General features: G+C 60.0%; 37 protein-coding genes, 1 pseudogene and 1 other annotated feature. Of the genes and pseudogenes, 17 read left to right on the plus strand and 21 right to left on the minus strand.

Annotation, left to right across the window (positions count from 1 at the left end):
• The 7 genes from FH061_RS07660 to FH061_RS07690 form a co-directional block, all read right to left on the minus strand.
• Positions 1-965 (minus strand): branched-chain amino acid ABC transporter permease (locus tag FH061_RS07660; RefSeq protein ID WP_151634665.1); only part of this gene is annotated, 965 nt, incomplete at its 3' end.
• Position 966: 1 nt separating this feature from the next.
• Positions 967-1914, minus strand: coding sequence for a branched-chain amino acid ABC transporter permease (locus FH061_RS07665; protein ID WP_151634667.1), 948 nt, complete (start codon positions 1912-1914; stop codon positions 967-969).
• A 93-nt stretch (positions 1915-2007) separates the two neighbouring features.
• On the minus strand, positions 2008-3249 hold the full coding sequence (locus tag FH061_RS07670; RefSeq protein ID WP_151634669.1) for a branched-chain amino acid ABC transporter substrate-binding protein: 1242 nt from the start codon (positions 3247-3249) through the stop codon (positions 2008-2010).
• A gap of 332 nt (positions 3250-3581) precedes the next feature.
• Complete coding sequence (locus FH061_RS07675; RefSeq protein WP_151635222.1) at positions 3582-4829, minus strand: branched-chain amino acid ABC transporter substrate-binding protein; 1248 nt, start codon at positions 4827-4829, stop codon at positions 3582-3584.
• A 95-nt stretch (positions 4830-4924) separates the two neighbouring features.
• Positions 4925-6577 (minus strand): 3-(methylthio)propionyl-CoA ligase, encoded by a 1653-nt coding sequence (locus FH061_RS07680; RefSeq protein WP_151635224.1) that lies wholly within the window; start codon positions 6575-6577, stop codon positions 4925-4927.
• Positions 6578-6698: 121 nt separating this feature from the next.
• Positions 6699-7286: an HD domain-containing protein gene (locus FH061_RS07685; protein ID WP_225984532.1), complete on the minus strand. Its 588-nt coding sequence runs from the start codon at positions 7284-7286 to the stop codon at positions 6699-6701.
• 84 nt (positions 7287-7370) lie between these two features.
• Positions 7371-8147, minus strand: coding sequence for a class II aldolase/adducin family protein (locus tag FH061_RS07690; RefSeq protein WP_151634671.1), 777 nt, complete (start codon positions 8145-8147; stop codon positions 7371-7373).
• 146 nt (positions 8148-8293) lie between these two features.
• Between FH061_RS07690 and FH061_RS07695 the strand changes: the two genes are divergently transcribed.
• The 8 genes from FH061_RS07695 (at position 8294) to FH061_RS30350 (ending at position 18528) form a co-directional block, all read left to right on the plus strand.
• Complete coding sequence (locus FH061_RS07695; RefSeq protein ID WP_151634673.1) at positions 8294-9088, plus strand: Crp/Fnr family transcriptional regulator; 795 nt, start codon at positions 8294-8296, stop codon at positions 9086-9088.
• Positions 9085-10590: a protein adenylyltransferase SelO gene (locus FH061_RS07700; protein WP_151634675.1), complete on the plus strand. Its 1506-nt coding sequence runs from the start codon at positions 9085-9087 to the stop codon at positions 10588-10590. The genes FH061_RS07695 and FH061_RS07700 overlap by 4 nt, the downstream gene beginning before the upstream one ends.
• Positions 10587-10982: a peptide-methionine (R)-S-oxide reductase MsrB gene (gene msrB, locus FH061_RS07705; RefSeq protein ID WP_151634676.1), complete on the plus strand. Its 396-nt coding sequence runs from the start codon at positions 10587-10589 to the stop codon at positions 10980-10982. The genes FH061_RS07700 and msrB overlap by 4 nt, the downstream gene beginning before the upstream one ends.
• A gap of 28 nt (positions 10983-11010) precedes the next feature.
• The gene (locus FH061_RS07710; RefSeq protein WP_151634678.1) at positions 11011-11628 is read left to right on the plus strand and encodes a septation protein A; all 618 of its coding nucleotides are present in this window, start codon (positions 11011-11013) and stop codon (positions 11626-11628) included.
• Between the two features lie 36 nt (positions 11629-11664).
• Positions 11665-11940 carry a BolA family protein gene (locus FH061_RS07715; RefSeq protein ID WP_151634679.1) on the plus strand — a complete coding sequence of 92 codons (276 nt, stop codon included), beginning with the start codon at positions 11665-11667 and terminating at the stop codon, positions 11938-11940.
• 58 nt (positions 11941-11998) lie between these two features.
• Entirely contained in the window at positions 11999-12775 is a 777-nt protein-coding gene (locus FH061_RS07720) for a peptidylprolyl isomerase (protein ID WP_151634680.1), read from the plus strand.
• A 674-nt stretch (positions 12776-13449) separates the two neighbouring features.
• Positions 13450-18111, plus strand: a complete 4662-nt coding sequence (locus tag FH061_RS07725; RefSeq protein ID WP_151634681.1) for a hypothetical protein — start codon at positions 13450-13452, stop codon at positions 18109-18111.
• Positions 18112-18219: 108 nt separating this feature from the next.
• Positions 18220-18528 (plus strand): hypothetical protein, encoded by a 309-nt coding sequence (locus tag FH061_RS30350; RefSeq protein WP_192804984.1) that lies wholly within the window; start codon positions 18220-18222, stop codon positions 18526-18528.
• Positions 18486-18580: a sequence feature (AL1L pseudoknot), on the minus strand. (Overlaps the previous gene by 43 nt.)
• Here FH061_RS30350 and FH061_RS07735 read toward each other — a convergent pair.
• Positions 18494-18759: pseudogene (locus FH061_RS07735) on the minus strand (transposase); the annotation flags it as partial. (Overlaps the previous feature by 87 nt.) The gene FH061_RS30350 and the pseudogene FH061_RS07735 overlap by 35 nt on opposite strands.
• A gap of 365 nt (positions 18760-19124) precedes the next feature.
• On the opposite strand from FH061_RS07735, the gene FH061_RS07740 reads away from it, so the two are divergent.
• On the plus strand, positions 19125-20069 hold the full coding sequence (locus tag FH061_RS07740; RefSeq protein WP_151634683.1) for a hypothetical protein: 945 nt from the start codon (positions 19125-19127) through the stop codon (positions 20067-20069).
• A gap of 131 nt (positions 20070-20200) precedes the next feature.
• Here FH061_RS07740 and purL read toward each other — a convergent pair whose 3' ends face one another.
• Positions 20201-24220 (minus strand): phosphoribosylformylglycinamidine synthase, encoded by a 4020-nt coding sequence (gene purL / locus FH061_RS07745; protein WP_151634684.1) that lies wholly within the window; start codon positions 24218-24220, stop codon positions 20201-20203.
• A 258-nt stretch (positions 24221-24478) separates the two neighbouring features.
• Between purL and FH061_RS07750 the strand changes: the two genes are divergently transcribed.
• Positions 24479-25804 (plus strand): amidase, encoded by a 1326-nt coding sequence (locus FH061_RS07750; RefSeq protein ID WP_151634686.1) that lies wholly within the window; start codon positions 24479-24481, stop codon positions 25802-25804.
• 164 nt (positions 25805-25968) lie between these two features.
• Positions 25969-26703 (plus strand): ParB-like protein, encoded by a 735-nt coding sequence (locus FH061_RS07755; RefSeq protein ID WP_192804957.1) that lies wholly within the window; start codon positions 25969-25971, stop codon positions 26701-26703.
• A gap of 223 nt (positions 26704-26926) precedes the next feature.
• Here FH061_RS07755 and FH061_RS07760 read toward each other — a convergent pair whose 3' ends face one another.
• Entirely contained in the window at positions 26927-27298 is a 372-nt protein-coding gene (locus FH061_RS07760; RefSeq protein WP_151634690.1) for a response regulator, read from the minus strand.
• Positions 27299-28145: 847 nt separating this feature from the next.
• Between FH061_RS07760 and FH061_RS07765 the strand changes: the two genes are divergently transcribed.
• Together FH061_RS07765 and FH061_RS07770 are read left to right on the plus strand one after the other, a co-directional pair.
• Positions 28146-29981 (plus strand): putative bifunctional diguanylate cyclase/phosphodiesterase, encoded by a 1836-nt coding sequence (locus FH061_RS07765; RefSeq protein ID WP_151634692.1) that lies wholly within the window; start codon positions 28146-28148, stop codon positions 29979-29981.
• Between the two features lie 28 nt (positions 29982-30009).
• Entirely contained in the window at positions 30010-35175 is a 5166-nt protein-coding gene (locus tag FH061_RS07770) for a HAMP domain-containing protein (protein ID WP_151634694.1), read from the plus strand.
• Between the two features lie 87 nt (positions 35176-35262).
• On the opposite strand, the gene FH061_RS07775 is transcribed toward FH061_RS07770, so the two are convergent.
• The 3 genes from FH061_RS07775 to FH061_RS07785 all read right to left on the minus strand — a co-directional run bounded on the left by FH061_RS07775 (position 35263) and on the right by FH061_RS07785 (position 39772).
• Positions 35263-36954 (minus strand): methyl-accepting chemotaxis protein, encoded by a 1692-nt coding sequence (locus FH061_RS07775; RefSeq protein WP_151634696.1) that lies wholly within the window; start codon positions 36952-36954, stop codon positions 35263-35265.
• 227 nt (positions 36955-37181) lie between these two features.
• A complete protein-coding gene (locus tag FH061_RS07780) occupies positions 37182-38393 on the minus strand; it encodes a serine hydrolase domain-containing protein (RefSeq protein WP_225984533.1) in 1212 nt (403 codons plus the stop codon).
• A gap of 443 nt (positions 38394-38836) precedes the next feature.
• Positions 38837-39772, minus strand: coding sequence for a serine hydrolase (locus FH061_RS07785; protein ID WP_151634698.1), 936 nt, complete (start codon positions 39770-39772; stop codon positions 38837-38839).
• Positions 39773-39983: 211 nt separating this feature from the next.
• On the opposite strand from FH061_RS07785, the gene FH061_RS07790 reads away from it, so the two are divergent.
• Complete coding sequence (locus tag FH061_RS07790) at positions 39984-40973, plus strand: ketopantoate reductase family protein (protein ID WP_151634700.1); 990 nt, start codon at positions 39984-39986, stop codon at positions 40971-40973.
• Positions 40974-41221: 248 nt separating this feature from the next.
• Here the strand turns inward: FH061_RS07790 and FH061_RS07795 are convergent, their stop codons facing one another.
• The 6 genes from FH061_RS07795 to FH061_RS07820 form a co-directional block, all read right to left on the minus strand.
• Entirely contained in the window at positions 41222-41731 is a 510-nt protein-coding gene (locus tag FH061_RS07795; protein WP_151634702.1) for a hypothetical protein, read from the minus strand.
• Between the two features lie 119 nt (positions 41732-41850).
• On the minus strand, positions 41851-42711 hold the full coding sequence (locus FH061_RS07800) for a 2OG-Fe(II) oxygenase (protein ID WP_225984534.1): 861 nt from the start codon (positions 42709-42711) through the stop codon (positions 41851-41853).
• 296 nt (positions 42712-43007) lie between these two features.
• Positions 43008-44000: an ROK family protein gene (locus FH061_RS07805; protein ID WP_151634704.1), complete on the minus strand. Its 993-nt coding sequence runs from the start codon at positions 43998-44000 to the stop codon at positions 43008-43010.
• Between the two features lie 12 nt (positions 44001-44012).
• Positions 44013-45854, minus strand: coding sequence for a glycoside hydrolase family 15 protein (locus FH061_RS07810; protein WP_151634706.1), 1842 nt, complete (start codon positions 45852-45854; stop codon positions 44013-44015).
• Complete coding sequence (gene otsB, locus FH061_RS07815; RefSeq protein WP_151634708.1) at positions 45832-46659, minus strand: trehalose-phosphatase; 828 nt, start codon at positions 46657-46659, stop codon at positions 45832-45834. The genes FH061_RS07810 and otsB overlap by 23 nt, the downstream gene beginning before the upstream one ends.
• 2 nt (positions 46660-46661) lie before the next feature.
• Entirely contained in the window at positions 46662-48926 is a 2265-nt protein-coding gene (locus FH061_RS07820; RefSeq protein WP_151634710.1) for an alpha,alpha-trehalose-phosphate synthase (UDP-forming), read from the minus strand.
• A 678-nt stretch (positions 48927-49604) separates the two neighbouring features.
• On the opposite strand from FH061_RS07820, the gene FH061_RS30355 reads away from it, so the two are divergent.
• A complete protein-coding gene (locus tag FH061_RS30355) occupies positions 49605-49814 on the plus strand; it encodes a hypothetical protein (RefSeq protein WP_192804958.1) in 210 nt (69 codons plus the stop codon).
• Positions 49815-49859: 45 nt separating this feature from the next.
• Positions 49860-50399 carry a hypothetical protein gene (locus FH061_RS30360; protein WP_192804959.1) on the plus strand — a complete coding sequence of 180 codons (540 nt, stop codon included), beginning with the start codon at positions 49860-49862 and terminating at the stop codon, positions 50397-50399.
• Positions 50400-50466: 67 nt separating this feature from the next.
• Here FH061_RS30360 and FH061_RS07830 read toward each other — a convergent pair whose 3' ends face one another.
• Positions 50467-53124, minus strand: a complete 2658-nt coding sequence (locus FH061_RS07830; protein ID WP_192804960.1) for a bifunctional diguanylate cyclase/phosphodiesterase — start codon at positions 53122-53124, stop codon at positions 50467-50469.
• A 427-nt stretch (positions 53125-53551) separates the two neighbouring features.
• On the opposite strand from FH061_RS07830, the gene ppnN reads away from it, so the two are divergent.
• Positions 53552-54922: a nucleotide 5'-monophosphate nucleosidase PpnN gene (gene ppnN / locus FH061_RS07835; protein ID WP_151634714.1), complete on the plus strand. Its 1371-nt coding sequence runs from the start codon at positions 53552-53554 to the stop codon at positions 54920-54922.
• 267 nt (positions 54923-55189) lie between these two features.
• Here ppnN and FH061_RS07840 read toward each other — a convergent pair whose 3' ends face one another.
• Positions 55190-57529, minus strand: a complete 2340-nt coding sequence (locus tag FH061_RS07840; RefSeq protein ID WP_151634716.1) for a DUF1631 family protein — start codon at positions 57527-57529, stop codon at positions 55190-55192.
• Between the last annotated feature and the right edge of the window lie 142 nt (positions 57530-57671).

The following is a 57671-nucleotide window of genomic DNA, read 5'->3' on the forward strand; positions in this document are numbered from 1 at the left end:
ATGCCGCCCGGCGCATACATGACGATGAGGATGAAGAACACGCCCAGGTACAGCTGCCAGGCCTTGGTGAAGTCCGACAGCATGACGGTGAGGAACACGCCGATGATGGCGCCGATCATCGGGCCGAAGAAGAAGCCGACGCCGCCGATGAAGGTGAACAGCAGCACGCCGCCCGAACGCAGGGCGCTGACGTTTTCGGCGGTGACGATCTCGAAGTTGATCGCCGACAGCCCGCCCGAGATGCCGGCGAAGAAGCCCGACAGGATAAGCGTGAGATAGCGCGCCCACTGGGTGTCGTAGCCGATGAACTCGACCCGCTCGGGGTTGTCGCGCACGGCGTTGATGATGCGCCCCAGCGGCGTCTGCGTGAAGGCGTACATGCCCACGGTGGCGATGAACAGCCAGGCGGCGATCAGGTAGTACACCTGGATCTGCGGACCGAAGGTGATGCCCATGAACTTCTCGCCGTAGACGCGGTTGGTGGAGATGCCGCCCTCGCCGCCGAAGAACTCGGGGAACATCAGCGAGCAGGCGAACACCAGTTCCACGATGCCCAGCGTGATCATGGAAAACGTCGTGCCCGACTTCTTGGTCGTCACATAGCCGAACAGCATGCCGAAGAACATGCCGGCGAGGCCGCCGATGAAGGGAATCAGCGTGACCGGCATCCAGATCTTGCCGGCGGTGGCCAGGTTCATCGCATGGATGGCGAAGAAGGCGCCCAGACCGGAGTAGACCGCATGGCCGAAGCTGAGCATGCCGCCCTGTCCCAGCAGCATGTTGTAGGACAGGCCGAAGATCATGACCGTGCCGATCTGCGACAGGATGGAGAGCGACGCGCCCTTGTTGAAGATCAGCGGCGCCACGATCAGGATCACCGCGAACAGGCCCCAGATGATCCAGCGCCCGAGGTTCATGGGCTTGTAGGTCATGGTGTTTTTCATTGTCAGGGTATTGGTATTCATGTCAGCCCTCCCGTGTGCCCATCAGGCCGCGCGGCCGGAAAATCAGGATCAGCACCAGCAGCAGGTAAGGCAGGATGGGTGCGACCTGGGAAATGGTGAGTTTGAGGACCGGGAAACCGAAGGTCTCCGGCGTGACGGTGGTGCCGATCCAGGCCAGCACGGTGGCGAACGAGTAATCGAGCGCCACGGCATAGGTCTGCAGCACGCCGATCAGGAGCGACGCCAGCAGCGCGCCGACCAGCGAGCCCATGCCGCCGACGACGACCACCACGAAGATGATGGAGCCGACGGTGGCGGCCATGCCGGGCTCGGTGACGAAGGCGTTGCCGCCGATCACGCCTGCCAGGCCGGCCAGCGCGCAGCCGCCGCCGAAGACCAGCATGAACACGCGCGGCACGTTGTGGCCGAGCGCCTCGACCATGTCGGGATGGGTGAGCGCGGCCTGGATGACAAGGCCGATGCGAGTGCGGGTGAGCACCAGGAAGATGGCCACCAGCATCAGGATGGCGATGAGCATCATGAAGCCGCGGTACATCGGGAAGGTGGTGGTGAACAGCGTGAACAGCGGGCCGTCGAGTTCGGCGGGAATCGGGTAAGGCACGGCGGCCCTGCCCCAGATCAGCTGGACCAGTTCGACCAGCACATAGGACAGGCCGAAGGTGAACAGCAGCTCGGGGATGTGGCCGTACTTGTGGACCGAGCGCAGGCCGTAGCGCTCGACCATGGCGCCGATGACGCCGACCAAGAGCGGCGCGACGACCAGGGCCGGCCAGAAGCCGATCTTGGTGCTGATGGCATAGGCGAAATAGGCGCCCAGCATGTAGAAGCTGGCGTGCGCGAAGTTGAGCACGCCCATCATGCTGAAGATCAGCGTCAGGCCGGACGACAGCATGAACAGCAGGAGCCCGTAGCTCAGGCCGTTAAGCAAAGTAATTAATGTGAACTCCACGCGGCAACCCTCTCAAATTCTTGTACGACCGTACTTTTTTTGTGCAGCAAAAAAGCAGCGCGCCAGGCAACGGCACGCTGCAAGGGAAATCAATTACGAAGGACGCTTCATCTGGCAGGACGTCGGCTGGGACGCCACATAGGGATCGAGCACGACATCGGTCTTCCAGCCGTAGCCGGTATTCTCCTGGTCATACTTGACATCCTTGCCGTTCACCTTGGTCCAGGTGGCGATGTACAAGGGCTGCTGCAGCTGGTGATCCTGCTTGCGCATCTCGACTTCGCCGTTCAGGCTCTGCACCTTCATGCCTTCCATCGCCAGCGCCACCTTGAGCGGATCGGTCGTCTTGCCTTCCTTCATCGCCTTGCCCAACAATGCCAGCGAGGTATAGGTGGCCATTACATAGTAGTCATCGTTGTGCTTTTTCTTGAAGCCTTCGACGATCTCCTTGCCGACAAACTTTTCATTGTTGGCATTCCAGTAGCCGACATACTTCACGCGCTCGGCGCCGGACGGCCCCATTGCCGTGGGTACGCCGGTTGTCGCGCCGTAATAGGTGTAGAAGTTGGCGGTCAGGCCTGCGTCCTTGGCAGCCTTGATCAGCAGCGCCAGGTCGGCGCCCCAGTTGCCGGTAATGACGGTATCCGCACCGGCAGCCTTGATCTTGGCGACGTAAGGCGAGAAATCCTTCACCTGCCCGATCGGATGCAGGTCGTCGCCGACGATCTGCACATCCGGACGCTTGCGCTTGAGGTAATCCTTGGCGGCGCGGGTGACCTGATGCCCGAACGCATAATTCTGGCCGATGATGTAGACCTTCTTGATGTTCTGGTCCTTGGCCATGTACGTGGTCAGCGCCTCCATCTTCTGGTCCGAATTCGCGTCGGTGCGGAAATGCCAGAAGCTGCACTTGCCGTTGGTGAGGTCCGGATCGACGGCCGCGTAATTGAGGAAAAGAACTTCCTTGCCGGGATTGCGCTCATTGTGCTTGTTGATCGCGTCGATCAGTGCCAGCGCCACGCCGGAACCATTGCCCTGGATAACATAGCGGTAACCCTGGTCGATCACGGTCTTGAGCTGGGACAAGGATTCCTGCGGACTTGCCTTGTTGTCGAAGCCGACCACTTCGAAGGTATGCTCGCCGGCCCATTTCTGCGCGTTCGCCATCTCGGCGACGTACTGCCAGCTCTTCAGGCCGTTCTGGCCGACCGGTGCGAACGGGCCGGACAATGGATCGATGAAGGCGATCTTCACCGTGTCCGCATAGGTGGCAGGCGCTGCGAACGCAGCCGCCAGAGAAAGCGGAATGATCCAGGATTTGAATTGGATAGCCATTTGTCTCTTCCTTATAAGTGTTTTGTGTTTACAGCATATCGGCGCCTAGACCGGGTGTAAAGCGCGTACGGCAAAGGAATCTATGAGGTATTCGGCATCGTATTCATCTTCACGCGCAAGCCGGGTCCGGCGCTGCAAGCCCGCGGCACCTGCCTGCCGGGCGCGTGCATCTCCCGCTGCGGATTCCAAGGCATCGAGGTCGACAACGTCAACCACATCAACCGGAAAGCCGAAACGGCGCGATCAGATAAATCTTCGGAACGGTTCCGCCGCCATGCGGCAGAAATGCGGCATGGACCGCTTCGGTGCCATGCCGCAAACAGAGTTGAAGGTCAGGACGGACGGGCCGGACGCTTCATCTGGCAGGAATGCGGCTGGGTCGCCACATAGGTTTCGACCTTCTGGTCCATGCTCCAGCCGTAGCCGGTATTTTCCTGGTCATACTTGACCTTCTTGCCGTCGACCTTTTCCCAGGTCGAGATGTAGAGCGGCTGCTGCAGCTGGTGGTCGGCGGCGCGCATTTCCACGTCGCCGTTGATCGCCTTGGTCTTCATGCCTTCCAGTGCGAAAGCGACCTTGACCGGATCGACGGAGTTGGTGTCCTTGGCGGCCTTGGACACCATCTGCACGACGGTGTAGATATCACTGACGTAGAAGTCGTCGTTGTACTTTTTCTTGAACGCCTCGACGATTTCCTTGCCGGCAAAAGTCTCGTTGTTCGGAATCCAGTACGCGACCTGCTTGACCATGCCGGCCACCGCGCCGCCCATGGCGGTCGGAACACCGGAAGTACCGCCGTAGTAGGTGTAGAACTTGGCGGTCAGGCCTGCATCCTTGGCAGCCTTCACCAGCAGCGCGAGGTCGGCGCCCCAGTTGCCGGTAATGACGGAATCCGCGCCGGAAGCCTTGATCTTGGCGATGTAAGGCGCGAAATCCTTCACGGTCGCGATCGGATGCAGGTCGTCGCCGACGATCTGCACATCCGGACGCTTGCGCTTGAGGTAATCCTTGGCGGCGCGGGTGACCTGGTGACCGTGAGCATAGTTCTGGCCGATGATGTAGACCTTCTTGATGCTCTGGTCCTTGGCCATGTAGGTGGTCAGCGCTTCCATCTTCATGTCGGAATTGGCATCGAAGCGGAAGTGCCAGAAGCTGCACTTGCTGTTGGTCAGGTCGGGGTCGATCGCCGAGTAGTTCAGGAAGACGATTTCCTTGCCGGGATTGCGCTCATTGTGCTTGTTGACCGCATCCACCAGCGCCAGGGCCACGCCGGAGCCGTTGCCCTGGGCAATGTAGCGGTAGCCCTGGTCGATCACGGTCTTGAGCTGGTTCAGCGATTCCTGCGGGCTGCCCTTGCCGTCGAAGGCTTGCACCTCGACCGTATGGTTGCCGGCCCACTTCTGCTGATTCGCCATTTCCGCGAACATGCGGAAGGTGTTGAGCTGGTTCTGCCCGATGGGAGCAAAGGCGCCTGACATCGTCTCGATCATCGCGATCTTGATGGTGTCCGCATGCGATACCGGCGCGGCGAAAGCTGCTGCGACGGAGGCTGCCAATACGAGGGGGCGAATCTTCTTCATCATATGTCTCATCCTTGTTTAGGTACGCTGGTATAACGTCGGCCTTGTTCTTCGAAGGCTCTCTTGATGCTGATTCCGATTGCGGTGCGGGGGTGTTATGCGCTGGGCAGTTTGTACTCCTTGAACTGTTCACGAATGCGGTTCTTCAATACCTTGCCGGTGGCGCCGATCGGCAACGCGTCGACGAAGGTGACGTCGTCCGGTGTCCACCATTTGGCAATCTTTCCGTCATAGAACTGGATGAGTTCTTCCCTGGTGACTTCGGCTCCTGGCTTCTTCACCACGACGAGCAGCGGACGCTCGTCCCATTTCGGATGGAACACGCCGATGCACGCCGCCTGCTGTACCGCCGGGTGCGCCATGGCAATATTCTCCAGATCGATAGTGCCGATCCACTCGCCGCCGGACTTGATGACGTCCTTGCTGCGGTCGGTGATCTGCATGTAGCCGTCGGCGTCGATGGTGGCGACGTCGCCGGTCGGGAACCAGCCGTCCTGCAGCACATCGCCGCCTTCGTTCTTGAAGTAGCTGCTGATGATCCACGGCCCCCTGACCAGCAGGTTGCCGTAGGTCTTGCCGTCCCAGGGCAGTTCCTTGCCGTCGTCGCCGACGATCTTCATGTCGACACCGTAGATTGCATGGCCCTGCTTTTCCAGCACGGCCTGCTGTTTTTCCGGCGGCAGACCAAGGTGATGGCTCTGCAGCGTGCCGGTCGTGCCCAGCGGCGACATTTCGGTCATGCCCCAGGCGTGAACCACCTCGACGCCAAACTTCTCGCGGAAGGTCTTCATCATGGCCGGCGGACAAGCCGAGCCGCCGATGACGGTGCGCTTGAAGCTGGAAAACTGCAAGTTGTTCTGGCCGACATAGGTCAGCAGGCCGAGCCAGACGGTCGGTACGCCGGCGGAGAAAGTCACCTTCTCCTGCTCGAACAGTTCGAACAGCGACTTGCCGTCCAGCGCGGGGCCGGGGAAGACCATCTTGGCACCGGTCAGCGGCACGGAATACGGCAGGCCCCAGGCATTGACGTGAAACATCGGTACCACCGGCAGGACCGAATCGCGCGCCGAAACATTCAGTGCATCCGGCATGGCCGAGGCATAGGAATGCAAGACCGTCGAGCGGTGGGAATACAGCGCACCCTTGGGATTGCCCGTGGTGCCGGAGGTATAGCAGAGGCTGGACGCGGAGTTCTCGTCGAACAGCGGCCATTCATACTGGTCGGAATTGGAGGCCACGAGTTCTTCGTAGCACTGCAGGTTCGGAATCTTGGTTTCGGCCGGCATGCGGTCGCGATCGCACATCATGATGAAGCCCTTGACCGTCTTGCAGTGGGCGGCGAAGGCTTCGACCAGCGGCAGGAAGGTCATGTCGAAGAACAGGTATTGATCTTCGGCATGGTTGGCAATGTAGGCAATCTGTTCGGGATGCAGGCGCGGGTTGATGGTATGCATCACCGCGCCGGAGCCGGAAATGGCGTAATACAGCTCGAGATGGCGATAACCGTTCCAGGCCAGCGTGGCGACCCGGTCGCCCATCTTCACGCCAAGACCGCCAAGCGCATTGGCCATCTGGCGCGAGCGCTTGTGGCAATCGCGGTAGGTATAGCGGTGAATGTCGCCTTCGACCCGGCGCGACACGATCTCATTGCTGCCGTAGTAACGGTCGGCGTGCTTGATGATGCTGGAAATCAGCAAAGGCTGATTCATCATCTGGCCCATCAATGGGCTCTTGGGAAATTCAGTCATCATGCCTCCTGCCTCGTAGTTGGAATTCTTCTACTTATTGAAGCATGATTTTTGAACGACCGTACTAAAACCGTCAACGACTTTCGATGACGCACTGCACCATTGCCCCGCCGGAGCGGTTTCAGTCGACAGCGGATTTGTAGATGGTATTTTTCGGGCGGGCCATTACGCGTCGCAGCATGGGCTCGAAAAATTCCAGCGGCAGCGTGTCGTAATCGGGATCGAAGGCCGGCGCATCGTACTTCTCGCAGAACTCCAGCGTCGCGTCGTAGAAGGAGGCGTTGGCGAATTGGTCGCGCAGGTTGCGGTCCATGCCGAGATGATGGAAGAAGTAGTAGCCCTGGAAAATGCCGTGCTTTTCCACGATCGCATGGTATTCGGGATTGACGAAAGGCTTGAGAATGGCAGCGGCGATGTCGGGATGGTTGAAGCTGCCAAGGGTGTCGCCGATGTCGTGCAACAGCGCACAGACCACGTATTCATCATCGCGGCCGTCGCGGTAGGCGCGGGTCGCCGTCTGCAGGCTGTGCGTGAGCCGGTCTACCGGGAAACCGCCGCAGTCGCCGTCAAGCAGGCGAAGATGCGCAAGAACGCGGTCCGGCAATGCGGCCGCATAGGTCTTGAACTCGCGTCCGATGATTTTCCAGTCTTCCGCAGTGCTCTCCTGCATGTCGCGAAAGCCTGCGCGGGAATGATCGAGTGTCTCCATGTCGTTATATTCGAGAAAGGAAAATGCAGGTTGGAAAATGCAGGGTGCGCTTGGTGCCACCCTGCTTCATGAACTTGTCGGCGATCAGGTGCGGTAGGAAGGATCGATGCGGTCGAGCCGTCGCAGAAGGCCCGGCCATGCCAGCATGCCGCCCTTCGACTTCGTTACCGTGCGCGCCTGGTCCTTGGCGCCGCTGATGATGGTCTGGGGAATCGTGATCAGTTCGCCGCCGCCGGCCTGGGCACGGATCTGGATCATGCAGGCGGCTTCGAAGATGTACATGTTGACGAAGGCATCGGCAATCGTCTTGCCCAGGGTGAGCAAGCCGTGATTGCGCAGCATCAGGTAATTCTTGTTGCCCAGGTCTGCGACCAGGCGCGGCTTTTCTTCGTCATTCAGCGCGACACCCTCGTAGTCGTGATAAGCCAGGCTCGACAGCACGAAGATCGATTGCTGGGAAAGCGGCAGCAGGCCGTTTTTCTGGGCGGAGACCGCGACGCCATTGATGCTGTGGACATGCAGCACGCATTGCGCATCATGCCGTTCCGAATGGATGGCCGAGTGAATGGTGAAGCCGGCGGGATTGACCGGGAACGGCGAGTCTTCGATCTTGTTGCCGTGCAGGTCGATCTTGACCAGCGAGGAAGCGGTAATCTCGTCGAACATCATGCCGTAGGGATTGATCAGGAATTGATCCTCGGTGCCCGGTACGCGCGCCGTGATATGCGTGAAGATCAGATCACTCCAGCCAAAGTCGGCGACCAGCCGGTAGCAGGCGGCCAGGTCCACGCGCGTCTGCCATTCCTCCTCGGAGACGCGCTCCTGCAAGGATGGAAAGCTCAGCTTTTCGGGGGCGTTCATGATGGTATCTCCTCTTCTCTGTCAGAATAGTGCGCTGTAGCGATGTATGTCGCGGGCATCGGCGTCCGCCGTGCCGGTCAGGCGCGTTTCCATCGCAGTATCGTTATAACGCACCGCACAAGACTGTCAACTACTTAACAATCGCCATGCAAAATCACGGCCCCGATGACATTGACCGAGCCGCACTCCTGCGCAGTTCATGGCTGTCGGACGTACCTGAAGAGATCCTGCGCGCCGCCTGCGCCTGCGCCGCGGTGCGGACATTCGGCGACGGCATCCTGATCCACGCCCGCGGCGCGGAAGCCGACGGGTTCTATACCATCGCCAGCGGCGCCGTGCGCTTTACCCGCGCCACGGCCGACGGACACTCGTCGATCATCGCGGTACTGGGTGCGCCAAACTGTTTCGGCGAAATCTCCCTGTTCGACGGGCTGCCGCGCTCGCATGATGCGCATGCGGCCGGAGACACCACGCTGCTGTTTCATTCGAGAACCGATTTCAAGAATCTGCTTGCCCGCTATCCGCAGATCTATGAGCGTTTCCTCAAGGTCCTGAGCATGCGTCTGCGCGCGACCTTCGACATGGTGGAGGAAGCCGCCGTCGCCCCGTTGTCGCAGCGGCTTGCGCGCCGCCTGCTGGAGCTTGCGCATATCAAGCCCTCCGCGCTGAATGCCGATGTCGATGCGCACGGACGCGAAGTTCCGCTGACACAGGAAGACCTGGGGCATCTGCTCGGCAAGTCCCGCCAGAGCATCTCGAAAATCCTGCATTATTGGGAACAAAAGGGGTTGATACAGACCAAATATGGCCGCATATCCATCAAACAGCCTCTAGCGCTCTCTGCCCTTGCCTATCCGGAGCAATCTCAAGGCTCCGCCAGATCAGCCCTTCGGGAGCGGTCGGAGGCTACGGGCGACCCACACTTCAAGGAAGCTTTATGAACGCACCTGCCGAACGCAGGCTTCGCCAGCAGGCGAATCAATTGCCCTTTGCAAACTCCTTCGCCGCCCTGCCGCCGCAGTTCTATACCCGGCTCCAGCCGACGCCGGTGCCTGCCCCCTATCTGGTCGGCGCCAGCTCCCCGGCCGCTGAACTGATCGGCCTCGATGCCGAAGCACTCGGGCTCCAGGACGCCGTCGACGCCTTTTCCGGCAATGCGGTGCTGCCGGGGTCCGAACCCCTGGCTGCGGTCTACTCCGGGCATCAGTTCGGCGTCTGGGCGGGACAGCTCGGCGACGGACGCGCGATTCTGCTTGGCGACGTTGCCGCCGACGACCCCTGGCCCGCAGGCCGTATCGAGCTCCAGCTCAAGGGAGCGGGCATGACGCCATATTCCCGCATGGGTGACGGGCGCGCGGTACTGCGTTCCTCGATCCGCGAATTCCTGTGCTCGGAAGCCATGGCTGCGCTCGGCATACCGACCTCGCGCGCGCTCTGCGTCACCGGCTCGGACATGCCGGTCATGCGCGAGACCGTAGAGACCGCTGCCATCGTGACCCGCATGGCGCCCAGCTTCATCCGCTTCGGCTCTTTCGAGCACTGGTTTTACAACGAGCGCCAGGAAGAACTGAAGATGCTCGCGGACTATGTCATCGACCGCTTCTATCCGGCGCTGCGCGACGACCCGCAGCCCTACCGCGCGCTGCTGTCGGAGGTGAGCCGCCGCACCGCGGAACTGATGGCGCAGTGGCAGGCGGTCGGTTTCATGCATGGCGTGATGAATACCGACAACATGTCCATCCTCGGGCTGACCATCGATTACGGTCCCTTCGGTTTCATGGAAGCCTTCGATGCGCGTCACATTTGCAATCACAGCGACCACCAGGGCCGCTACTCGTACCAGATGCAGCCTCGCATTGGGCAATGGAATTGCTTCGCGCTGGCGCAGGCGCTGCTTCCGCTGGTGGGCGAAGTCGAGGATGCACAGGCGGCGGTCGATATCTACAAGCCCACCTACGATACGAAGTTCGAGCAGCTGATGCATGCCAAGCTCGGCCTGCGCGATACGCTGCCGGATGACGGCAAGCTGTTCGAGTCGATGTTTGCACTGATGCAGAACAACCATGTCGATTTCACGCTGTTCTTCCGCCAGCTGGGCAATCTGACGCTGGATAACCCGCAGGCGGACGAACCGCTGCGCGACCTCTTCATCGACCGCCCCGCCTTCGATGCCTGGGCGGTCCAGTACCGCAACCGTCTCCGCCAGGAAAACAGCCGGGATGAAGAACGCAGGACAGGCATGCATGCCGTCAATCCGAAATACGTACTGCGCAACTACCTGGCCCAGGTCGCAATAGACAAAGCGCAGAACAAGGACTTTTCCGAAGTGGCCCGTCTGCTGTCGGTGCTTGAAAAGCCGTTCGACGAACAGCCGGAAAACGAACACTATGCCGAATTACCGCCCGACTGGGCGAGCACTCTGGAGGTAAGCTGCTCATCATGACCACGAAAGTGACTAAAACCGACGCCGAATGGCGTGAAATGCTCGATCCCCTTGAATACCAGGTCACCCGCAAGGCGGCGACCGAACGCGCTTTCACCGGCCGCTATTGGGATCACCATGAACACGGCATCTACACCTGCATCTGCTGCGGCACGCCGCTGTTCGAATCGGATGCGAAATTCGACTCCGGATGTGGCTGGCCGAGCTACTTCCGGCCGCTTGATCCTGACAATGTTTCCGAGCGCATCGATCGCAGTCATGGCATGATACGCACCGAAATTCTTTGCAACGTGTGCGACGCCCATCTCGGTCACGTATTCCCGGACGGACCTCCTCCCACCGGCTTGCGTTATTGCATCAATTCGGCGTCGCTGCGTTTCGATCCCAAGTAAACTAACAGTACGAAAGAGCCCGCGCCCCATGAAGTTTCTGTTCGATCTTTTCCCCGTCATCCTGTTTTTTGCCATGTTCAAATGGGGAGAAGGTCATCCCGAGGCGGCGCAAGGTCTGGTGGACCAGTATCTGTCGGCCTTCGTGTCCGGCACGGCGACCGCCGCGCAGGCACCGATCATGCTGGCCACCGCACTGGCCATTCTGGCAACAATTGGACAGATTGCCTACCTGCTGCTGCGCCGTCGCAAGGTCGACGGCATGCTCTGGGTATCGCTGGCCATCATTACCCTTTTCGGCGGCGCAACGATCTATTTTCATAACGAGACTTTCATTAAATGGAAGCCGACCGTGCTTTACTGGGCCTTCGGCGCCGCATTAATCATCAGCCAGATCCTGCTTGGCAAGAACCTGATTCGCCTGATGATGCAGAAACAGCTTGTCCTGCCGGATCCGGTCTGGAACAAGCTTAACCTTTCATGGGCTGCCTTCTTCGCAGCCATGGGCCTGGTCAACCTCTACGTTGCCTATTCATTCTCGACGGCATTCTGGGTCAACTTCAAGCTGTTCGGATTCACTGGGCTGATGCTGGGTTTCGTCGTGGCGCAAAGCCTTTTTCTCTCCAAGTACCTGAAAGATTCTCACTAGGAATTTCCCCAGTCCCGCAAGAAGCAGGAAGACACGATGAACGAACGCATGCAGAAAATGCACAGCAGGCTGGCCGCAACTTTTGCGCCGGTCGAATGTCAACTCGAAGACGAATCCCACCTGCATGCCGGCCATGCGGGCGCCGCCACGGGCGCGGGTCACTATAAACTGAGACTGGTTTCCGAGCGCTTCACGGGCCTCAATCGCGTCGCCCGCCACCGGCTAGTGTATGATTGCCTCCGCGACATGATGTCCAGCGATATCCACGCTCTCAACATTATCGCCATCGCGCCGTCCGAACTGACTCGCTGAGTCTCGATGCGCCTGAATTTGTATAAACTATTATTTTTTCCAATCTAGGAATACTTCAATGACCTTGAAACCTGCTCGCCTGCTGATGCTGCTCGTCGCCGCCCTCGCCCTTCCGGCATTGGCGCAAAATCTCGCCGTCGTGAACGGCAAGCCCGTTCCCTCGTCGCGCGCCGACGCGATGGTCAAGCAGCTGGCTGCTCAAGGCCAGCCTGATTCCCCCCAACTGCGCGCGATGGTCAAGGAAGAGCTGATCAACCGCGAAATCCTGATCCAGGAAGCCGACAAGCAAGGCCTGTCCAGCTCGGCCGACGTCAAGAACCAGGTGGAAATCGCCCGCCAGTCGATCGCCATCCGCGCGCTGGTGCAGGATTACCTGAAGAAGAATCCCGTCAAGGATGCCGAAATCCAGGCGGAGTACGACAAGTTCAAGTCCCAGGCCGGCGACAAGGAATATCACGCACGTCATATCCTCGTCGAAAAGGAAGAGGACGCCAAAGGCATCATCAGCAAGCTGAAAGGCGGTGCCAAGTTCGAGGAACTGGCGAAGCAGTCCAAGGACCCGGGTTCGGCTGCCAATGGCGGCGATCTCGACTGGGCCTCGCCGGCTTCCTTCGTGAAACCGTTCTCGGATGCGATGGTCGCGCTGCAGAAGGGCCAGATCACCGAGACGCCGGTGAAAACCCAGTACGGTTTCCACGTTATCAAGCTGGAAGACGTCCGCGCGGCCAAGATTCCGTCGCTGGAAGAAGTCAAGCCGCAGATCGCGGAATCGCTGCAGCAGAAGAAACTGCAGGCCTTCCAGGAAGATCTGCGCAAGAAAGCCAAGATCCAGTAAGCTTTCTTCAGCCACCTCAAAAAAGCGCTCCCACGGAGCGCTTTTTTATTTCCAGCCAGGATCACACTACCCCGGCTTGGGGCTTGGCAGCGTTAAAGTAAGTTAAACACAGAAGCAGTTTAACGCGGCAGGATTTCATCGCAAGGCGTGACACAGGACCCAGGAAGGAAGGCCGCAGCTGCGGAGCATATCGATTTTAAAAAGCGAATTGAATGGAACCATGATCCAAATCGTGCCACTCAATGCTGCTTTTTAACCTATCGCCATCAGCAAGGTCGTTCAAGCTGGTGGCCGACGCTCCTAATCATTACTTCAAAGTACGCTATGCCTAGTTGGTCCCAATTATTTTCTAATATTTGTAGGCTGCCTCAGCTCACGGAAAATTTATTATGCCGTTCCAATAGGCATGTGGAGCCACTGCCGCTTCAGCCGCTTCCGCCGGCAAGTACGCAACCTGCTCCGATACATTCGACGCCGAAACCGCCTCCTGTTCAATCACCGAATTCGCCCCCTCGCCCAACGGCGGAATTGCTTGGGGCGAGGGAACGAAGACGCAACTCGCGGACGCCTCCCCCCCCACATCACGATCCTCCGGCACCCGCCCAACCAGTACCCCCGTGCCGGACAGCGGCAGGCCCACCAATCCCATACGCGACATTCGTCGCCTCGGACCTATGCAATTCGGATCCGAACCTGATTTGCGCCAACCGGAAAGCATCGAACATTCAACCGACCTTCCTGCTGAGATATGGCGGCAAATTCTGGGACATCTGCCGAACTCAAACGAGACCAGAAGCACGGTCCACAGCCTGCTGCTGGCGTACAGAGCTGTGCGTGCTGCTGTGTTGGACACGGCGGAAAGCAAGCTGCTGGCGATAAAATTGGGTGAACTGGCGCAAGGAATGAAAACGCAGCCTTACTCGCCCCAAGGTAGAGAGTCTTTCCAGATCATTCTGGAGGCGGTCACACAGCCGGCGATTCGGAAAGACAGGCTCTTTGGCCGCGCTGATGCACCTTACGCATCCGCAATGGTCGAACTGCAAAGCAGGGATAAAGCCGAAGTGGCGATCATTGCGGCGAATCTAATCAGGACGCTTCCTCTTGGTGAGCGGTTTGCCGCATTCAACGATATCAACGCGATCATCAGCGCACATGACGGCCCATGGACTCATGCCCCAGGCAATGCAACAGTGAAGCCTCGGATGGCCGTCCTGCTGGCGGGACAGATCGGGCACTTGTTGGAAGGGGAAAACCGCTTGATCGGATTCCGTAACATCGCCGAGGCGATCAGCCGATTCGCCGACGCGCCCGCAAAGGAGACAGCGATTGCCGCCCTGGCGGCTCAGCTCCCACACGTGCTGGAGTACGATAATCCAACCGAGCAGTTCGACCGCGCAGCGGACATCGTCGACAGCATGGATGATCTCGAAGTGAAGACCGCCATGGGCATTGCATTGGCTCGGCAGATCGGAGAAGATCCCCAGGCAAATGCCATCGCCGCATTCAACCGGGTAGCCTTGATCATCGAGCGCATGACCACTCCCGAAGCACAGGCCAGGATTGCCACTGCGTTGACGGAACAGATCGCCAGCCTCCCCCCAGGCCGGGCACGGGTCGACGGATTCAATCATCTCCGTACAATCATCAACGACATGACCACGTTCGCGGCGAAGGCCGACGCCGCCAACGCTCTCGCCGCACAGTTTCAATACCTGCCGCAGGACGAATCGCAGGTCGATAGATTCAACCAGGTGGCCCATATCATCGTTCCCCTGCCTTTCCCGGCAAAGGCCAAACCCGCCGCGTCGCTCGCGGCGCAGATCCAGTATTTCCCCCAAGTGGCGGCCCGGGAGGAACGATTCGAGCGCCTTGTTCGGATGATGGGCTTCACGCCGAAAGCCGACATTGCGGCCGCACTTGCGGGACAACTGCAGCATTATCCCGACCAAGATCCTTCCGGACGCAATCCGCGGCGAGAAAAATTTGATGTTCTCAGCAGGATGTTGGATAAATTTGCGGAGGAGTCGGCAACGGCAACCGTTACGGCTGCGTTGATCTCACAGCTCCAATACTTGCATCCCGGCGCAGAGCAGATTGAAACATTCGACCTTTTTGCCCAGAGAATGGACGGCATGAGCCGGGCATCTGACAAGGCCACCATCGCCACGGCCTTGGCGGAACAGATCCAGCATCTTGTTGGCCAAGAGCGGAATGACAGATTTAATCGCCTGTTCGAATTGATGCAGGGTATGAGCGACGCAACGGCAAAGTGCCGAATCGCCGTAGCGCTGGCCGGACAAATACGCCATGTGCCGGAAGGCTCTGTACGGGCTGAACTCTTCAGCCAGCTGGCGGACTTGATGGACGGGCTCGCGCAGCCTGCACCGGCAGCAGTTGTCGATACCACAGAGTTTTCACCGAAGGCCAGGATCGCTGCTGCACTCGCGGCGCAGCTTTTGCATCTGCAAACCGATGAAGAACAGATGACAGGATTCATGCGTGTAGCCGCGACGATGGATGGCTTGATGGCCGATTCAGATAAACGCGAGATACTTTTTGAAATGGCAAGTCGGATCGGGTCCCTTCCCGAAGGGCAAGCGCGGATTGACGCGTTCATTGCATTGAGCAGGAGGATTACTCCTGTGTCGGACCCAGAGGGAACAGCCACATCTGCATTGGTGAATCAGATTTTGGAGTTGCCAGCAGGCGCGAATCGTATCCAGGGATTTACTCTCCTGGCCGACATCATCGCCAATCGCACGGAGCTTGCAAGACGCATTACCAACACATTCGCAGAATCTCTTCTTTTCCTTGGGGAGGAAGAACGTATTGCCGTATTCAATCATCTGGCCGGTATCGTGCGCAATCTGCCAGACCCGGATGGTGATACGGTCGCTACCCTGGCAGGAACGCTCAGTCACCTCCCCGAGGGTGCCACCCATGCTTTGGGATTCCATCTTGTTTCAGGAATGACCCGAGAGCTTGCGGACTCCGAGGAAAAGATAATCAGCATCGAGTTCCTCATGGACGAGTGCGCTCGCCTTCCAGCGGGAGACATTATCGCCGGCTTCAATCGGGTGGCGGAAACGATCGAAAATCTGGTGCGGCCCGCGGACACGGACGCACAGGCCTTGGGCCTGGCAGAACGCATGAATCGCCTTCCCGCTCATGCGTCTCTTTACGGATTCAATCGTGTCGGAGATCTAGTCACGGGCTTGACAAATCCCGTCACAAAAGCAGAAGTCGTCATTGAATTACTGGAGATGTTCGAACTTCTTCCTCCAGACGCCCGCATCGCTGCGTTCAACCGTGTGGCGCAATTCATTCACCGCCTGACTGCGCTTGAAGCAAGGGATCTTGCAATCATCCGGCTGGCGAACCAGGTCGCGCATCTGCCGCCGGAATATCGTGCCACGGGGTTCGACGAGGCAGCCAATCTGATCGAGGCGATCATGGATCCGCAACAAAGAGGCGATGCTATCGTCACCTTGTCGAATCAAATCATCCATCTGCGGGATGAAGATGTCACGGAAAGGTTCAATCATGTGACTGCCGCTCTTGATGACCGCATCAGTCTCGAGAGTAGAGAGGTTGTCGCAGCCGTTCTTGCATCTCAGCTTTTTCGGCTCACGGAGGAGCACTGCATTGCTGCGTTCAACCGCATTGCCGGGATTGCCGAGGAAACGGCAGATCCAGGCCGAAAGGCTGATTTCGTGACCGCATCGGCGAATCAGATCGAGTTCCTGCCTCTCGATTTTCGCGCTACGCCTTTTAATCGCCTTGTCGACATGATGGAAGCCGTGACTGTTCCCGAACTAAGGGCACAGGCAGCCATTGCATTGGCAGGCAGCATCAGGCACTTGCCCGATGCGTTGCGTGTCCATGCCTTCAACAGCGTTGCCACAAGTCTCGGAGAAATGGCCACCCCGGAAGCAAGGGGCCGATCAGTCAGCATTCTGGCGAATCAAATCGCATACCTGCCAGCAGGTTTACACGCAGCCGGCTACAACAGCCTTGTCAATTTCATCGAAGACGCGGCCATCCCCGAACTGAAGGGACAGGCAGCCCTCGCATTGGCAGGCAGCATAGGGCAACTACCCGGTAAATTCCGGATCGATGCGTTCAACAGGGTTACTGCGATTTTCGGAGAAACGGCGGATGCCGTATTAAGGGGAGAAATCGTCATTGCCCTGGCAGCTCAGATTACGCGCCTGCCCGACAATCTCCGTGTCGATTCCTTCAACCGCCTCACGAAGTTGACGGAAGGACTGATCAACCCCGAACTGAAAGCCGATGCCGCAGCCGCCATGGCGGATCGGATCTCGTACCTGCCTGATGAATTCCGTGCCGATAAGATCAGACGCGTCGCAAGAATCATCGCCAGCCTGACGAACATCGGGGGAAGAAATACTGCCATCGACAATTTGATGAACCAGATCGCCCACCTTCCCGAGGAGAGTCGTGTCTCCGGATTTACTCTGGTTACCAGACTTATTGATGGCCTGGAGGATTCCGAGATGAAAGGAATTCATGTATCAGATCACGCGAATCTGATCCGATTTCTTCCTGAGGCAAGCCAGCCGGCGGGGTTCAGACACATCGGCAGATTGATCGACAGTCTGGGCAGTCAAGAAGCAAGGGCAAGGGTCATCATGGAATTGGCCGTCCAAGGAAACATCGTCGGATTGCTCAACAGTCTGGACAGTCCGGAAGCAAGGGCAAGGGTCATCATGAATATGGCAGACCACGTCGAGCACCTGCCGCAGGAACAGCGTTTCGCCGCATTCAACAGCCTGGCGGGATTGATTGAAGCCGAAACTCCCGATGCGACAATGGCGGATGCCATCCGTACTCTGGCAAATCTGCTGGTACTTCTTCCTGAGGAAAACCGGGCCGCCGGATTCAACCGCGCGGCTGGAATCGTCAATGGCTTGAGTGCCCCGGCGGCGCGGGGAGCGACCACCCGCAACCTCGCGCTTCAAATCGGCCATCTTCCTGAAACACGGCGCGTTGCGGCCGTGAGCCAATTGGCTGAATTGATCTTATCGCTGACGAATCCTAGGCAACAGGCGGGGGCGGCCGAGCTGTTGGTACGCCAGATTGAACATCTCCCTGCCGCCGATCGTCTGCAGTGCTTCAATCTCGCGGCTGACGTGATCGAAAGCTTCACGAACCCCGAAACACGCGGAAACGCTGTCGTCGCTCTGGTAGAGGCCTTGGCGCACCTGTCGGAGGAAGATCTTATTGCCGGCATTTCACGTTCCGGCAGAATCATTAATGATCTGGGGGATGCGGCAATACAGGAGCGGGCGCGGGCGGCACTGGCCGGTATTTGAATGCGCTTCGGTCCGCTATCGGACATGCCCATCGCTCTTGGACATGTTCGCTTTCAGCTTCCGGTATCAATACATGGTGGCTGCCGTCACAATTTGACGGGACCCACCATGTACGCCACTGACACCGCCTCCTCCACGCAAACGGGCAGCCGCAAGGGGCGCCCGAACCATTCCATCGAGTTCAAGCTGAAACTGGCGCAGCGCGCCCGCGAAGCGGGCATATCCGTGTCGAGCCTGGCGCTCGGGCGCCGGGCCGGCGCCAACTCCGGCCAGCGCGCCGCCGCCATGTACACCCTGATCGGCACCACCGCTTCAACGGCGTGGACCCGCAGGCTTATCTGCGGCATGTGCCCACGCACATTGCCACGCACCCCCGGCGAAGCTCAACTCCGAATGCCTCCCGGTACTGGTCAATGAAGGTCTTCACGACTTGAAGCGGCGGTCGAGCTCCGCCTGGGCGAAAAACGCATTGGCCAGTCTCAGAATAGCGTTGGCCTTGCGCAGCTCTCGTACTTTCCGCTCCAACTCCTTGACCCGATCCTGTCCCGTCGTTGTGACACCCGGACGCTGGCCGTGATCTCGCTCATGCTGGCGGACCCAACGTCGCAGCATCTCTGCAGTGCAACCGATCTTGCCGGTGATTGACTGGTTTTCTTGACTGACCATGTGAGGAAAGTTTCAGCAAGCATCGACTCGATTTCGAAGGATGCCGGCCTGCGGAACCAAAGCGCGTTTCAAACTACTCAATAAGAGGTCTTTGCCTACTTCCCTCGAAGAACAAAAGAATTTACCTGGAGCGGATTGAAGGTGAGTGTCTAGGAGATTGGTTTGTCATGAGATGCGGCACAAGTCGGACGGTGCGCCGTGTGGCTGGTCCACTAGAAACGGCCTGCGCGGCCATGCGGCCAAGGAAGGCCGAAACGATCGGCCATTCATTCGCAATCCGCTCGAAGGCATAAGCCCGACCGTTTCGTATTTATTGATCAGCTTGAAATCGTACACAAGGAGCGTAAATGCAGCTTTCCATGCCCGGCAGCTTTCCACACGGCCCTACGATCTCTAGCCGAAATATTGACTTCAGCGAAGGTCGCGGATCCTCCAACAGCCGTCATGATTCGGCATCTGGGTCGACCGCCCCTTCAGCAACGGCAAGTCCGGAGGCCCGTCCTGGAACAGGGCGAGAAGTCGCGCTGCATAAAAAGTTAATAGCTTCTCTCAGCGGAAACCTGGCCGTCACATTGCCAATGACGGCGATTGATGTCGCTACCAGTGCTGCCTCCGCCGCCGTCCGGCGCGAGAATGTTGCTACCGGCGCCAGCCACGCTGCGCTCGCGGGTGGAATGGGCCTCCTGTCAGGGCTGCACCTCAGCGCAGCCACCACCGGGTTGCTGCACTACACCGGACTGGCATCTCGTATCTGGTCTCAGCCGTCTACAGAGAACGAGGTATTGGATCGAACCTTCCTCATTTCCGCAATGCTCAATACCGGAAACGGCATTCTTGGCGGTATGGCATATGACATCGCGACCAAGGCAATCATGCGCCATGAAATCAACCGGGAGGCGCTACTGGAAACCTTGATCAATCAAGTCATCAGCAAGGCAGTTGCGGCCGGGATCATCAGAGTCGGAGCGGTAAAGTTGTACAAGCATAACCAGCGCTTCAGAGATGTCGTCAATAACTCATTGATCACCGTCTTGAATGAACTCCGCAGTCGTACAGGACATCTCGGACCTGCTCACGCCGGACTGACACAGGAGAATTTGCAATCGGCGATGGAGGAAGGTCGGACAGCCGGAGATTCCGAGGCGGCTGCAATGGAGGAAGGTCGAGCATCACGTGGCTCGACGGCAAGTGCGGTAGTGGAAAATCAGACGCCCGACGGATCTGCACAAGCCGTCATCGAGGGAAATGGAGTGTCCGTCAATCTGGAGGAGACTGCGCGCCCTCAAGCGTAATACGCAGCAGTAAAATCCTGGCGAAGCAAAAGGGACATGTCGGCAAGGACCTGCCCGTTTTGCTTTGTTAAGGTCTGTGGCGATGACCGCAGATCATCCTGACCGTTATCGTCACGGCCGAACCGGCTTTTTCATCCAACCCATTTCCGCGCATTGCGGAACATGCGCATCCACGGACCATACTCGCCCCAGCCATCCGGATGCCAGGAATGCTGCACGGTCCGGAATGCCCGCTCCGCGTGCGGCATCAGCACGGTAAAGCGGCCGTCCGGCGTGGTGACCGAGGTGATGCCGTTGGGAGAGCCGTTCGGATTGTAGGGATAGGTCTCGGTCGGCCTGCCATGGTTGTCGATCCAGCGCATGGCGACGATCGCTTCCTGGGCATTGCCGGTCTGCGAGAAGTCGGCATAGCCTTCGCCATGGGCAACCGCGATCGGGCTTTGCGTGCCGGCCATGTCGTTGAAGAAGATCGACGGCGAATTGGTGACTTCCACCATCGCAAACCTTGCCTCGAACTGCTCCGACTTGTTGCGGGTGAACTTGGGCCACGCATGCGCGCCGGGGATGATGGATTTCAGATTGCTCATCATCTGGCAGCCGTTGCAGATGCCGAGCGCGAAGGTGTCGCCGCGATTGAAGAAGACCGAGAACTGTTCGGCCAGTTTCGCATTGAAGAGAATGGTCTTGGCCCAGCCTTCGCCCGCGCCGAGCACGTCGCCGTAGGAGAAACCTCCGACCGCGATGAAGCCGCTGAAATCGGCAAGGCGCGCACGGCCCGCGATCAGGTCGCTCATGTGCACGTCAATCGCCGTAAAGCCCGATTTGTGCATCACATAGGCGGTCTCGATATGCGAATTGACGCCCTGCTCGCGCAGGATCGCGACCTTGGGCTTGGCGCCCGTGGCGATGTACGGCGCAGCGATGTCGACCTGCTGGTCGAAGGTGATGACCGGGTTCATGCCGGGGTCGGAGGTATCGAGGATGCGGTCGTATTCCGCGTCGGCGCATGCCGGATTGTCGCGCAGGCGCGCAATGCGCCAGCTGGTTTCGCTCCACAGGCGTTGCAGTTCGACGCGGGGCTGCTCGTACACCAGCTTGGCGTCACGCATCATTTCTATCACGTCGCGATCGTTCGGCTTGCCGATGATATGGCTGCAGGCGCCGAGATTGTAGGATCGCAGCACGGTCATGACGTCCGACTTGTGCTCGGACCGGACCTGGATGACGGCGCCCAGTTCCTCGTTGAACAAGGCGCGCAGCGTCAGTTCGTTGCGGCGTTCCGCCACCTGCGAGGCCCAGTTCTTGGAATCGCCCCAGTCCGAGGCATGCTCGCCTTCCATGGTCAGGATATCGAGGTTGATCGATACGCCGGTACGGCCGGCGAAGGCCATTTCGCACAGTGTCGCGAACAGGCCGCCGTCGGAGCGGTCATGGTAGGCCAGCAGCTTGCGCTCGACGCTGAGCTGCTGGATCGCATTGAAGAAGGCCTTGAGCGCTTCCGGGCTGTCGACATCCGGCGCATCATTGCCGAGCTGTTGCATGACCTGGGCGAGCGCGGATGCGCCCATGCGGTTCCTGCCCTGGCCGAGATCGATCAGGATCAGTACGGTATCGCCAAGGTCGGTGCGCAGCTGGGGCGTCAGCGACAGGCGCACATCCTGTACCGGAGCGAATGCGGAAACGATCAGCGAGACCGGCGACGTCACTTCCTTCGCGCCTTCCTCATCCTTCCAGGTGGTGCGCATGGACAGCGAATCCTTGCCGACCGGGATGCTGATGCCGAGCGCCGGGCACAACTCCATGCCGACCGCCTTGACGGTATCGAACAGCGCCGCATCCTGGCCGGGCTGGCCGCATGCCGCCATCCAGTTTGCCGACAGCTTGACGTCGGACAGGTCGGCGATGGATGCCGCAGCAATATTGGTGATGGCCTCGCCGACCGCCATGCGGCCGGACGCAGCGGCATTGATCACCGCCACCGGCGTACGCTCGCCCATGGACATGGCCTCGCCGCGATAACCCTCAAAACTCATCGTGGTGACCGCGCAGTCGGCGACCGGAACCTGCCAGGGCCCGACCATCTGGTCGCGTACCGAGGTGGCGCCGACGGTACGGTCGCCGATGGTGATCAGGAAGGACTTGTCGGCCACCGTCGGCAGCAGCAGCACGCGGCGGCCCGCTTCCACGAGATCGATGCCGGTCAGGTCGACCGCCGGGAATTCGTTATTTACATGCGTGACGTCGCGATGCATCTTCGGCGGCTTGCCGAGCAGGACTTCCATCGGCATGTCGACCGGAGCATTGTCGTGCTGGGGATCGACCACCTTCAGCTGACGCTCTTCGGTGGCGGTGCCCACCACGGCGAACAGGCAGCGCTCGCGCTCGCACAGATACTGGAACAGCGGCAGGGCGTCCGGCGCGATCGCCAGCACATACCGCTCCTGCGATTCATTGCTCCAGATTTCCTTGGGCGCCATGCCGCTCTCTTCCAGCGGCACCTTGCGCAGATCGAAGATTGCGCCGCGCCTGGCGTCGTTGGTGATTTCCGGGAAGGCATTGGAAAGACCGCCCGCGCCGACATCATGGATGGAGAGGATGGGATTGTCGTCACCCATCGCCCAGCAGGCGTTGATGACTTCCTGCGCGCGGCGCTCCATTTCCGGATTGCCGCGCTGGACGGAATCAAAATCGAGATCGGCGGTATTGGTGCCGGTGGCCATTGACGATGCGGCGCTGCCACCCATGCCGATACGCATGCCGGGACCGCCAAGCTGGATGAGCAGGCTGCCGACCGGCAGGTCGTTCTTCTTCGTGTGCTTGGCCGAGATGTTGCCCATGCCGCCGGCGATCATGATGGGCTTGTGATAGCCCGCCACCTTGCCGCCGACATTCTGTTCATAGGTGCGGAAGTAGCCGCCGAGATTGGGGCGGCCGAATTCATTGTTGAACGCCGCTCCGCCGATCGGACCATCGATCATGATCTGCAGCGGCGAGGCGATGCGCTCCGGCTTCCCATAGATGCCCGACTGGCCGTGCGCCTGGCGCGACGCGGCCGGTTCGGTAACGTCGCGCGCATTTTCCCAGGGCTGCACCGCGTGCGTGATCATCAGGTTGGATACCGTAAAGCCGGTCAGGCCGGCCTTGGGCTTCGCGCCGCGGCCGGTCGCGCCTTCGTCGCGGATCTCGCCGCCGGCGCCGGTCGATGCGCCGGGGAACGGGGAGATTGCCGTCGGGTGGTTGTGGGTTTCCACCTTCATCAGGATGTGGGTCAGCTCTTCCGAGGCTTCATACACGTTGCCGCTGGCGGCGCCGCGCGGATAGAAACGCATCACCGGCGCGCCCTCGATGATCGAGGAGTTGTCGCTGTAGGCCACCACCGTGCCCTTGGGATTGAGCTGGTGGGTGTTCTTGATCATGCCGAACAGGGACTTGTCCTGCGCCACGCCGTCGATGGTCCAGTCGGCATTGAAGATCTTGTGGCGGCAGTGTTCGCTGTTGGCCTGGGCGAACATCATCAGCTCGACGTCGGTCGGGTTGCGCCTGGCCTGGGTGAAGGCGTTGAGCAGGTAATCGATTTCATCTTCCGACAGCGCCAGGCCGAGTTCGCCGTTGGCCCGCACCAGCGCCTCCTTGCCGCCGGCGAGCACGTCGATGAATTCCAGCGGCCTGGCTTCGAGTTCCCGGAACAGGCCGGCGGCGTCGCCGGCGTCGCGCAGCACCATCTCGATCATCCGGTCGTGCAGCAGCGCGGCGACTTTCTCGACCGCCTCGTCCGCCAGCTTTTTGGCGCCGCCGAACAGGCCGGACTTTACCTGCACCCGATAGGAAATGCCGCGCTCGACACGCTTGATATGCACCATGCCGCAGTTGTGCACAATGTCGGTGGCCTTGCTCGCCCATGGAGAAATCGTGCCGAAACGCGGAATCACCACGAACTCGTCCCCTTCCGCACTTCCGCTGAAGGGCTCGCCGTAAGTCAATAATGCGTCGAGGCGACCGACGTCATCCTGGCTCGGCGCGCTCGCGGCATCGATGAAATGCAGAAAGCGGCCGGTCACGCCGGTAATGGCGGGTTCGACTGCTTGCAATTGTGACAAAAGGCGTTGGGTACGGAAGGCAGACAGGGCATTGGAGCCTGGCAGAATCAACATGGCGGCGAGAAAATTGTGGCAGCGGCAACGCTTCGGACGTCAGGCTGCGGGTTAGAACGGGAAACCGCGATTATACCGCGTGCCGCAGCATGGCATCCTGCCAATAGGCATCGGCATCGGAGAAGAAGGCGTTTTTTGCCGCAGGACGGCGTTGTTAACGTCGGGCGGACGGGTTCAAGAGCACTCAAACGCATGCCTTCCCTGCCGATATGCTATTGTTGCCGGGCCAAAACGACGTTTCAGCGAGTACTATCCTGCATGAACCCCCTGACCTCGAAATCGATTCCCGCGCTTGCGCGCTATTCCCGCCGCTCACTGGTTGATGTCTGCCTTGAAGAAGCGCAGAAATCGCAATCCGTCTTTACCCGGCTTTATGCCGAAGCGGCGCTTGCCGCCGGAGATCATGCGGACGCGATGCGCGCCGCCGGCGTGGAGATATCTCCCCTGGCGGGCATGCCGGTATCGATCAAGGATCTGGTCGATGTCGCCGGTGAAACCACGCTGGCGGGATCCACCGTGTTGCGCGACGCACCGGTTGCGAAGTCGGACGCGCCGGTGGTGAAGCGGCTTCGCATTGCCGGTGCCGCCATCGTCGGCAAGACCAACATGACCGAATTCGCGTTTTCCGGCGTCGGGCTCAATCCGCATTACGGCACGCCGGTCAATCCGGCTGACACCGGCGTCGCGCGGATTCCCGGCGGCTCCTCTTCCGGCGCGGCGGTGTCGGTGGCGACAGGGCTGTGCGTTGCAGCCATCGGTTCCGATACCGGCGGCTCGATCCGGATCCCGGCCGCGCTGTGCGGCATCGTGGGTTTCAAGCCGACCGCCCGCCGCGTTCCGACCGCGGGCACCATTCCGCTCTCCACCACGCTCGACACGCTGTGCGCGATGACGCGCTCGGTCGACGACTGCATTCTGGTCGACAGCATCATAGCCGATAATGAACTGTCGATTCCGGAGCTGCCGCTGGCAGGCGTGCGGCTCGCGGTGCCGGCAACCTTGATGCTCGACGCGCTTGATCCGCATGTCGCCGCATCATTCTCGGCGGTACTGACCCGGCTTTCGGCCGCAGGCGCAAAAATTGTCGACGCTCCATTTGCGCTCCTCTCGGAGGCCGCGGATCTGAACAAATTCTCCGGAGCGGAATCCTTTGCCTGGCACCGCGAGCTGCTTTTGAATCGCGAAGCCGAATATGATGCTCGTGTCGCCAAGCGCATCCGGACGGGTGCGGCGATGAGCGCCGCCGATTATATCGATCTCCATCGCAAGCGCCGCCACTGGATCAACCGGATGGAAGAAGCGCTCGGACCTTTCGATTCGCTGATCATGCCGACCGTGCCCATCGTCGCGCCGCCCATCGCCGACCTGGAAGCGTCGGAAGACGCATTCTTCAAGGCCAACGGCCTGTTGCTGCGCAATCCTTCGACCATCAACCTGCTCGATGGCTGCGCGGTCTCGCTGCCCTGCCATGAGGAAGGAACGCTTCCGGTCGGATTGATGGTGGCCGGACCTGCGATGGCTGACCGCAAGGTACTTGCGGTCGCACGGGCAATCGAAGGCGCGCTGCAGAGGCAGCAACAATAAGCGTTTCCAGGGAAGGCAAAGGACAAAGGCAGGTGAATCACGGGGCGACGATACCGCGCCCGTGATTTGCCCGCCCTTGCCGCCCCTTCAAGTTACCGGTCATGCGCGCCGTCCAGCATGGCGCCGCTCCTGCTCCTATCATGCACATCCTGCTTCAACCGTTTATGCCTGTGAAGGCTGTTCCAGGTTCATTTCTACGCCGCCTTGCCCGCGCGGCCGCAAGCCTGGGGCTGGTGGCGACGTCTGCCCTCCATGTCGCCCACGCCGCGCCGCAGTGCGATCGCTCTATTGCCGTCGGCGCCGCCTGTGAAATCAATCTGGATGCATTGCATCCCACCCAGCCCGCGGTCGGCATGATGACTGTCGAAGAAAGGGCTGCGCGGATGTCACCGTCGGCCGACTATCTGGAATCCACCGGGAAGCGCCCCATTCCGGTGGTCCAGGGGCCGGATGGAGGCTTTTACCTGACCGACAGCCATCATCTGGCCAGCGTACTGCACCGCATCGGGGTGCGCAGGGTGACGGCCCAGGTGATCGGCCGGCTCGACGATGGAAATACCTTCTGGCAGGAGATGGAAAAGCGCCACTGGGTGTGGCTGACGGATCCGAAAGGAAACCGGATGCGGCCCGAAGCATTGCCGAGACGGATCGCCGACCTCAAGGATGACCCATATCGTGCGCTCGCAAGCTACGCACAGGACGCCGGCTATTTCAAAAAGACCGACGCCTACTTCATGGAATTTCACTGGGCTCGCTATTTCGGGCAGCAGATGGACTGGCAAGCCATCGACCGCCTCAATCTGCTGTCCGCGCTCCAGACTGCGGAACGGCTGGCATGCCAGCCGCAGGCGCAGCATCTGCCCGGCTATGCCGGGCCGTGCAAGCTTGAGGCGGACTAGCGGTACGTTGTCGAATCCGGAGACAGAGATTAATACCGCAGCACGACGTGAGGAACGCTGGAGCGTTTACGCCCTGACCGGCCTGGTCGGGGCTGTGGCAGGCAGGTCAGGGTGAAAACGCTCTCATACTGCGGCGTCAAAAGTATCGCTGCCCGTCGCCATCTCCGTTTGAATGGAGATGGTGTCGATTCAGGCATGTCATGACGCAGTAGAGCTAATAGAGCTAAGGCCTTTTCCCGAGGATGGCATTGATCTCCGCGACAAAGACGGCGAAATCGATAGGCTTCTCGATGTAACCATCGCAGCCCGAGGCAAGCATGCGTTCGCGGTCGCCCTTCATTGCCGACGCAGTCAGCGCGACGACCGGTATGCGCCGGGTAGCCGCATCGGCTTTGAGAATCGCGGTAGCCTCCATGCCGTCCATGTCGGGCAGCTGCATGTCCATCAGAATCAGATCCGGCAGTTCGTCGCGCGCGAGCGCAATACCCTTGCGCGCATCTTCCGCCTGCAATGACGAATGGCCTGCACTGCCCACCAGCAGTACAGCAAGTTTCATGTTGGCGGGAGAGTCTTCGATGATGAGTATTTTGGCCATGGTATGCGTTACGGTATCGGGAGGACATACGCGCCTCTCCGCCCCGGCAGATGTGGTTGCGTCCTTGCGCGGAACGCTATTCTAACCGTTTCATTTTCTCGTTCGTATCGTGGCGTCGGGAGTGTCGCGAGACCGTCCGCGCATCGCTTCCGCACCCGGAAGCAAACACGCGCCGTCCTGAAAATACGCGATTGCATTCAAGGGTTGCCATGCCGAAGACATCATTCTGCGGCGACTTGATAACCGCAATGATGAACTTATGGTTTGCGCCTTTCCGCCACCATTAGTAGGGTGCGTCGATGGGCTTCGGAACTGCGTACACTGTCGGCGCGCTATCGATCTTCGAATGCGCATGGTGGTCGCCAGACGCATATTGAAAGTCGTGCATTTGCACGAACATTTCCGCAGGCACACACATTAGGGTGTGCGGAGTACGGTCAGCAGTCCGCAGAAGTTTGTTAATTTGTCCAAGGCCTGCACCGTTACGAGCGTGAATTATTTCTTAATCGAAACGAAAAACCGCACTTCCATTTCCCTTAAAAAACACTTTCTTTAATTTACCGATTTTCGATGGGAAACGGGGAACATTGCTTTGGCTATTGCTTCTAAACAGGCCTCGAAACACCAGTGCCAGATATCTTGATGAATTACATTTCTCGGCGGAAAAGACGCTTGCCGTAAGCCAATTAATTTATGCCCAGGGACATATAAAGCTTCGCAACGCACCGGCCATCAACCGGACCCACTCTTGCTGGGCAAATCGCCGATCGTCCACACCCGCGACGATCGTATGAGTCAACTCTAACAAAGAGGCTGCCCAGATTACGCAGCTCAATACGAGAAAAAAGTGCGCACACCAAAAATTCTGCTCGTCAACGACCATCCCGCCAGTCTTCTTGCTCTCAAAACCCTGCTGATCAATTCTCCGCAGGCGCAAGACTATGAACTGATTACCGCCACTTCCGGCGCCGAAGCCTTGCGCGCAGTCCTGGATCATGAATTTGCCGTGATCCTGCTGGACGTCAGCATGCCCGGCATGGACGGCTTCGAAACGGCGGAAACCATCCATTCGCACCCGCGTTCCGCATCCGTACCCATCATCTTCATCACCGCACATTACGCGGACGAGATGAACCGGCTCAAAGGCTATCAGCATGGCGCGGCCGACTATCTCATCAGCCCTGTGATTCCGCAGATTCTCCAGAGCAAAATTGCAGTCTTCATCGAACTGGCGAAAAAGAACCTGGAACTGGAAGCGCAGAAGGAAGCGCTGGCGATGATGAACCGCGACCTCCAGGTACAGCAGATGCAGGATCTCAAGCGCATCAATGCAGCGCTCGAAACCGAAATCGTCGAACGACGCCAGGCCGAAGAACGGGCGCATGAACTGGCCACGCGTGACCCTCTGACAGGCCTGATGAACCGCCGTTCCCTGACGGATCGCCTCGAGCACGCCATCGCGGTCTCGGCGCGCTACGGACAGCGCCTCGCCCTGCTGTTTCTCGATCTGGACAAGTTCAAGGGCATCAACGATGCCTTCGGTCATGATGCCGGCGACGATCTGCTGCTGCAGGCCGCCGAGCGCATCAACGGATGCGTGCGCGAATCGGATATCGTGGCACGCCTGGGCGGCGATGAATTCGTGGTGCTGATGGAAGCCCTGCCGGCCTACTCTTCGGCGGCCGAGGTGGCGCGCAAGATCGTCAATGCCATCGATACGCCGTTTCATATCGGCACGCAGACCATCAAGACCTCAGCCAGCGTCGGCATCGCGCTCTATCCGCAGGACGGCAATACCAACCAGTCGCTGATGCGCAGCGCCGATCTCGCGATGTATCACGCCAAGCAGGAACAGCGCGGCAGCGTCCAGTTCTTTCATGAAGAACTCAACATGCGGATGCTGGAACGCACCCGCCTCGAGCAGGAGCTGCGGCATGCGCTGGACAATGACGAATTCGAACTGTATTACCAGCCGAAGGTAGAGGCGCGTACCGGCCGCATCGCCGGCGTCGAGGCGCTTTTGCGCTGGCATCATCCGCGGCTCGGGTTGCTGAGCGGCGGACAATTCATCGGCGCGGCCGCGGACACCGGCCAGCTCGTGCCGATCGGCGAATGGGTGATCGAGGCGGCATGCGCGCAGTCCCGCCGCTGGATCGACGCCGGCCTGTGCTTTCCTTCGATCCCGATTGCGGTCAACGTCGCGATTCCGCAGATCTATGCGGATCTTCCCGAAGTGATCGAACGTCATTTGCGCAAGTACGATGTGCCTTCCTCCAGCCTGCAGCTCGAGATCACCGAATCGCTGGTGATCCGTGACGTGGAGAAAGCCACCTCGGTGCTGCGCGAGATCAGCGAGAGCGGCATTACCATTGCCATCGATGACTTCGGCACCGGCTATTCCTCGCTGTCCGTACTCAAGGCGCTGCCCATCGATATCCTCAAGATCGACCAGTCCTTCGTGCGCGACCTCGGCAAGGACCTCGGCGACCATGCGATCGTCGAAGCCATCGTCAACATGGCGCGCGCACTTGCGCTGCGCGTGGTGGCCGAAGGCGTGGAGACCCACGAACAGCTTTCCATCCTGCGCGACCTTGGTTGCGACGAACACCAGGGCTATTACTACAGCCGACCTCTTCCTGCCCAAGACTTTGTCGAGCAGATGCTGCACACAAACGCGGCTTGAAGATCACTCCCACCCAGATTGCAGCCACATGGATATGAGAACCGAAACCCATGACGATCTCAACGTCAAGGTATTGCTTACCACGTTGAAATCCCTGAAGAAAGGCGACTTCACTGCGCGCATGCCGTCCGACTGGACAGGCCTCGCCGGCAAGGTTGCCGACACGCTGAATGAAATCATCGAGACCAACCAGCAGATGGCGGAAGGCATCACGCATGCCAGCCGTGTCGTTGGCCGCGAAGGCCGCCTGACGCATCGGGCCTCGCCGCTCAATCTCTGCGGCGGCTGGGCCACGATGGTCAATTCCATCAATGCGCTGATCGACGATCTGGTGCGTCCCACGACGGAAATGGCACGCGTCATCGGCGCCGTCGCCAAGGGCGACCTTTCGCAAACCATGTCGCTTGATGTGGATGGCCGCCCGTTGAAAGGCCAGTTCCTGCTGGCGGCAACCACGGCGAACCGCATGGTGGACCAGCTCGGTTCCTTCGCCTCCGAAGTCACGCGCGTGGCGCGCGAAGTCGGCACGGAAGGCAAGCTCGGCGGTCAGGCCAATGTGCCGGGCGTCGCCGGTACCTGGAAAGACCTGACCGACTCGGTCAACTCCATGGCCGGCAATCTGACATCCCAGGTCCGAAACATCGCCGACGTGACAACCGCGGTGGCGAACGGTGACTTGTCCAAGAAGATCACAGTGGACGTGCGCGGGGAAATCCTGCAGCTCAAGGATACGATCAACACCATGGTCGATCAGCTGCGTTCCTTCGCCTCCGAGGTTACGCGCGTGGCGCGCGAGGTGGGGACCGAAGGCCGCCTCGGCGGCCAGGCCGATGTGCCCGGCGTGGGCGGAACATGGAAGGATCTGACCGACAACGTCAATTTCATGGCTTCCAATCTGACGGCGCAGGTGCGAAATATTGCGGAAGTTACCACTGCGGTTGCGAACGGCGACCTATCGAAAAAAATCACCGTTGACGTCAAGGGCGAAATTCTGCAGCTCAAGGATACGATCAACGTGATGGTGGATCAGCTGGGCTCCTTCGCTTCCGAAGTCACGCGCGTGGCGCGCGAGGTCGGCACGGAAGGCAAGCTTGGCGGCCAGGCGCAGGTAAAAGGCGTGGCCGGCACCTGGAAGGACTTGACCGACTCGGTGAATTCCATGGCGGGCAACCTGACCGGCCAGGTAAGGAACATTGCCGACGTCACCACCGCGGTGGCCAACGGCGACCTGTCGAAGAAGATCACGGTCGACGTCAAGGGCGAGATCCTTGAACTCAAGAACACCATCAACGTCATGGTCGACCAGCTCAACTCCTTCGCTTCGGAAGTGACACGCGTGGCGCGGGAGGTCGGCACCGACGGCCGCCTCGGCGGCCAGGCAAACGTGCCCGGAGTCGCTGGTACCTGGAAAGACCTGACCGACTCGGTAAACTCGATGGCAGGCAACCTGACCGGCCAGGTAAGGAACATTGCCGACGTCACCACCGCGGTAGCCAACGGTGACCTGTCGAAAAAGATCACGGTCGACGTCAAGGGCGAGATTCTCGAGCTCAAGAACACCATCAACACCATGGTCGACCAGCTCAGCTCCTTCGCCTCGGAAGTGACGCGGGTGGCGCGGGAAGTGGGCACCGAGGGCAAGCTCGGCGGCCAGGCTTATGTGCCGGGCGTGGGCGGCACCTGGAAGGATCTGACCGACAACGTCAACTTCATGGCGTCCAACCTGACAGCGCAGGTGCGAAATATCGCCGGCGTGACGACGGCGGTGGCACGCGGCGACCTGTCGAAGAAAATCACCGTTGACGTCAAGGGCGAAATTCTCGAACTCAAGGACACCATCAACGTGATGGTGGACCAGTTGTCATCGTTCGCCTCCGAGGTAACCCGCGTGGCGCGCGAGGTGGGTACCGAAGGCAAGCTCGGCGGACAGGCCAATGTGCCGGGCGCGGCCGGCACCTGGAAAGACCTCACCGATAACGTCAACTTCATGGCGGCCAACCTGACCGCACAGGTGCGCGGTATTGCCGGCGTCGTGAGCGCGGTGGCGAAAGGTGACCTGAAGAAGAAACTCACTGTCGCCGCCCGCGGCGAAATGGCGACGCTGGCCAATACCATCAACGAGATGACCGACACCCTGGCGGTATTCGCCGATCAGGCCACCACCGTGGCGCGCGAGGTCGGCGTCGAAGGCAAACTGGGAGGACAGGCAAGCGTGCCGGGCGCCTCCGGCACCTGGAAAGATCTCACCGAGAACGTCAACCAGCTCGCGGCCAACCTGACCAACCAGGTGCGGGCGATCGCGGAAGTCGCGACCGCCGTGACACGGGGCGACCTGTCGCGCTCGATCCAGGTGGAGGCGCGCGGAGAGGTGTCCTACCTGAAGGACAACATCAACGAGATGATCCGCAACCTGAAGGAAACGACGCAGAAGAATGCGCAGCAGGACTGGCTGAAGACCAACCTCGCCCGCTTCACCCGACTTCTGCAGGGTCAGCGCGATCTCGAGACCGTTTCCGCCTTGCTTCTGTCGGAGCTTGCGCCGCTGGTCTTTGCGCATCACGGCGTGTTCTACATGATGGACTCGGCCCAGGACGACGCGCATCTGCATCTGATCGCCGGCTATGGCGTGCGTGCCAACGGCGGGCTTTCGCGCTCCCTGCGTCCGGGCGAAGGCTTGGTCGGGCAATGCGTGATCGAGAAGCAGCGCATCTGGCTGACCAACGTGCCGCGCGACTATGTGGCCATTTCCTCCGGCCTGGGCGCGGCGCCGCCCACCAACATTGTCGTGCTGCCCATCCTGTTCAACCAGAAGGTCAAGGCGGTGATCGAACTTGCCTCCCTGGAACGCTTCACGGAAACCCATCTCAACTTCCTCGACCAGTTGATGGAAACCATCGGCGTGGTGATCAACACCATCGAGACCAACAGCCGAACCGAAAGCCTGCTGATCCAGTCCCAGTCGCTGGCGCAGGAACTGCAGCAGACCAACCTGGAGCTGGCGGAAAAGGCTCGCCTGCTGTCCGAGCAGAACATCGAAGTTGAGCGCAAGAACTTCGAAGTGGGCCAAGCCAAGCTGGCGCTCGAGGAAAAGGCAACGCAGCTCGCATTGTCGTCCAAGTACAAGTCCGAGTTTCTTGCCAACATGTCGCATGAGCTGCGCACGCCGTTGAACAGCCTGCTCATCCTCGCCCAGCAGCTGTCGGACAATCCCGATCACAACCTGACCGATCTGCAGGTGGAGTATGCGAAAACCATCTACGGCTCCGGCAGCGACCTGCTGACGCTGATCAACGACATCCTCGACCTGTCGAAGATCGAATCCGGAACGGTCACGCTGGAACTCAGCGAGTACCGCTTCGAGACGCTGCGCAATTATGTCGAGCGCACCTTCATTCACATGGCCGAGGCGAGGAAGCTGCAATTCTCCGTCGAGCTTGCGGAAAGACTGCCGCTGTCGCTGCGAACCGATACGACGCGGCTGCAGCAGATACTCAAGAATTTGCTGTCGAATGCCTTCAAGTTCACCGCGCATGGCCGCGTGTCCCTGCATATCGGCCTGGCCCACGGCGGCTGGAGCCCCGACCATCCGCATCTGTCGCAAGCCGCGGCAGTGGTTGCCTTCGCCGTCACCGATACCGGCGTCGGCATCGCAGCCGACAAACTGCAACTGATCTTCGAGGCATTCCAGCAGGCCGACGGCAGCACTGCCCGCAAGTACGGAGGCACCGGCCTCGGCCTGTCGATCAGCCGCGAACTCGCGCGCCTGCTCAATGGCGAGATCCGGGTCGAGAGCGAACTCGGCACTGGGAGCACCTTCACGCTCTACCTGCCTTACCAGAGCGAAACCATCAGCAGTCTCGATGACCTCCAGGCCCTGGCCGCCGAACAAGCGCCGGCCAGGGAGCACGACGACAGGAGCGGGCCCGTGCCGGCGCTTGTTCGTCCTGCGCCCGCAAGCGAAGCCGAGGATGTAGAGCCCGAAGAAGTGCAGATCGACGACAGGTCGCTGGTCAACCCCGGCGACCCGGCGGTGCTGATCGTGGAAGACGATGAAGAAGTCGCGCGCACCCTGCTCGAACATGCGCGGGAACGGAATTTCAAGGGTATCGTCGCCCGCCAGGCGGACGCGGCGTTGCCGCTGACCCGGGATTACCTGCCTACCGCAATCCTGCTCGACCTTGACCAGGCCGATGCCGACGGATTTACCGTGCTCAACCGCCTCAAGCGGGACCCCGGCACACGGCATGTGCCGGTGCACGTACTCTCGTCACAGCGGGAACGGGAGCGCGCGCTGCGCGACGGCGCCTTCTCCTTCCTCGAGAAGCCGGTCAGCCTTGAAAGGCTGCAGGAAGAGCTGACACGCATCCAGCAATACGTGACCAGCAGCCGCCGTCATCTGCTGATCGTCGAGGACGACGAAGTGCAGCGCAATGCGATCGTCGACCTGATCGCCGGCAATGATATCGACATCGTTTCTGTCGACACCGGCATGGATGCCCTGCGCCAGATGCGCCGGACGGCATTCGACTGCGTGGTGCTGGATCTCAGGCTGCCGGATGTCGATGGCTTCAACCTGCTCGACCAGATCAGCCAGGACGAGGCGCTGCGCGATGTGCCTATCGTCGTGTACACCGCTGCTGAACTGTCTCAGAGCGAAGTGGCTCGCCTGCAGATGCTGGCCAGCACCGTCGTGCTCAAGGACGCACGCTCGCCGGAACGGCTGGTTGCCGAGACGGCTCTCTTCCTGCACCGGCCGCATGCGACCCTGCCGGAAAGGCAGCGCAAAATGCTGGACGACGCTCACGAATCCGACATCAATCTCGCGGGGCGCAAGGTACTTATCGTGGACGACGATCTGCGAAACATCTTCGCGCTCAGTTCGGTGCTCGAGCGCCAGCACATGAAGGTGATCTACGCGGAGAATGGACGCGACGGCATTGAAGTGCTGCAATCGGATCCGTCGGTCGAGATCGTGCTGATGGATATCATGATGCCCGAGATGGATGGCTACGATACGATGCGCGCGATACGCAGTATTCCGCGCTTCAAGTCGCTGCCCATCATCACGCTCACAGCGAAGGCGATGAAGGGCGATCGCGACAAGTGCATCGCGGCCGGAGCGTCCGACTACATCACCAAGCCTGTGGACGCGGCGCATCTGCTGTCACTGATGCGCGTCTGGCTGCAGCGATGATGCCGACGTCGATTCACCAATGAAAAAATGCCCGCTGGTCGCGGGCATTTTTCATGCGGCCTACTGAAACCTTTTCGGCTTGACTGACTAGAGCGGATTGCGAGGCAGCGACAGCGGCGATGTTCCGGCCCGGACCGCTTTTCTTCCCTGACCTGGGAATGCGACGCGCGCCGAGCCCTCCTCCTCGATTGCCGCCGAGCTCATCGAAGGGATGGCGGCTTGCAAGCCGCCGGCATCGCTCAGATCGAATGCCGCGACCGTCTGGCCCAGGCTTGCCGCGCGTTGCTGCATCGATGACGCCGCGGCGGATGCCTCCTCCACCAGTGCGGCATTGTGCTGCGTCATTTCATCCATGCTGGCGATGGCCCGATTGACTTCTTCAATGCCCTCGCTCTGCTCGCGGCTGGCGGCGGTGATCTCGCTCATGATGTCGGCCACGTGCTTGACCGCAGCGACGATTTCCGTCATCTGCCTGCCGGCGTCGTTCACCAGTGCATTACCGTCTTCCACCTTCTTGACCGAGTCGCCGATCAGGTCCTTGATTTCCTTCGCCGCCTGCGCCGAGCGCTGGGCCAGCGTGCGGACCTCCGAAGCCACCACCGCGAAGCCGCGGCCCTGTTCGCCGGCACGCGCAGCTTCGACCGCAGCATTGAGCGCAAGGATGTTGGTCTGGAACGCAATGCTGTCGATGACGCCGATGATGTCGACAATCTTGCGCGAGCTTTCCTTGATCGAGCCCATGGTGTCGACTACCTGATTCACGACCTCGCCGCCTTTCATCGCCGATTCCGAGGCCGAATGCACCAGCTGATTTGCCTGCTGCGCATTCTCGGCATTGTGCTTGACGGTGGATGTCAGTTCTTCCATCGAAGACGCGGTTTCTTCAAGCGCGCTGGCCTGGGACTCGGTCCGCGTCGACAGGTCTGCATTGCCGGTCGCGATTTCATTCGATGCCGAACCGATCGCTTCGGTCCCCGAACGCACCTGGCTGACGATGCGCGACAGGCTGTCGTCCATTTCTTTCAGGGCTTGCAGGAGCTCGCTGGTCTCGTCCTTGCCGACGACCTGGATTCTTGCGCCGAGCTTGCCGCCGGCAACGCGCTGGGCGACGCCGACCGCATCCCGCAAAGGACGGGTAATGCTGCGGGTAGTGAAGATCGACAGGATGGCGCCGATAATGACACTGAAAATCGCAGCCATCGCGAGAATGGTCGTCATGCGGCTGCCGGAGGCTTCGCTTTCCGCAATCAGCCGATCAACCGCTTTCTGCTGGATGGCCACCAGCTTGTCGATTTCAGAGATGGCTTTCTGGTTCAAGGGATCGATGCGCGAGGAAATCAGCTTGCCTGCGGCTTCATTGGCGTATTCCTTGACTTTCTGGATCGCCTCCTGGAATGGTGCGTCGGTCTGCTTGTCGATGGCGGCGATGCTGTCGACCAGGACCTTCTCCTCGGCACTGAGACCGAGCGCAACCAGTTTGCCTTGGGCTTCCTGGAAGAGCTTGCGCTGTGCCTGGGCCTTGGAAGCTTCGCGTTCGATGTCGGGAGTGGTGTATTGCAGTCCAACGTTGCGGGATGCGATGCCGCCTTCGAGAATTGCGCCCCGCATCGCATTGGCCTGCACCGCCTTGGCATTGGCGCGTTTCATGCCCTCGTTCTGGGTATGCCGGACATTCGCGCTGATGACGATGTCGGCGGTAAGTACGCAAACCAGCAGGGCGAGAATAATCCCGAATCCCATGCCAAGCCGCGTACCGATTCTTACGGTACGGATATTCATGCTCTTGTCTCCAGTTCCTCAAACCCGGAACGCGGCGCAGGTGCCGGACTTGCTGTCCGGTCTATAGGAATTGTGCGTCCGCTGTCCCGGGCATCGTCAAAACGCCCCTAGCGTGCACAGTGTAACGGATCAAACCAGTAATTTCCATTAGGCAATAAATAATTTGATCGGGATCACGGCGTTCGCGCCAAAAGGCGCTGGCGGCAACAGACCACCGCGGGCGCCGCTTATTCCAGCGCGGCATACACCAGATTACGGAAAAGCTGCCGGTAATGATTGCGCTGTTCCGGAGCCTGCATCAGGAAGATGGCGAGCAGTTGTTCTTCCGGATCGATCCAGAAATAAGTGCCGGCCAGCCCGCTCCAGGTGAAATCGCCCACGGAACCGGGGATGAAGGCCGAGCCCGGCTCGGTGCGTACCGCGAATCCCAGCCCGAATCCGTAACCCGGTCCCGGCAGATAGCCCTGGCCGGAGCGGGCATGCGGCATTCCTGCGAGATGATCGCTCGTCATCCATTGCAAGGTCTTTCGTGAAATGATCCGGGCGTTTTCGCATTCTCCGCCATTGGCCAGCATCTGCGCGAAATGCAGATAGTCCTGCATGGTCGACATCAGGCCGCCGCCTCCGCCCAGCAAATTGGGACGTCGGCGCGGCTGGTTCATTCTTACCGTCACCCCGGTCACCGGGTCGACGTCGAAGCCCTCGGCAATCCGGTGATGATGTTCTTCTTCCACCCAGAATCCGGTATCAAGCATGCCGAGCGGCTTGAATATGCGCTCCGAAAGAAATTCATCCAGTGACTGGCCGGAGACCCGCTCCAGCAATACGCCCAGCACGTCGGTGGAGTGGCTGTACTCCCAGACGGTGCCGGGCTGATACATCAGGGGCACCTGTCCCATCGCCTTGATGAATTCATCGCTGCTCATGCGCGGGTGCGCAATGCCGGCCCTCCGGTATTCCGCCTTTACCAGGGAATCCCCGAAGATCCCATAGGTGAAGCCAGAAGTATGACGCAGCAGGTCTTGCACTGTAATCGGCTGCAATGCCGGCTCCAGCCTCAGGTGCGGCACCCCGTCCGCAATGACCTCCACACCCACCTTGAGATCCTGCAGCTCCGGCAGGAACTTGGAGATCGGATCGCTCAGCAGCAGGCGCCCCTGTTCGACCAGCATCATCACGCCAACCGATACGACGGGCTTGGTCATCGAATAGATGCGGAATATCGACTCTCTCGACATGGGCACGCGGGTAGCCGGATCCTGAAGGCCCAATGCGGATTCGTAAACCGTCTTGCCGTTATGCGCAATCAGCATCGACGCACCGGGAATGAGTCCCTTATCGATATCCGCCTGGATGCACGTCGTCAGATTGTCGAGTCCCTTGTCTGAAAATCTGCCGGGTCCCTTGATGCGCTCATTCATCGTGTCGTCTTCCTTCATTCAGCATGGACGGCCTGCGTGGCCGCAAATACCGCCGCAGTAAGAGCAGGCCTGGCCTGCCACGAAAGCGAACGGTCGTATTTATTTTAAGTGAATGTACCGAATGCTGCCTGTCCTTATCAAGGACGCCAATCGAGAAAACAGGAACCGCATCAATACAGGTTGTTACACATGGATAAGTACCCGCAACCTCAAACTACCCTTCCTCGATCGGAGAACCCGTGACCCTGATTCAGCGCTTTCGACTTTTCCTCCTGCATCGGCAGGCAAATGCCTTGCTGCGGCGCGTACGCAGACGTCATGCCGAAACCGAAACCGTCTCTATCGCTGAGCGCACCTCGCGTTCCAGCTGGCCACGCACGACGGCCTGCATCCAATGACAGGCAACCAAAAAAAATGGACCGCAAGGGTCCATTTTTTGTACGCGTTCCCGTTCAAGGGGATTACATCGAGCGGCGCTTCCGATTGTTCGGCTTTGCGGGCTTGGAATTGCCGGTACCCTTGGTCTTGACGAGCATGATGCCGCTCTGGCTTTGCCGGGCCTTGCTGCGCACATTGCTGCGCGGCGCGGGAGCCCTGGCCGCCAGGATCGGTTCGCCGGTCAGCAGGCGCTGAACATTTTCCGCATCAAGCATGCGCGCGGTGCTTTCCTTTGCATTCAGCAGCACCATGATGACCCGCTTGCCGGCTGCCTGAAATCGCATGACCAGGCACCGCCCCGCTTCGCGGGTGAAACCTGTCTTGGAAAGCATGATGTCCCAACCATCCTTGCCCACAAGGCGATTGGTGTTGTGGAACTGCGCCAGGCGTCCGTTCATGTCGACGAGTTCGCCCGTTTCGGTAGTCATCTGCGAGATTTCCGGATATGCGGACGCGGCGGCTGCCATCTTGACGAGGTCGGCCGCAGTGGAACGATTATGCGGCGACAGGCCGGTGGGTTCCTCGATCACGGTATTGACCATGCCGAGCGCAGCCAGCTTTTCCCGCACCGCTTTCTGGAATCCGGCATGGCCGCCCGGATAGGTACGGCCCAGCGCCGCCGCAGCCCGGTTATCGGACGACATCAGCGCCAGCTCAAGCAATGCCTTGCGGCTCAGGACGGAACCAACCGGCACGCGGGACGAACTATGCTTGAGCGTATCGACGTCGCTGTCGCTGATGGCGATCGGTTCGTACATGTCGAGCCTGGCGTCGAGCACGACCATGGCGGTGATCAGTTTCGTGATTGATGCGATCGGCACCACGTCATGCGCATTTTTTTCGAGCAGCACCGTGCCGGAGTCTTCTTCGAATACCAGCGCATGCTGGGAACTCAACGGTACGGCGAATGCTGACGCCGCCGTGCTCAAGAGCAGCGCCACAAGGGTTTTTTTGAACATGGGAAGCCAAAAGTGAAAGTTGTCCAGCGGCATCAATCATAACGTGATAGTGGGCCACAAAGCTTTCCTTTCGACATTGATTTAAATAAATATTTCCAGATGTTGCGAACGCGTCTTGAAGGGATTTCAAGTCCTCTTGAGCAGCAGGCTGGCCTTGCCGTTACAATTTCCCCGGCCTATTCCTCATATTTCCATCTCCCCTTATCCAGCCATGACCACCATTTCAGATAAAAAACCTCGCGTCCTCATCCTTGGTGCCGGCGCCATCGGTAGCTTTTACGGTTCCTTGCTGGATGCTGCCGGCGCCGAAGTATCCGTGGTCTGCCGTTCCGAATACGAAGCCGTCCGCAGCAACGGTTTCTCGATCGCCAGCCGCAAGCTGGGCGACCGGATCTTTCATCCCGCGCAGATTCTCAGGAGCGCTTCCGATTACCAGGGCGGGCCGCCCGACTATCTGGTCGTCAGCGTCAAGGTGGTCGAGGGTACGGATCGGGCCGCCCTGATCCGCCCGGCGCTCGGACCGGAAACGGTTATCGTCCTGATCGAAAACGGGGTGGAAATCGAAGCCGAAATTGCGGAAGCCTTTCCGCAGCAGGAATTGATCAGCGCGCTGGCTTTCGTGCAGGTGGCGCGCACGGCGCCCGGCAAGGTGGCGCATTACGCGTATGGCGACCTGACCTTCGGCAATTACCCGTCCGGCGTTACCGAGCGCGCGCGGCGATTCGCGGATTTGCTGCAAGCAGGCGGCATCCGCTGCACCCTTACGGATGACGTGTCCACCGCCCGCTGGCACAAGTGCATGTGGAATGGCGTATTCAATCCCATCTCGGTCCTGGGCGATGCACTCGATACCGGGCACATCCTGGGCGAGGCCGAGGGCGAAGCGCTCGTTCGGCGCGCGATGCAGGAAGTCGCGGCCGTCGCGGCGGCAACAGGCCATCCCTTGCCCGACGAACTGGCCGGCCAGCTTATCGAAGGCACGCGCAAGGCTCCGCCGTACAAGACCAGCATGGCGCTTGACTATGAAAACCGGCGTCCGATGGAAACCGAAGTCATTCTGGGCAACGCGGTGCGTGCCGGCCGCCGGGAAGGCGTCGCGATCCCGGTGCTGGAAAGCCTCTATGCATTGATGAAGATGGTCGAGCGCAAGCTGTCCTCGGAGGCGAAGGCCTCCGCTCCCGAGGGCTCACGGGCTGATTGAAGCAGGCGCTTTAGAGCGGATTGCGGATGAGTGTACGGAAGCATCGGTCTGCCTTGGGATGCGGGGCAAGCCGGGAGAAGCGCCATATGGCGGGCTACACCAGCGACGACCAACGACGCCATGCGCCCAAGACAAGCCGAGGCGACCGACCATCCATCCGCAATCCGCTCTAAGCATGCTGGCCGCGCTCCTCGAGTCGGGGCGCATGCTTCCCCTCTCATAGGCTATCCGGCTAAGCGGCTAACCGGCTAACCGGCTTGCATCTTTGGCAAGGCATGCAGGATCTGCTTCGCCTGGTGTTCCGACCAGAGCTGCTTGCAGACATACAGGGCCTGATCTTCGGAGAGAGGATGCGCCGACTCGACGCTGATCGGAGCGGGGATCAGTCCACAGTGTTCGTGCGTCACGGATGCAAGTTCGGGAATAAGGCCGATGATCGTTGTGATTCCGTTCAGGAAGCCTGGAACGCCAAACGGGATATTGGTCTTGATGATCAGGCTCGCCACCATTTTCTCGGGGCGCAGCAGTTCATCGACGACACAGATTGCATAAAGATCCTGCAGCGCGTGATAAGAGTCGTGATCGTAGCTATGGGAGCGATGGCTCGATACGCCATAACTGTCGAACAGACAGCTGAAAAGCAGCAGCGTCGTGGGATTGGAGAAACCGATCATGTCAGATTCATGGGGGACGGTAACGGAACCTGCATCTGTGGTTAGCCAACAGAAAACGGTTCCATCGCACCCCGGCAATTTCATCCGGCACCCTCCAGCCGTCGCACCTGGTTCGACCCGCTTCGGTCCGTGCCGACGCCTCTTTCGCCTTCTGTTTTACGTTCCCCTAACCCGACCCTGCATCGATGGCCGGCGCACGGCATTTATTTAAATTCACCCTCTCGCAGCCATTTGGTGGCCACATATTTGATACCGCGCTCCACAGGCTCTCCGGCATGCAGGGTGTTGTGGTCGACTTCGCCGGCCGCGCTGGTATTGGCAAAATAGACAGCGCTGCCTTTTTTCGGCTGAACATGCAGGCCGATCTTCGGGAATGAAGTGCCACCGCCCTCCTCCACATCGCTCAAATACATCACGATGGTCGCTACACGCTGGCCGCCGCGTTCAAGATGCTTGCGCGGACCGGCGACATTCGGGTCGAACCAATCGAAATGCGGACGATATTCGTTGCCTTTTTCGTAACTGAGTACTTGCAGGCCTTCGCCGTTTTCCACCGGCCAGTGAATCAGCGCAGCCAGGCGGTTCTCGATCCGCGTCACCAGTTCGGTCTCGCCGCGCTGCAACATTGCTCCCCGGCTTGTGCGGTGAGCATGAATCTGGGTCGAACCATCGGTGTCCCCTACCACAGGCGACCGCTCAAGACGCTGCTGCGTATAGGCGATCAGCGCATCGCACTCTTCCTCGCTGAGCAGATTGCCGAACAGGATAACTTCCGGTGATTGCAGCCGGAACAGTACATTGACCGGGCGATCAGCCGCCTGAATGACATTGGCATTCGCTTCGATGCGCGGATGAGGACGTATCCTTACCGCCGCCGGGGCGTGCCCCGAAGCTTCAGCGATGGCGAGGCGTGCGAGATCGGCCTTAAAATGTCCGTCGCGAACCATGATGTCCGCCATGCCCTCGGGTTCGCATCCGCGTGCGACATTTTCCTTGACCCACGCCTGCCACTCGGCAGGCAGGCTTGCAAGCATGGAAAGCGTGGAGTGTGGCGTGTTCATCATGATGGTGATTCCCGTACTGGTCTCGATAGTTTGGTCAGAAGGATGACTGCCGCCGGTGTTTCCGTACGGCACCCATTTCTTTGGCGCAAGCAATCAGGAAAGGTTCCTCTACGGTAGCATTATCCGGCAGCGATATTGCGTTGCATATCGGAATCCGGATGAAAAACGCATCAGCAAACACACTACCAGGCGTCGGAAGATTCCTATAACCAAGTCTTTCGGAATCGACTCTTGTCTTCAGGCGTGTCTCGGCGATATCGATTGGCGGGGATGTTTGACAACAGCGGTTCCAAAGGTCATGCGGATGATGCCGGCTCTTTCTGCCATGGCTTCCGGGTCCGCCAGGATGCGGCCCAGTCTTCCGGCAGCACCAGGGAAAACGCACCGATGTCGGCGACCCGGTTGCCCAGTCCTGCGTTCACGACTGCGACGCCTTCGGTCAGGGCCGGCATGCGGGAATGAATCTCATGTTCGACATAAGGATGCAACCAGTCGCCATGATGCTGCCAGACACTGCCGCCGATCACGAAGGTCTTCATATCCAGGGTAACGGCGAGATTGTAGAGCGCCCTGCCGAGAAATCCGGCAGCCTCGAGCACCGCGGCCCGCGCCTGCGGATTTCCGGCGCGTGCCGATCCGAACAGTTCGGATGCCGGCAGCTGCAGGCGGTTGGCGATATTGCGTCCGGATATCAATCCTTCCAGGTCGCCGCGGTTGCCGCATCCGCAGACGGCATCTTCGCGGTCGGCCATCAGCATGTGGCCCGCATGGCCGGCGTTGCCCTGCTTGCCGCGCAACAGCCTGCCGTCGATGCACAGGCCGAATCCCACGCCGGTGCTCCAGGTGACATAAGCGCAGTTCGCCTCCCCCTGAACGGCGCCGAACATGCGCTCGCCGGCGAGCGCGGCGACGCAATCGTTCTCGATGGAGACCGTGGCGAAACGCTCAAGCAGGACCTTTTCGATCGGTATCAGCGTCCAGTCATTGGGAAGGTCCGACGCGCCGCTCCTGCCGCCGCAGATATTGGGGGCGGACAGGCACAGCAGGCCTTCGCCGTGCACGAATGGGCCGCAGGAAGCAACGCCGACCGTCCGGATCCGCGCTGCGGGAATGCCGGCTTCGGCACATGCCTGCTCGATCATGGCGATGCCTTTATCCGGCAGCGCGCGCGGCGTCCCGCTCTTCGGGGTGGGCGCCGAGACGCTGGCAAGAATGCCCTCCCGGTTTGCCACGGTGGCGGTCATTTTCGTGCCGCCGACATCAAGCGCGGCCAGATGATCGAAGTGCATGGAATATCCTTTTCAGTAAGCCTTGTCCCACGAGACGCTGAGCCTTGAGGCGCACTGGATCAGGCCGACCATGCTGTAGGTCTGCGGGAAATTGCCCCACAACTCGCCGCTGTCAGGGGCGACGTCCTCCGCCAGAAGACCGAGATGATTGCACTTGCTCAGCACGTTTTCAAACAATCCGCGCGCCCTGTCCTTCTGCCCCATCCTGGCCAGAGCCAATATCCACCAGAAGGTACAGACCAGGAAGGCGACTTCCGGCCTGCCGAAATCGTCTTCCTCGTCATAGCGCAACAGGAACTCGCCGCGGCGCAGGTGTTTTTCGATGGCTTGCACCGTGCCCACGAAGCGGGGGTCGTCCGGCTGCAGAAACTGGAATTCCGCCATCAGCAGCAGACTGGCATCCAGATGCTGCCCGCCGAAGGTGGACATGAAGCTGCCGCGCTCTTCGTTCCAGGCTCGTGCGCATATCTCGGCGTGGATGGTTTCCGCGTGCGCGGACCAGTATGCCTCCCGCTCGCCCAATCCGAGATGCCCGGCGATCACCGCGAGCCGGTGGCAGGCGGCCCAGCACATGATGCTGGAAAACGTGTGCACCCGCATCGATCCGCGCAATTCCCACAAGCCGGCATCCGCCTTGTTATAGCAGCGTACCGCCTGCTCGCCAAGGCGCTCGAGATCGCCGAACATGGGCAGGCCGGCGGGCCGCTCCAGGCGCGTGTCGAAGAAAGCCTGCGTACTGGCCAGCACCGCTTCGCCGAAGACATCGTTCTGCCTCTGGCGATAGGCGAGATTGCCGACTCTTACCGGCCCCATGCCGCGGTATCCGGCCAGTCCCGGCGCGATGTATTCGTCCAGCACCTGCTCGCGGCGGATACCGTAGACCGGCTGAAGCGGCGCTTCGCGCGTGTCGGCGATGATATTGAGGATGTAATCCAGGTAATGCTCCATCGTGCCGGTCGCACCGAGGCTGTTGAGCGCATTGACCACGAAATAGGCATCGCGCAGCCAGCAGAAGCGGTAATCCCAGTTCCGTCCGCTGTGCGGCGCTTCGGGGATGGAAGTCGTGACCGCGGCAATGATGGCGCCGGTATCGTCAAAGGCATTGAGCTTGAGCGTGATGGCCGCGCGGATCACGAGCTGCTGCCATTCGAAGGGAATGGCGAGATTTCGCACCCAGCGCTGCCAGTAGACCAGCGTTTTTTCGTAGAAGGAACGGCCGATGTCATGGGGCGCGCCATCGACGGTCTCGTCCGGCCCCATCAGCAGGGTAATGCTTTCATGCAGGAAGAAATGCCGGCCGTCGAGCACGGAAGACAGTGACGCATCGGTGGTCAGGCGCATGGCCTGGTCGACGCCGACGAAGGAAATATGATGGGCGCCGCAGCGCGTAACGGCAGGCGCGCTGCCATAATCGATCGCCGGATTCACCTTAAGGGCGATGCGCGGCCGGCCGGACTTGCGGCGCACGATCCTGACCAGCATGGTGGGCGCGAACATCCGCCCGTGCAGATAGAAGCGGGGGGCGAAATCGATGACTTCGATGGCATTGCCTTCCGCATCCTGCATGCTTGTCAGCAGGATGGCCGAGTTGCGCTCATAGTGCTGCTCCGTGCGGATGACGCCGTCGAGGGCGATGCCGATTTCACCATGGGCGGCTTCCCGCTCTTCGGGTTTGAGCAAGGTGCAGCAAATCGGATCGCTATCGAAGTTCGGATAACACCACCAGACAATCGATGCCTGCCGATCGATCAGCGCGCTGGTGCGCGAATTGCCGATCAGCCCCAGATTCAGCGTCCTCGCCCGGGATGGCGGCGCGCCATCGTCGCGCCGCTTATCCTTGTCGAGGTTCGCCATTCCTGTCGCCATTCCGGTCTTCCCGCAACCAGTTGCTTGCTCCCTCTGCCTGCAGCATTGCGATCAGTTCCTCCAGCAGACGGAGGATGTCGCGCGGATGCGGGAGAAAATAGTCGGCCGCGCTGTCGGCCGACGGTTCAATGCGTATCGACAGAATGTCGGGCCGGCGCATGCGAAAGACGTCTTCATCGGTCACGTCGTCTCCGACGTAGAGCGCAGACGTAGCGCCGGACAGCTCCATGAGCCTCGACAGCGCGCTGCCCTTGTGGCAGCGGTCCTGCATCAGCAGGTTGTAAACATATTTGCCGCCCACGATCCTCGGCGGCGGGTCCAGGTGCGAGAACAGGGACTCCAGCGCACGCACGCTGCCCGCAACGTCTTCCACCTGCCGGTAATGCACGGAAAGGGAGAAACGCTTGTCTTCCACTTGTATGCCCGGGTCCCAGCCAGGTTCGCGCAACGCCTGATCGATCTGCCGGTGCCACCCGGCGCAGGCGTGCTCGTGTTCGGTTGCCAGGTCCTCCCATCCCGGCACGCCTTCCAGTCCATGGTTGCCCACCACGAAATCCGGCTGGAATCCGAGGCGCCGGCTGATGTCCTCCACGGAGCGGCCGGTGATGATCGCAATCGGAGCGTAGTATGCAATGCGCTCGAGGAGCGTCCGCAGATTGTCCGGGAGACGGGCGTCTTCGGGCACGGCCACGATCGGCGCCAGCGTGCCGTCGAAATCGAATGCGCACAGCGTCCGCCCGCGCACGCATTGCTGGAGACGCTGCACCCCGGCGTCGGAAAACAGAAGTTTCATGGCTACACCACGCGGCGCAAGGATTTGCGGCTGTGCGAACGGATCTTGGTGACTACCCGTTCGCGTTGCCGCAAGCGGGCCGCATCCAGCAGCATGCGTCCGGCCCAGCGGTAGATATTGAAGTCCCTCACCAGGGAACGCATGCTGCGCATGCGCTCGCATTGCTCGATCTCGGGCATGGTGACAGCGCGGTAGAGCGCCTCGGCGCTCTGTTCGATATGGTAGGGATTGACGACCAGCGCCTCGGGCAGTTCCCGCGCCGCGCCGGTGAACTGGCTGAGCACGAGGACGCCGCGATCATCGTAGCGCGCAGCGATGAACTCCTTCGCGACGAGATTCATGCCGTCGTGCAGGCTGGTCACGAGGCAGACTTCGGCGGCACGGAAATAACGCGTCACCTGGTCGCTGCCGTGATGCTCGGCCTTGAGAACGATGGGGAGATAGTTTCCGGTGCCGAATCGGCTGTTGATACGCTGCACCAGCGCCCTCACCCGCGCTTCGAAATTCTGGTACTCGTCCAGCGACGAACGCGTCGGCGCCGCGATCTGGATCATGCTGAAGCGGCCGATCAGATTGGGATGCAGTTCCAGCATGCGCTCGACAGCCTGGAAGCGTTCGATGATCCCCTTCGTGTAATCCAGCCGATCCACCCCGACGGCAAGCAGATGGTCATCGGACATGCCGTGTTCGGCACGCACGCTGGCACGGCATTCCGCGACGGTGGGCAGGTTCGCCTCGGATTCCGGCCAGGCAATCGATATCGGGTATTGCTCGACCTGGGTCAGCTTGCCGCCAAAGGAAATCGTGCCGGATTCATGTTCGATACGGGCTTCGAGGTAGCGGTCGACCGTTTCAAGGAAGTTCTTGCAATGGAACGGCGTGTGGAAGCCGAGGATCGTGCTGCCGAGCAAGCCGTCGAGCAATTCCTCGCGCCATGGACAAATGCCGAAGGACTCCGAGTTCGGCCAGGGAATATGCCAGAAGGTGATGATGGTTGCCTTCGGCAACTGTTCACGGACCATGCGTGGAAGCAATGCGAAGTGATAGTCCTGGACCAGCACCACCGGATCATCCGTACGCGCTTCCCGCACCACGGCATCGGCGAAGCGTTGATTGACCGCCTCGTATTGCTCCCAGTCGGACGACCGGAATACCGGACGCACATGGGCGATATGACACAGGGGCCAGAGGCCTTCATTGGCGAAACCGTAGTAATACCCCTGCTCCTCCTCCTTGGTCAGCCAGACGCGGCGCAAGGTATAGCTGGGATTGGACGGCGGCACCGCCACGCGGTCGTTGCGGTCAACGCTTTCCTTGTCTGCAGAACCGCTTCCATGCGCGATCCACGTGCCGGAACAGGCGCGCATTACCGGTTCGACCGCCGTAATCAAGCCGCTGGCCGGACGCTGCACTTCAATGCCGTTGCGCGTGCGCATGTGCATATAGGGTTCACGATTGGACACCACCAGCACTTCATCGCCGGATAGCTCTTCGTGCAGCAGCGTGCGAAGCTTCTCCGGAGTCCACAGGTGGGTGGCATCGTCGCGCGTCTGGCGTTCCACATTGAGCTCATGCAGCAGAGCCCGCAGATCGCCCTCCAGGGGACGGATTTCGGGAGGGGTCGACAGGTGCGGACCCTTGCCTTCCCGAGCCTCGCTTTCACCGCGCAAAATGCTCTTGACCGAAGCCATCCAGTCACGCCAGCTCAGGTGGGCGACGAATACGGTAATCAGGGAAATGACCAATGCCAGCAATGCGAACAGCAGAATGCCGTACTTCCTGGTATCGGCGCTTCGTCTTTCGATGAAGCTCATGTCGTGTACCAGGATCAGCTTGCCGAGGTTCTGCCCCTCGGATTCGAGCCGGCTGTCAGACACGTGCAGCGGCCCCTGCGGAAAGTTGACGAGGGATTCCTTGCCGGAACTTTCCTCCTGCCCGAGCCGGCAACCGAGGGACTGCGGGTAGGTTGGAGTCTTGTACAAAATGGCGCCTGCCGGGTCGCAGAAGGCAATCGCATAAAGCCGCTGATCACGCAATGCGCGTTCGAACAGCTGATTGATTCGCCTTTCCGCCCTCTCGGGAACGTACTCCCTCAACGGTTCCTGCAAGGCATTGGCCAGCGACTGCGACTTGGTATCCAGATCCCTGACGGACCAGCGGACCATCAGGTTGTCAACGAGAGGTACTACTGCATAGGCAAAAAGCCCAAGTGCCAGCGCCAGCGGCAAAACAAAACGGAGCGAAAGGCGGAATAGTCTTGTCGGCATAATCCCTTCCAAAAACGTCCGCGTTGGAAGCGGCCATACGACATGCGGACGGCGTGCCTGGAGTCACCATTTCTGATGCCACAAGGCGCTGCAGTGTTGTTCACTTTTGATCAATGTTGCGTGACCGATGCCGCAACGGAACTGCGCATCAGGCTCTCGTTGTTCACTTGAGCTTTGGCACAATGTCGTGAGCATCGGTTTGCCACTGTCTTGGAAGATCGCCCGGCGATGCAATAGTTCCAAGCTTTGCGCTGGCGCTAAGGTGGTTGCAAAAGTCTGGAATCCAGTCTCCCGGCAATGCACCGGGTGCTCAAGCCAAAGCAGGGCCGCCCGGCATTTTTGTAGCGAGAGGGTCGCTAAGCGGAACCCGAAGGCACCTTGCGGAGCCGCGTGCGTACTAGACGGAGAGTCTCCAGACAAGTGCACTGTAATGGGTGAGCCGCAAGCCCGAAGGTATGTCGCTGCCTGTCCTTAACCGCGTGCTCGTTACGTTCGCCCGGCTTTCGGACAGGGGAAATACCATGGCGGGCAGCAAAGCCTGCAAATGATTTCCGGCCGCATGAAAGCGGCCGGAACGTCAGACGCAAGATGCAAGGTTCAGGCAGTGCCCGTTCCCCTTGCCCGGGTTAACGGGAAGTGGAGGTGCTGCCGCCCGATGAACCGGTACTGCCGGATCCTGTGCTGCCGGAACCTGTGCTGCCGGAGGTGCCGGTGCTGCCGGAACCTGTGCTGCCGGAGGTGCCGGTGCTACCGGAACCTGTGCTGCCCGAGGTGCCGGTGCTGCCGGAACCTGTGCTGCCGGAGGTGCCGGTGCTGCCGGAACTTGTGCTGTCGGAGGTACCTGTGCTGCTGGAGGAACCCGAACTGCCGGAGCCGCTGCTCGGATAGGAGCTGGAGCTGCCGGAAGTACCGCTGCCCGAGCCGCCGGAGCTCATGCCGGTTGAACCGCTGGTGCCCGAGCCGCCGGAGCTCATGCCGGTTGAACCGCTGGTGCCCGATCCGCTGGAGCCGGTCCCGCTGGTGCTCGATCCGCTGGTATCCGAGCTGCTGCCTGAACCGCTCGAACCCGAGCCCGAGCTCATGCCGCTGGAACCGGACGAACCGGACGTGCCGCTCGAACCCGAGCTCATGCCGCTGGAACCAGACGAACCGGATGTGCCGCTCGAACCCGAGCTCATGCCGGTGGAACCGGAGGAGCCCGATGTACCGCTGCCGCTGGAGCCGCTCGAACCACCCGAGCCGCTACTCATGCTTGGACTGGGACTTGACGAAGAGCCGGACGACGAGCTTGTTTGTGCCACGGCGATACCGGCTGCGCTTAGCAGGGAAATGATTAATGCGATGGACTTCTTCTTCATGCTGCCTCCTAACAATATCAATGATTGGAATGCTTTGGATGGATTACTTCAGCAAAGTGCAGAAGGTAAGCATTTAGACTACGAACTTATCATGGGTTCTCTGGCATTTATATAAAGATCATTCCAATTTGATAGGAAATGAAACAAGTCGCATCTATATGTATGCAGATGTACGAAGAGCGTTAATGCATCGCAAGTGTTCGATTGCTTCTCAGAAGCGAGATGAGCTCATCGATCGGGACCGGCATGCTGAACAAAAAGCCCTGCATCTCGTCGCAGCCGTTTTCTTTAAGAAAGGCCAACTGCTCATGATTGGATACGCCTTCGGCGATCACGCTCAGGCCAAGACTGTGTCCCAGGGAAATGACGGCCCTAGCAATGATGGCGTCATTGGGATCGGCGCCGATGTCCCTGACAAAGGACTGGTCTATCTTCAGCCGGTCGACAGGAAAGCGCTGAAGATGGCTGAGACTTGAATAGCCGGTGCCGAAGTCATCGATAGCCAGGCGCAGCCCCATGCCTTTGAGATGGGCGAGCACTTCAATGGCCTCTTCGGGATTCTGCATGACCAGGCTTTCCGTCAATTCCAGTTCCAGCAGTTCCGGCTCCAGGCCGGTGCTGAGCAGTGCATCGCCGACCATGTGGACCAGCGTCTCGGGATTGAACTGCCGTGCCGAAATATTGACCGCCACCCGCATCGGCGGCAGTCCCGACCGCTGCAATTCCTTGTTGTGCCTGCAGGCAGTGTAGAGCACCCATTCTCCGATGGGAACAATCAATCCCGTTTCTTCGGCAAGCGGAATGAATGTCGATGGCGGCACCATGCTCCCGGACGACGGCTGCCACCGCAGCAAAGCCTCCACGCCGACAATGCGGCCGCTCTTCAGATTCACCTTGGGCTGGTAATGCAGGATGAATTCATTCTTCAGGAGTGCTTGCCGGAGCCGTGACTCCAGAGACAGGCGCTCGGTAACGCGCTGGTTCATGGCAGGCGTGTAGAACTGAAAGTTGTTGCGCCCTTTCTCCTTCGCCCGATACATCGCCGCATCGGCGTTCTTGAGCAGCGTGTCGACATCACCGCCGTCCTTGGGATAGAAGCTCAGTCCGATGCTGCAGCTGACGAAAAGCTTGTGTCCTTCGACCAGGAAAGGCAGTTCAACGGTACGCAGTACGCGATCCATCAGCACGGCAATCGATTTCTCATCCTTCTCGCCGATGATGACGAAGGCAAATTCATCACCGCCGTAACGCGCGACGGTATCGTGTTCACGAAGGCAGGCAAGCAGGCGCTTGGCAACCTGCTTGAGCAATTCATCGCCCACGTTATGCCCCAGGCTGTCATTGATGAACTTGAAGTTGTCAAGGTCCAGGAAGCCGACGGTGACCCATTCATCATGTCGCCCGGCGGTGGCGATGCCATGCCGGATCCTGTCCTTGAGCACCTTGCGGTTGGCCAGCGCGGTAAGCGCATCCACATTGGCATGCCGTTCGAGTTCGTATTCATATTGCTTGATGGCGCTGATGTCATTGAGCACGCCGACGAAATGGGTCACTTCGTCATCCTGCCCGCGCACCGGAGCGATATGTACGTCATTCCAGAACATCTCGCCATCCTTGCGGTAATTGCGCAGCAAGGCAGAGCTTTCTTCCCGCATGGCGATCGAATGGCGTATCGCGGCAATGCCTGCCTGATTGCGGTCACCCGCCTGCAGAAAGCGGCAGTTTTTCCCCAGCGTTTCCCTTACCGAGTAGCCGGTCATGCGTTCGAAGGCCGGATTCGCATATTCGATATTGCCCTCAAGATCGGTAATGATGATGGCATTGACGCTGGCCTGTATCGCACGGTTGCGCAAGCGCAGGCTTTCTTCCGCCGAACGCCGCTCGGTGATGTCGACTCCCATGCCGGAAATGCATTGCTGGCCGTTGAAGTCGATACGCACCCCGGTAAACAGGTAGGGAATATGACGACCTGACTTGGTCAGGAGATCGGCTTCGACGCTGGCGCTGCCATGAATGAAGGCGCGAACGATACGCTCTTCAACCAATTCCCTCTCGCGCTGGGTGGCAAAGAAATCGAGCGGCCGCAACTTTCGGATCTCGTCTTTCGTGTAGCCGGTGATGAGTTCGAAATTCCGGTTCCAGCGAAGAAAATTGCCTTCCCGGTCATACAGGTAAAAGATGCCGGGCAGACTATCGATGATCGCCTGCGAGCCTTTCGCCTCGCTGCTGTGCAACTCGATTTCGCAGGCCAGTCTCGCATTGAGCGTAATGAGTTCGGAGGTTCTTTGCGCCACTCTTTTTTCAAGCTCGCGATGCGACAGCCGCAGCAGTTCGTCCGAACGGCGCAGTTCCTGCAGCACGTCGCTCAGGTGCCGCAGGTTCCTGCGCAGCTCGATTTGCGCAACCACCTGGCGGCTGAGCACCTCCAGGGCCTGTTCTTGTTCGGGGTGAAGAGTTCGGGGAACGACATCCATCACAGCCAGTGAACCGAGTGCGGTCCCGTCACTCATGATGAGAGGCGCGCCGGCATAGAAGCGGATGTTTGGCGGACCGGTGACCAGCGGATTGTCGACGAAGCGGTGATGCGACTGCGCATCGTCGATGATCGTCAAGCTCCTGCGCTCGATGGTCAAGGCGCAAAACGCAATCTCGCGCGGCGTCTCGTCCAGGGTAACGCCGAATCTGGACTTGAACCATTGGCGCTTTTCGTCAAGCAGTGAGATGACGGCCATCGGCGTCGCGCACAAGGTGGCGGCCAGCGTCGTGATTTCATCGAACGCGAGCTCGGGGTCGGCATCGAAAAGCCCGTCCCTCTCAAAGGTCTTATCTGGCGTCTGCATGTCCATCAAGCCGTCGATGTGTCTTCATGGGCCGTCGGCTGCCAAGCCGGCGCCGAAGCATGCCGCCATGCAAAGCCGGTTTGCCCGGCGATGCGGCTGTCAGGCTGGCAGGCCTGGAAGGCCCGGCACCCAATTTCACCATACACCAGTTTATCCGCCAGGAGAGCACAGTTTGTCCGGCATACGGTCCAGATCAACCAGTAGCGTCCCGCGGAATACCATAAGTACAACAGCGTATCGCCGGACTGGTTCAGCTTTAGTCCGTGCTTTCACGGGCGTTCCCTGATTGCGTCTGGTCAACGCCTGTGCCATCTCTTTCCATCATGCGCTCCGGCATGTGTATCCCGCAGGTATACTCAAGGTACGCAGCATGCGTGTAAGCTAGTGTTCGAGTCACGGACCATACAAGAGAAGAGAACCTGCACCTATGCAAAATTACGTCGTCGATACCCAGATTTCCCCGGAAGGCCGCCTGGAGATTCTGTCCAAGGCTGAAGTCGCACGGCTGCTCGACACCAGCCAAGGCGGCCTGTACTCCATTTTCCGCAATTGTTCGCTGGCGGTCCTCAACTGCGGCAGTCCGCTGGACGACGGCAAGGAACTGCTCGAACGCTACAAGTCCTTCGATATCAGCATCATCCAGCGCGAACGCGGCATCAAGCTTGATATCAAGAGCGCGCCCTCCAATGCCTTTGTCGACGGCAAGATGATCAAGGGCATTCATGAACACCTGTTCGCGGTGCTGCGCGACGTGGTGTTCGTCAATGACGAGATCATCGACAATCCAAAATTCGATCTTGCCTCTTCCGAAGGCGTGACCGACGCCGTATTTCATATCCTGCGCAACGCCGGCGTGCTGAGGCCGATGAACAACCCCAACCTGGTAGTGTGCTGGGGCGGTCATTCGATATCGCGCGAGGAATATGACTATACGAAGAAGGTCGGCTATGAACTCGGCCTGCGCTCGCTGGACATCTGCACCGGCTGCGGGCCCGGCGCAATGAAGGGCCCGATGAAGGGTGCCGCCATTGCTCACTCCAAGCAGCGCATCGCCAATGGCCGCTACCTCGGGCTCACGGAACCCGGCATCATTGCCGCGGAGTCGCCGAATCCCATCGTCAATGATCTCGTCATCATGCCCGACATTGAAAAGCGGCTGGAAGCCTTCGTGCGCACCGGCCACGGGATTGTCGTCTTTCCTGGAGGTGCGGGCACGGCCGAAGAGATTTTGTACATTCTCGGCATCCTGCTGCACCCGGACAATGCCGCACTGCCCTTCCCGCTGATTTTTACCGGACCGGAAAATTCACGGGAGTATTTCACCCAGATCGACCAGTTCATCGGCCTCACCCTTGGCCGCGAAGCGCAGAAGCGCTACAAGATCATCATCGACGATCCCGTGCTCGTCGCACAGGAAATGCACAACGGCATCAAGGACGTGCGTGAATTCCGCAAGTCGCGCAGCGATGCCTACTACTTCAACTGGCTGCTGCGCATCGATCCCGAGTTTCAGCGTCCGTTCCGGCCCACGCATGAAAACATGCGCAACCTGCGGCTGGATAAAAACCAGGAAACGCATCAGCTGGCGGCCAATCTGCGACGTGCCTTCTCAGGAGTCGTGGCAGGCAACGTCAAGGACCAGGGTATTCGTGCCATCGAGGAACATGGAGTCTTCGAGATTCATGGCGAGCGCAGCATCATGGAGCCGATGGATGCGCTGCTGGCATCCTTCGTTGCCCAGCACCGGATGAAGCTGCCGGGCAAGCAATACAACCCCTGCTACCGTATCGTGAAGTAGACGGTCACGGGATTCTGAAATGTACGGGGCCGGCGGAAGCCGGCTCTCATGTATGGCGCATGGCGGCGTTGTTCGTCGCTGGTATGGCCCGCCACAGGGCGCTTCTCCTGCCTTGCCCTGCATCCCAGGGCAAACCGATTCTTCCATACACCCACCTGCAATCCGCCTAGTCGAGACCAAGGCAGATTGCTGCTGGAACAAGGCGTCACAACGCGGTGCCAGCGGCAATCTGTCCGGGATCGACACGCAGGTCAGGGTGAAACCGCTCTATGACGGCTGGGCCAGTCTGCTCGCGCCGAACAGCAGGGATTCGACAGCCCGTTCGAACGCCGGCGCATATTCTAGGGGCAACACCGCTTCCTTGCGCAAGGCTTCGCGCAGGGATGTGCAAGCGAACAGAACCAGCTCGCCTTGCCTGCCCTCCTGCTTGAACAGGTAGAGCGAACGATGCGTGCTGATCCAGATCAGTTGCATGGCAAGAGGTTCGGCTGCGGCAAGCTGGAACCGGGCGCCGATCTGGCAAGCCTGTGTCAGAGCATCCTGATCCGCCTTGTTCGCCGCACCAGTGCCGAACTCGCTTCTCAAGTCCATCTTGAGCTTGCGGCTTGCCAGCAGGTCTTCGATGATGCCGTCCCGAACCCGCGGCGGGTCCGCCAGCGTCCAGGTTGCCTGGTGCCAGCCGGTCCCCACCCGGGCAAAGCGCTGACGCAGCTCATCCAGGCTCGGCTGCGGCGCCGGCCTGGACAGGCCTGGCCCGCGCAGAATGCGCGTATGCATCCCGACCAGCACATCAAGAATTTCTGCGGCCTCTTCCTCGGGCAAGCGGATCAGTACGAAGGCTTGGCGTAGTCCCTTGACCAGTCCAGGCAGCATGCGCATCAAACCGTTTCGTTCCTCCGGCGTCTGCTTGTCCTGAATGCTCCAGATTAACTCCGGGAGCATGGCCCGATACTGCAGCACAAGGCTATCCTTGCTGCCGGCCGCCATGCCGGATTCGCCGTCCTGGCGCGCGGCATGCATGAGAACCTGCGGCCATATGCGAATAACGAAGTCCGTGATCCGCTTGTCCGCATTCAGCGGCGGCAAAACCTCGCACAGCACAGTCATCGCATTCGTCAGCAGAACGCTGCAGCGCTCGGCCGATTCGACCACATCGATCGCCTGCGCGGCATACCGGTCTTCCTCTCGGACCCGGTCCTGAAGAAAGCGCTCGAAGGAGGCAAGAGCGTCTTTGAAAACGTCCGTATCGCAGGTGAAGTCATGCAGGATGCGATTGACCAGACGCTCGACTTCCGCCGCAAGGCGCCGGCCATCGGCACTCTCGGAATCGGCATCGACGGTCACCGAACCGATGCGGTTGAGAAGCCGGCGCGCCGCATGCGCTTCGTCGTGCAGCAGTTCCGGCTCCATGACGGCTGCTTTGAGCACGGGAACGTGCAGTCTTGCCATCTGCTGCCTGACGCACGCTGGAATGTGCTGGTCTCCAAGAATGATCTGGAAAAGCAAGGCAACCACATCGATGGTCATGCGTTCCGTTACCGATACCTTCTGCAAGTCCAGGTTTTCACGCACGGCAGCCAGCGGATCGCGGCCGGGGGCTCCCTCGGCCGCGCGGCCGTCGGGGACGTTGCCGCGTGCCGCCTGCTGCTGGATCGCATCGAGCTGGGCAAGCAGCGGATTCGCCGCCGGCACCGGGTATTTTACGATCGGCGCGTTGCCGCTCGCGGACGGAAGGAAGGTACGGACCGGGGACAGCATCCCGCGCAGGAATTCCTGAACCGACGGCGTCTGCGTGTCGGCATTGCCGCGTGCGGAAGCCTTGCCAGGTTCTTCGGACTGCGCGGCGGTGAACGCGTCGAACAGGCGCTTCAAGCCGGGCAGCAATTGCTGCTGGAATTGGTCCGTGGCACGCCGATTGGTGCCGGGTGCGCCAAAATAGCGCTGGCCTGGCGCATGGCGTGAACGCTGAGCGACAAACTTCCCGTGCACGCCCGAGGTTTCGAAGACCGCGCGCAGGGACGCATAGTAATCCGGCAGATGCAGCACCATCGCGTCGGAAAGGTGTTCGAACAGCAGTCTTGCCCGGGTTTCATCGCCGGTGCTGGTCTTGACCGCTTCATGCAACGCCCGCGCCAGCAAGTAGGGGCGGAACGGATTTTCCCGCTCCCGGGCTTCGATTTGCCCATGCAGCTGCGCGATGATGACATTGAGGCGGCCGATGCTTTCCTCGGTCGCCTCGCGCATCCGGTGGGCAAGCCGCCCGACCTCGATCTGGTGATTGACGACCTCGTCGTCAATCAGCGTCAATTCGGCGGCAGCCACATTGCGCAGACCCGGCCGCAAATCAATGAACATGGTCTGCATTGCCCGTTCAAGATAGTTCTTGAACAAGCCGTCGATGCGGCGCAGGAAGACGCTGCTGTCCTGGCGGATATACTGGCGCGCCGTCTTCAATGCCGGCAGTTCGTTGCCGGATTTCGGCTGCAGCAAGCGTTCGCCGATGTGCCGGTCGGCATCCTCCAGCGCCTGCCGGACCAGGGCCATGAAGCTGACTTCAGCCCGGGTCTGGGCAGCGAAAATAAGACGCTTGTATTCGGTTTCAGCCATGCCGACGCTTCCGGAAACGCAATGGCTCTAGTTTATGCGGAAATGCCGTACGGCATCACAAGAAATACCGCAAACATTACAGCTTTGTTCCAATTCGTTCCGGCATGCAAGCCAGAGCGGCTCCCCCCTGACTTGCCTGCCG

Origin of the sequence: Noviherbaspirillum aerium, from assembly GCF_008929045.1 — a bacterium.
In the GTDB taxonomy this organism is placed as follows: Bacteria; Pseudomonadota; Gammaproteobacteria; order Burkholderiales; family Burkholderiaceae_D; genus Noviherbaspirillum; species Noviherbaspirillum aerium.

Excerpts from the sequence above, each read along its gene's own strand:
- FH061_RS07800 (WP_225984534.1), bottom strand. The coding sequence starts at position 42,711 with ATGATGAACACGCCACACTCCACGCTTTCCATGCTTGCAAGCCTGCCT.
- FH061_RS07820 (WP_151634710.1), bottom strand. The coding sequence starts at position 48,926 with ATGCCGACAAGACTATTCCGCCTTTCGCTCCGTTTTGTTTTGCCGCTG.
- FH061_RS07725 (WP_151634681.1), top strand. The coding sequence starts at position 13,450 with ATGCAATTCGGATCCGAACCTGATTTGCGCCAACCGGAAAGCATCGAA.
- FH061_RS07780 (WP_225984533.1), bottom strand. The coding sequence starts at position 38,393 with ATGAAGGAAGACGACACGATGAATGAGCGCATCAAGGGACCCGGCAGA.
- purL (WP_151634684.1), bottom strand. The coding sequence starts at position 24,220 with ATGTTGATTCTGCCAGGCTCCAATGCCCTGTCTGCCTTCCGTACCCAA.
- FH061_RS07675 (WP_151635222.1), bottom strand. The coding sequence starts at position 4,829 with ATGAAGAAGATTCGCCCCCTCGTATTGGCAGCCTCCGTCGCAGCAGCT.
- FH061_RS07720 (WP_151634680.1), top strand. The coding sequence starts at position 11,999 with ATGACCTTGAAACCTGCTCGCCTGCTGATGCTGCTCGTCGCCGCCCTC.
- FH061_RS07695 (WP_151634673.1), top strand. The coding sequence starts at position 8,294 with ATGCAAAATCACGGCCCCGATGACATTGACCGAGCCGCACTCCTGCGC.
- FH061_RS07750 (WP_151634686.1), top strand. The coding sequence starts at position 24,479 with ATGAACCCCCTGACCTCGAAATCGATTCCCGCGCTTGCGCGCTATTCC.
- FH061_RS07680 (WP_151635224.1), bottom strand. The coding sequence starts at position 6,577 with ATGACTGAATTTCCCAAGAGCCCATTGATGGGCCAGATGATGAATCAG.
- FH061_RS07710 (WP_151634678.1), top strand. The coding sequence starts at position 11,011 with ATGAAGTTTCTGTTCGATCTTTTCCCCGTCATCCTGTTTTTTGCCATG.
- FH061_RS07785 (WP_151634698.1), bottom strand. The coding sequence starts at position 39,772 with ATGTTCAAAAAAACCCTTGTGGCGCTGCTCTTGAGCACGGCGGCGTCA.
- ppnN (WP_151634714.1), top strand. The coding sequence starts at position 53,552 with ATGCAAAATTACGTCGTCGATACCCAGATTTCCCCGGAAGGCCGCCTG.
- FH061_RS07790 (WP_151634700.1), top strand. The coding sequence starts at position 39,984 with ATGACCACCATTTCAGATAAAAAACCTCGCGTCCTCATCCTTGGTGCC.
- FH061_RS07810 (WP_151634706.1), bottom strand. The coding sequence starts at position 45,854 with ATGGCGAACCTCGACAAGGATAAGCGGCGCGACGATGGCGCGCCGCCA.
- FH061_RS07700 (WP_151634675.1), top strand. The coding sequence starts at position 9,085 with ATGAACGCACCTGCCGAACGCAGGCTTCGCCAGCAGGCGAATCAATTG.
- FH061_RS07715 (WP_151634679.1), top strand. The coding sequence starts at position 11,665 with ATGAACGAACGCATGCAGAAAATGCACAGCAGGCTGGCCGCAACTTTT.
- otsB (WP_151634708.1), bottom strand. The coding sequence starts at position 46,659 with ATGAAACTTCTGTTTTCCGACGCCGGGGTGCAGCGTCTCCAGCAATGC.
- FH061_RS07740 (WP_151634683.1), top strand. The coding sequence starts at position 19,125 with ATGCAGCTTTCCATGCCCGGCAGCTTTCCACACGGCCCTACGATCTCT.
- FH061_RS07775 (WP_151634696.1), bottom strand. The coding sequence starts at position 36,954 with ATGAATATCCGTACCGTAAGAATCGGTACGCGGCTTGGCATGGGATTC.
- FH061_RS30360 (WP_192804959.1), top strand. The coding sequence starts at position 49,860 with ATGCCGGTTGAACCGCTGGTGCCCGAGCCGCCGGAGCTCATGCCGGTT.
- FH061_RS07685 (WP_225984532.1), bottom strand. The coding sequence starts at position 7,286 with ATGGAGACACTCGATCATTCCCGCGCAGGCTTTCGCGACATGCAGGAG.
- FH061_RS07760 (WP_151634690.1), bottom strand. The coding sequence starts at position 27,298 with ATGGCCAAAATACTCATCATCGAAGACTCTCCCGCCAACATGAAACTT.
- FH061_RS07840 (WP_151634716.1), bottom strand. The coding sequence starts at position 57,529 with ATGGCTGAAACCGAATACAAGCGTCTTATTTTCGCTGCCCAGACCCGG.
- FH061_RS07670 (WP_151634669.1), bottom strand. The coding sequence starts at position 3,249 with ATGGCTATCCAATTCAAATCCTGGATCATTCCGCTTTCTCTGGCGGCT.
- FH061_RS07755 (WP_192804957.1), top strand. The coding sequence starts at position 25,969 with ATGCCTGTGAAGGCTGTTCCAGGTTCATTTCTACGCCGCCTTGCCCGC.
- FH061_RS30350 (WP_192804984.1), top strand. The coding sequence starts at position 18,220 with ATGTACGCCACTGACACCGCCTCCTCCACGCAAACGGGCAGCCGCAAG.
- msrB (WP_151634676.1), top strand. The coding sequence starts at position 10,587 with ATGACCACGAAAGTGACTAAAACCGACGCCGAATGGCGTGAAATGCTC.
- FH061_RS07770 (WP_151634694.1), top strand. The coding sequence starts at position 30,010 with ATGGATATGAGAACCGAAACCCATGACGATCTCAACGTCAAGGTATTG.
- FH061_RS07690 (WP_151634671.1), bottom strand. The coding sequence starts at position 8,147 with ATGAACGCCCCCGAAAAGCTGAGCTTTCCATCCTTGCAGGAGCGCGTC.
- FH061_RS07830 (WP_192804960.1), bottom strand. The coding sequence starts at position 53,124 with ATGCAGACGCCAGATAAGACCTTTGAGAGGGACGGGCTTTTCGATGCC.
- FH061_RS07795 (WP_151634702.1), bottom strand. The coding sequence starts at position 41,731 with ATGAAATTGCCGGGGTGCGATGGAACCGTTTTCTGTTGGCTAACCACA.
- FH061_RS07805 (WP_151634704.1), bottom strand. The coding sequence starts at position 44,000 with ATGCACTTCGATCATCTGGCCGCGCTTGATGTCGGCGGCACGAAAATG.